Source organism: Geodermatophilus sp. URMC 63 (genome assembly GCF_053502565.1).
In genome coordinates, this window is sequence record NZ_CP199956.1 from 2,438,677 (window position 1) to 2,492,585 (window position 53,909).

A 53,909-nucleotide genomic window follows, 5' to 3' on the forward strand; every position below is an offset into this window, starting at 1 on the left:
CCGGGTCCCCGAGGACACCGCCTGCTGCCCGCTGTCCCCGTACGGCCGCGCCGAGCTCGCCGGGGAGGACCTGCTCCGCGACTGCGCCGTCTGGGGCCTGACCGCGACCAGCCTGCGCTGCTTCGACGTCGCCGGCGCCGCCGCCCCCGAGCTCGGCGACCGGGGGACGGCGAACCTGGTGCCGCTGGTCTTCGAGGCCCTGGACGCCGGCCGGCCGCCGCTGCTGTTCGGCGACGACCACCCGACGCCCGACGGCAGCTGCGTGCGGGACTTCGTGCACGTCTCCGACGTCGCCGACGCGCACGTGGCCGCCGCCCGCGCGCTCGCCGCCGGTCGGCCGGGCGGCACCTACAACGTGGGCCGCGGCGAGGGCAGCAGCGTGTTGGAGGTGCTGCGCGTCGTCGCCGAGGTCACCGGCGGGGACACCACCCCGAAGGTGACCGGCCGGCGCCCCGGCGACCCGGCGCGGGTGGTCGCGGCCGTCGACCGGATCGGCCGGGACCTGGGCTTCCGGGCCACCCGCGACCTGCGGCAGATGATCACCAGTGCCTGGGAGGCCTGGCGCGCCCTGCAGCCGCTCTGACCCCTCCCGCGCGACGTCGTGCTCTGCCCACCGGAGTGGGCAGAGCACGAAGGGGCCGCCGGGGACCTGTTCCGTGGCCAGTCGTGCTCTGCCCACAGGGGTGGGCAGAGCACTACGGGGCCCGGGACACCACGGCCCGGGCCAGCTCCCGGGCGGCGGCGTCGGCGAGGAGCACCTCCGGCAGGCCGGCCAGCGCGGCGCGCATGGCCTCGGCGCCGCCGAACTGGAAGCCGAGCTGGGTCCGGTAGCAGGCGCACGCGTCGGCCCGCCGGCCCAGGTCCTGCGGCAGCTCGACCGGGGCCAGGCCGCCGGGCAGGTCCGGTCCCGGCCGGGCGTCCGGGTCGCGCAGCACGTACGGCGAGTCCCGCCACCACAGCACCGGCCGGCCGGTGCCGGCCACCGCCCGCAGGACCTGCAGGTGGTCGACGTGCGCCCCGAGCGCCTGCGGGGCGAGCCAGAGGTCCCCGGGCAGGCCGGTCAGCGCCGCGCGGACGTCGGTCCAGGCGTCGTCGTCCTCGTGCACGCCGGCGAACAGCTCCGCCGCGCTCTCGTACCCGCGGTGCGGCGCCTCGCGCAGGTCCAGGTGCAGCGGCGTCGCGCCGAGCACAGCCATGGCGGCGGCGTCCTCGTCGCGGCGCAGGGCCATGTAGTCGACGTCGGCCGGCAGGTCCTTGTCCAGCTGGCAGGCCAGCGCGAAGCCCCGCGGGTCGGGGACGCTGCGCGTGAAGCAGGTGACCACGGTGACCTCGTGCCCGGCGTCGGCCAGGGCGGCGAGCGTGCCCCCGACGGAGAACGCGGCGTCGTCGAGGTGCGGGCTGACCGCGGTGACCTGCATCAGAGCAGGTGCGCGGCCGACCGGAACCGGCAGGAGAGGTCGACCTCCGGCGGCATCGTCCAGTCCGCGGACGGCGTCGACCCGGCCACGTCCCGGTACACCCCGTCGATCGAGCGGGCCAGCACCGGCCAGGAGTAGAGCCGGCGCACCTCCTCCAGCGCCGTCGTCGCCAGCCGCTCCCGCAGTGCGCCGTCGGTCAGCAGCCGGTCGAGTGCCGCGCGCAGCCCGGCGACGTCACCCGGGGTGTGCAGCAGGCCGTTCTCCCCGTCGCGCAGGCAGTCGACGACGCCGACGCTGTCGGTGCTCACCGTCGGCAGCCCGCTGGCCATGGCCTCCAGCAGCGTGTTGGAGAAGCCCTCGCTGTAAGTGGGGCTGACGAAGACGTCGGCCGAGCGGTAGACCGCCGGCGCCTCGTCGGGCGGCACGTAGCCGAGGAACGTCGTCCGCCCGTCGGCGCGGGCGCGGGCCTCGTCGAGGTCGGGGCCGATGCCGGAGACGACCAGCCGGACGCCCTCGGGCAGCGCCTCGAGCAGGTCGAGCACGCCCTTGCGGCGGTCGACCCGGCCGTGGAACAGCAGCACCGGCGGGTCCTGCAGCGACCCGAGCGGCCGCTCGGCGGGGGTGAACCGGCGGGTGTCGGTGGCGCCGGGCACGATCGTGAACCGCGCCGGGTCCGAGCCCAGGTTGCCGACCACCTCGTCGCGGAAGCTGGCGCTGCCGATGAGGACGGCGTCGGAGGCGTCGACGACGGTGTGCATCGCGTACGCGTGGGTGGTGCAGCAGGTGCCCACCCAGTGCCCGTCGCCGCCCTGGATGCTCACCACGGCGGGTAGTCCGGTCTCGCGAGCGGCAGCCAGCACCGCCAGCCCCGGCGGGTAGCCGTACTGCGCGTGCAGCACGTCGAAGGGGCGCTCGGCGTGCAGGTCGAGCACCGTGCGCACGATCTCGGCGATGTCGCCCTCCCAGTCGGCGGGGACGACGGTCTCCCCGCGGCTGGGCAGCGCGTGCACCTCGACGCCGGCGGGCACCCGGTCGGGCGGAGGCGGGCCGCCGCCGTAGACGCGGGTGCCCGCCTCGTCGTCGCGGTACTGGCTGACCAGCACCACCTCGTGGCCGAGGGCCACCAGGTCGCGCAGCAGGTTCTCCGCGTAGACGCTCATCCCGCTGACCGCCGGCCAGTAGCGGCGGCTGACGAAGCAGATCCTCATCCGCCGGCTGCCACCAGCGTCGCCATCGACCGCGGCACCATCTCGTGCGCCCGGTGGCTGTCCCGGGACAGCTCCAGGGTGACCAGCTCCCGGTAGTCGACGTCCACGAGCGCCTGCAGGACCGCCGGCAGGTCCAGGTCCCCCTCGTCGAGCGGCAGGTGGTCGTGCACGCCGCGGCGCATGCCCTCGACCGCGACCGTCCCGAGGTGCGGCGCGAACCGGGCCACCGCCTCCTCGGGCGTGTACGCCCCGGCGACGACGCAGTGCCCGGTGTCCAGCGCCAGCGTGATCCCGGGCGCCTCGGCGGCCAGGCGGGCCCAGCCGTCGCAGTCCTCGACCAGCATCCCGGGCTCGGGCTCGACGGCGAGCGCGTACGAGCGGCCGCCGTGGCTGTCGACCAGCGCGCGGACGCCGTCGGCCAGCCAGCCCCATGCGGCGTCCCGGTCGACGCCGTCCCGGGGGACGCCCGCCCAGAAGCTCACCGCCTCCGCGCCGAGCACACCGGCCAGGTCGCAGGCCAGCCGCAGGTAGGCCAGCCGGCGCGCCCGCCCCTCGGGGGAGGCGGTCACCAGGGTCGGCTCGTGCTTGGCCCGCGCGTCGAGCAGGAAGCGGGCGCCGGTCTCCACGACCACGCCCAGGCCCAGCTCGTCGCACTGCGCCCGCACCTTCTCGGCCTGGGCGAACGCGTCGGGGGCGAACGGGTCGAGGTGGACGACGTCGAGGGTGAGCGCGACTCCGGCGAAGCCGCAGTCGGCGAGGAGGGACAGCGCGTCGGACAGCCGGTGCGAGGTCAGCCCGTTGGTGTTGTAGGCGTACCGCAGGCTGCCCTGCCCGTCGCGTGAGCTCGCGAGCCCGCTCACGACGCCAGGACCTCGGCGACCACGTGCCGGCCCGGCTCCCGGTAGAGCGCGTACAGCGCGCCCACCCGCCGGTCCGCGCCGGCCCGGTCGAACCAGGCCGGCCCGCCCAGGCGCTCCTCGGCGTCGGCGGTCAGGTGCACCCGGGCCCAGCCGCCCGGGTCGGTCCCCACGGCGACCAGCCGGTCACCGTGCTCTCTCAGCCGTCGCACGCCACGCTCTCCGATCCGCCCGTAGGACATCGTCTCGACCTCCAGCCCCGGCACGAGCACCTTGGCCGCCACCGCCTCGCCCACCGAGGGCTGCAGCTCCACCAGCACGTCGTGGCCGGCCGCCTGCACCGCGCCGGTGACCTGCGCGTGCAGGTCGTCCCCACGCCAGACAGGCAGGTCGCCCAGCGCCACGGTCGACCGGCGGGACAGCACCGTGTCCTGCAGCAGGTCGACCAGCGCGGTGGTGCCCATCCGCGTCCAGGCCAGCATCGCCTGCAGCGCGCGGTCCTCCTCGACCAGCCGCTCCGGGGGGTGCCCGGTGCGCCAGTGGTCGAGGTATCCCGCCGGGGTGGCCGGCAGGACGACGTCGTAGGGCCCGTGCATGAACGCCTTGCGCGCGCGGGCCGACGCGAACTCGTGCAGTGCCTTGCGGACGGCGGTGTCGCGGTCGGGGTGGGCCGCCTCGCCGCACGCGGTGGCCATCACCGGCACCGACTCGGAGCCGTCCCGCGAGCAGCCCACCGCGTACACGTCGACGACGCCGAACTCCGTCGAGGCCAGCTTGACCACGACGTCGATGCCCGCGGCGTCGAGCCGGTCGAGCAGCGCCCGCGCGTCGGGGTCGGTGAGGCCGTCGAGGTCGACGACGACGCCGCGGTCCATCGCCCGGAACGCCGTCGCGTTGCCGTCGCGCTGCAGCACCTCCAGCAGCGCGTGGGTGACCGCGCGGTCGGCGTCGAACGCCGCGCCCTGGCCGTTGGTGATGACCGTGGTGAGCCAGCCGCCGGGCGGCGGGTCGCCGGGCAGGTCGTCGGGCGCCGAGGCCACGAGCTCGGCCGGCACCAGCACCTGCTCGCCGTCGCGCAGCCGGGTCATCGGCAGCCACTGCAGCGGCCGGTCGTCGTCGTACGGGCTGCCTGCCTCCAGGCACAGCTCGCGCGGGTCGGCGACCCGGTCGCGGCCGTGCCGGCGGCTCATCTCGGCGTAGGAACCCTGCTCGCGGACGACGCCCTGGTGCGCGCGCAGCGACAGCGCCATCTCGGCCATCTCGCCCATCGCGCCGGTGCGGGCCTCCTCCCGGGTGGCGCCGTAGCCCAGCCCGCTGCCACCCGGGTGCAGCTCCGAGGGCGGCAGGACGGCGCTGTGCAGCGGCACGTCGAGGACGTCGATGCCGGCGATGGCGAAGTCCTCGACCGGCGTGGGGAAGCTGTCGCGGTACCGCTGCGACGGCGCGACCTCGGTCGTCGTCACAGCTCCTCCAGGGGGACGGGCGCGGCGTCCGGCGGCCCGGACAGCAGCCGCTGCACCAGGTGGACGACGTGGTCGGTGGTGACCCCGGGGACCATCTCGAACGGCGTCGCGACCACCTCGAAGTCCAGCTCCGCGACGACGGCGAGCATCTCCCGCAGCTCCCCGTGCGAGAGCGGGATCTGCGCGTGGAACGCCTTGTGCGCGGACAGCGCGACCGGCTCGCCGTCGGGGGAGAGGTCGACCTTGAGCGAGTCGCCGCAGAAGAGGACGCCGCGGCGGGCGTCGTGCAGCACCGAGTGCCCGGGGAAGTGGCCGCCGGTGCGGTGCAGGGTGAGGTCGGGGGCGAGCGTCAGGACGTCGTCGGCCGGCCAGGTGACCCGGAAGGCCTTGGTCCAGACCAGGTCGTGCACGTTGACGCACACCACCCGCGGCTCGAGCTCCTGCTGCAGCTGCCACAGCGCGCCGTACCCGTGCACGTGCGACGACGCCAGCACCGGGAAGCCGCCCTTCTCGGCCGCCATCCGGCGCAGCTCGGCGAGCATGTCGGCGGTGTACCAGGGGGCGCACTCGAAGCCGACCAGGCCGATGTCGGTCTCGATCACCCAGCCGCGGCTGTCGAGGCCGAAGCGCGGCTCGGTGCCGAACTCGGTGACGCCGTCCACCGGCGCCGGCCGCCAGGACCCGGTGACCAGCTCGTCGGCCTGCTTGTCGGTGACGAACTCGAAGCCGTGCTCGGGCAGCGCGTTGCGCACGTCGGCGCAGACCGGGCAGACCACCGGCCCGGGCGCCGGCCAGCGCTGCCAGTGCCCGCAGTTGGTGCACGCGTAGGCGGGCAGGTCGGGCAGCAGGCCGCGGTAGGGGTTGGTGTCGACCTGGCTGGTGCCGTGCCGGGCGCGAGTGCCGTCAGCAGCGAGGTCGGCGGCGGGGTCGGTGGTCCGGTCGATGGCGCCGGGCACGTCGGGCGAGCTCACGGGGTCCCTCTCTCCAGAGCGGTGAGGAGCAGGCGGTGCAGGGCGAGGTCGCGGGCGGGGGCGTACGGCCACCGCGCGCGGCCCGCGACCGCGTCGGTGAAGGCGGCGAACTGCGCCTGGAACGGCGAGGTGTCGGCGGCGAACGGCACGTCGACCGGGTCGGGGCGGTACAGCGTCAGGGAGCCCCCCGCCGTCTGGCCCATGGTGTCGACGGCGACCGCCATCCCGCGGGTGCCGACCACCTCCAGCCGGCGGCGGGGCAGCGCGTCGGGGGTGTTGAACGCGACGTGCAGGCCGACCAGCACGCCGCCGTCGGTCGTGCCGGTGAGCAGGGCGCCGTCGTCGACGCCGTAGTCGTGCACCCGGGTCTGCAGCAGCGCCGAGAGCGTGGTGACGTCCTCGCCGAGCAGCGTGCCGGCCAGGTCCAGCCCGTGCGGGGCGAGGTCGATGGCGGCGCCGCCGCCGGCGCGGGCGGGGTCGACCCGCCAGTTGTCGTGCGGCCGGCCGTCGGGCGTCCAGTCGCCGGGCAGCCAGCAGCAGTAGACGATCCGCACCGCGGTGACCGTGCCCAGCTCGGGCACGAGCTCGCGCAGTCGCACGTGGGCGGGGTGCCAGCGCTGGTCGTAGGCGGTGCCGAGCAGCACGCCGGCCTGCGCGCACGCGTCGACCAGCGCCTGCGCGTCGCCGGCGTCGGCGGCCAGCGGCTTCTCGCACAGCACCGCCTTGCCGGCCGCGGCGGCCGCCTCGGCCAGCGCCCGGTGCCCGGCGTTGGGCACGGCGACGTAGACCGCGTCCAGGCCCGGCGTGGCGAGGAACTCCGCCAGGTCGGGGGTCCGCCGCGCGCCCTCGACCGGCATCCGCTCCATCGCGACGGGGTCGAGGTCGTGCAGCGCGACCACCCGGGCGCCGGGGACGGCGAGCAGCGCGGGCAGCGCGTGGTCGCGGGCCACCCACCCGCACCCGGCGACGCCCCACCCGACGCTCACCAGGCCTCCGGGAGGTCGACGAGCAGCCGGCGGCGGGCAGCGTCGGCGGGCAGCGGGTCGGGCCAGCGCTGCGGCAGGTGGGAGGAGCGCGGCCCGTACTCAGCGGCGTAGCGCTCGTTCGGCCAGGTCAGCACGCCGTCGCGGTAGAGCGGGTTGGGCGCCAGCGGCGGCAGCGGCTCGCCGAGGTCGACCGGCGCGGGGGCGAGCGGGTCGCCGGCCACCAGGGCGATCGCCTCGCTCGCGTGCAGGTCGGCGGGGTCGGCCGGCCGGGGCGGGCGGCCCGCCAGCAGCGAGCGGGTCAGCTCGTCGTCGTCGTAGAGCAGCGCGGTGCCGAGGACCTCGGCGTAGCCCTCGGGCGTCAGCGGCTGCCCGTGCGGGTCGGCGACGTGCGCGTGCCCGACGACGACGGTGCCGCCGTCCCCGGCCAGCGCGCGCATCGCCGCGGCGGCGGCCGGCTTGTCGCGCAGGAAGTAGAAGGCGTCGTGGCACATGACGTAGGCGGGGGAGCCGACCCGCAGGTCCGGCGCGGCGGTGAGGTCGGCGCACACGTAGCGGGCGTCCGGGCAGACGAACCGCCGCGCCAGCCACAGCTTGGCCCACACGACGTCCACGCCGAGGAGGTCGGTGCACCCACGGCGGGACAGCTCGCGCAGGTGCGCCCCGATCCCGCAGGCGACGTCGACCACCGGCCTGCTGCCTGGCCAGTGCTGCTGCAGCAGCGCCAGGCCGGCCAGGTGGGTGGGGTCCGACCAGCGGTGCGCGAAGTAGTCGGCCACCCTCCCCATGCCGAGCAGGGTCATCGCCTCGCGCAGCGTGCGGGCGGCCGGGACGCGGGCCAGCTGCTCGGGTGGGGGCGGCGGCTCGGTCCACCAGTCGTCGGCGTCGGCGAGCAGCAGCACCCGTGCCCGGTCGACGTCCCCGGTGGCGACCAGCTCACCGACCCGGTCGCGCAGGTCGTCGCGGCCGGCCCGGGCGTAGGGGATCCCGTCGACGACCGGTGCGTCGAGCAGCGTGCCGGTCACAGACCCGCCGCCCCCAGGACGTCGAGGTGGTAGCCCTGCACCGGCCCGGCGTGCACCAGTTCGAGGTCGTCGAGCGCCTGGGCGGCGGTGAACGCCGCCGCCCGCGCGTGGTGGTGCACCTGCAGCACCCGGTCGAGGACGTCGGCGGCGTGGAAGGCCCGCGCCTCCGGCACCTCGGCGCCCGGCCGCAGCGCCAGCACCGCGCGCAGCCGCCCGGCGAGCGGTCCCGGCAGGTCGGCCAGCTCGCGCTCCTCCAGCGTGGTCACCACCCGCTCGAGGGCGTTCCCGAGCAGCACCTCGCCGGCGAACCCGGCGTCGGGCAGGACGACGTTGTGCAGGTGGTGGCCCAGGCCCAGCAGGAACGGCTCGACCGGGTCGGCGCCCACCACCGGCGCCACGAGCACCGAGTAGACCGCGACGGTGAGGCAGTGGTCGCCGTGGCTCTCCGGCGGCTCCACCACCACCCGCGGCTTCCCCGGCGCGGTGGCGCCGGCACGCGGCTGCGCGTTGAGGGCACCGGCCAGCTCGGGAGCGGGACCGGGCGCCGGCAGCGGCCCGAGGGACGCCCGCAGCCGGTCGCGCAGGCCGTCGTCCAGCGGGCCGGCCACCTCGTCGAACGCGCGGCGCAGCACGCCGAGCGCCTCGTCGTCGGAGAGGCCGGCGGAGGTCAGCACACCGGTGTCGATGCCGGCCAGCCGGGCGCGGGCGACGGCGGCCGCCGTCTCGGAGTACGCGACGGCGCCGACGTCCTCGCCGGACACCAGCCGCGCCCACGCCCGGGCGAAGGCCTGCTCGGCCAGGGAGCCGGGTGTGCCGGCCACCCGCACCCGCTTGGCGTCGCCGATCTCGGCGAGCAGCGGGCGCAGCGCGGCGAGCGGGGCGAGCGTCGCGGCAGGAGAGGGGGCGAGGCCGGTCACCGGCCGGCTGCGCCGGCGGCCAGCCAGTCGAGCAGTGCGGACTCCTGCCGGTGGAGGGCGTGCTCGGGGACGCTGCCGTCGGCGGTCATCGGCGCCTTGAAGAACCAGCCGAGCTGCCGCTGCACACCGCCCTCACCGCGCTGCTGGGCGAGGTCGGTCAGCCGGGCCAGCTCGAGGGCCAGCGGCGCGGCGAGGATCGAGTCGCGGCACTGGAAGTCGACCTTGACCTGCATGCGCTGGCCGAGGAAGCCGACCAGGTCGATGGCGTCCCAGGCCTCCTTCTGGTCGCCACGGGGCCGGTAGTAGTCGATGCGGACGACGTGGTCCTCGACCGGGTAGCCGAGGATCGAGTCGAGCACGCTGCCCTTGGTGTTCAGCTTGCTGGCCAGCGAGTCGGGGTCGTCGAGGGCGAGGCCGTCGCGGTTGCCGAGGATGTTGGTGGAGTACCAGCCCTCGACGGTCAGCGACCGGCTGCGGAAGGCCGGCGCGAGGACAGTCTTCATCATCGTCTGGCCGGTCTTGCCGTCCTTGCCGGCGATCGGGACACCGCGGGCCTCGGCGAACGCGGTGAGCGCCGGGACGTCGGCGGCCAGCGACGGCGTGAAGTTGACGTAGCCGACGCCCTCGGCGATGGCGGCGTAGGCGTAGACCATCGCCGGGGTGATCGCGCGGTCGTCGGCGTCCAGCCCGTCCTCGAAGGCCTCGACCGTCTGCAGCGCGGGCGCCTCCGGGTCGGGCCAGCGCTCGGTGGAGGCCAGGTTGACCAGCACCAGGCCGTCGAGGGACTCCTCCTCGCGGAAGCGGCGCAGGTCGGCACGGACGGCGTCGACCTGCGCGCGGCGGGTCGCGGCCAGCACCACGTTGCCGCCGGTGACGTTGCGGCAGAAGTCGGCGTCGCCGGCCGCCGGCCAGGGCGTGACGCCCGAGAGCGCCGGACCGGCCTGCTCGAGCTGACGGGCCTCCAGGACGCCGTGCTGCTCGGCGGCCTTGCGCAGGTCGGAGCCGTCGAGGTCCCACCCGCGGACGACGAGGGAGTCGTACCCGACCAGGCCGGTCGTCTCCTCGACCGGCCCGCCGGCCACCTCCAGGCCGGCCAGGGGCAGGCCGTCGGTGCCCGCGGCCCCGGTGCGGACCAGTTCCAGGCCCGCGACCGCGGTCGTGGCGACCGCACCTCCGAGACCCACCACAGCAATGCCGACGCGACGAGAACCCTGCGACAAGACGACCTCCGCACACCTCGGGGTGGACCCGCTCCACTCCGTCCCGAGCCTGGCACAGGAGCATCACGGTCGCCGGGTGAACCCAAGATTCTGGCCTGCAACCCGGTGGCCCCCCGTGTTGTGTCCTCGCCGACGGGCTGCGGGGCCCCGCGGGCGCCCGGACCGGGCCAGGATGGGGAGCCCCGAGCCGACCAGGAGCGCGCCGTGACCCAGCCGCCGTACGCCCAGCAGCCGTTCCCCCAGCAGCCGTTCCCCCAGCAGCCCCACGAGCAGCCCCACGAGCAGCCCCCCGGTCCGCCCACCGCGGCGATGGTCGTGCCGCGCTTCACCGTCCGCCAGCGGATCACCGTGATGGTCAACCGCTACGAGATCCGGGCGGTGGCACCGGACGGCAGCGAGGGCGAGCTGCTGGCGATGGCCCAGCAGAAGCGGCTCAAGCTCAAGGAGGAGGTGGTCTTCACCGCCGACGAGGCCCGCACCCGTCCCGTCTTCTCCTTCCGCGCCCGCCAGCGGCTCGACGTCCACGCCCAGCACGACGTGTTCGACGAGCAGGGCCGCGTGCTCGGCACCTTCGGCAAGCGCTTCGGCGCCAGCCTGCTGCGGTCGACCTGGGACCTCGGCGTCCCCGGGCTGACCGCCGTGGGCCGCGAGCGCCGGCCGTTCATCGCGATCCTGCGGCGGGTCTGGACACTCATCCCCTACCTCGGCGACGTCTGGGTGCCCTTCGTCTTCCACTTCGACTTCCTCGACTCGGCGACCGGCGCCCCGGTGCTGGTGGTCGAGCGGCGCAAGTCCATCCGCGACCGCTACGACGTCTCCGTCCCGGACCCGCGGCTGGACTTCCGCGTCGCCGCCGCCATGGCCGTGGCCCTCGACGCCCTGCAGAGCCGCTGACGCCGGTGCCGGCCCCACACGACGAACCGGCCGGCGACTTCTGCGACGACTTCGACGGCCCGGGCCTCGACCGCGACGTCTGGGTGCCGCACTACCTGCCGCAGTGGAGCCCGCGGGCGGCGACGGCGGCCCACCACGAGGTCCGGGACTCCTGCCTGCGGCTGTACCTGCCCGACGACGCGCCGCTGTGGTGCCCGGACGACCACCCGCCGCTGCGGGTCTCGGGCATCCAGTCCGGGGTGTTCTCCGGGCCGGTCGGCAGCACGGTCGGGCAGCAGCCGGTGCGGCCCGGGGCCGTCGTCCGCGAGGAGCAGCCGGCGCACTGGGGCTGGACGCCGCGGTACGGCGTGCTGGAGATGCGGGCGCGCGCCACGGTGACCCGCGCTCGATGGTGGCCTGGTGGCTGGTGGGCCTGGAGGACGCGCCGGAACGCTGCGGCGAGCTGTGCGTCATGGAGGTCTTCGGCGACGCGGTGGACCCGGTCGAGGGGGCGGCGGTCGGCGCGGGCACCCATCCGTTCCGCGACCCGCGGCTCGTCGAGGACTTCGCCGCCCCGCGGCCCGGCATCGACGTCGCCGACTGGCACACCTACGCCGTCGACTGGCGCCCCGACGGCGCGGCCTCCTCCGTCGACGGCGTCCCGGTGCACCGGGTCGAGGTCACACCCGACCACCCGGTGCAGGCGATGCTCGCGGTGTTCGACTTCCCGGAGGAGGGGGCGCCGGGCGAGCCCCACGTCGTCCCCGAACTGGTCGTCGACTGGATCCGGGGGAGCGCGGGGACGTGGTGACCCCGCAGGTGGGTGTCGCCGGCGTCACCAGCTGAGCGCTCACGCGGGCAGCGGGAACACCAGCAGCGAGCTCGACGCCGTCGCCACCAGCCGGCCGGTTGCGTCGAGCACCTGGCCCTCGGCGAAGGCCACGCGCCGTCCCGGCTTGACCACCGTGCCGACGGCGGTGAGCGGCCCGCTGGCCTGCGTCACCGCCCGCAGGTAGGTCACCTTCAGCTCGATCGACGTGTAGCCCACCCCCTGCGGCAGCGTGGAGTGCACCGCGCAGCCGGCGACGGTGTCGAGGAGCGTGCAGACCAGCCCGCCGTGCACGACGCCGATGGGGTTGTAGACCGACTCGTCGACGGTGCAGGTGAACTCGACCCGCCCCTCCTCGACGGCCACCAGGTCCATCTGCACCAGCGGGGTGACCGGGGGCGGCGGCAGCTCGCGGTCGAGCAGTGCCTGCAGCGCCTTCAGGCCCGAGCGCTCGCGGACGCCGGCCGCGGTGACCATCGGGTCGTACCAGGTGACGGTGCGCGAGCGCGGTTCCCCCCACGCGGCCGGTGCCGCGGTGACGTCGTCGGCCTCAGTGCTCATGCCGCTCCTCCGCGGGCAGCCCGGACAGGACGCGGCCGGCGGGGGTCAGCACCCGCTCGACCCGGCTGCCGTTCACCGGCTCGCCGCACGTGCGGCACACCCACTCCGCGTCGACGACGTGCTCCTCGTGCCCGGCCGGCGCGTGGTGCAGCCGCACCGGCGGCTCCTCGGCCGCCCAGCGGTCACCCCACTGCAGCAGCGCCTGCAGCACCGGCAGCAGGTCACGGCCGGAGGCGGTGAGGTGGTAGCCCGAGCGCGGCGGTGCGTCGCTGTACTGCCGCCGCTCCAGCACGCCGGCGGTCACCAGCGCGTTGAGCCGCGCGGTGAGCCGGTCGCGGGGCGCACCGGTGCCGCGGGCGATGTCGCTGAAGCGGTGGTTGCCCAGCGACACCTCGCGGACGACGAGCAGCGACCAGCGCTCGCCGACAAGTTCCAGGGCGGCGGCGATCGAGCAGGGGCGGCCGGGCAGACCGGCCAGGTCGAACGAAGCGGTCACCCCGTCAGTTTGCCCGTCGAACCGACGTCGCGCCACACCCCGGGAACGCCGGCAGGCGGGGACCCCGTGGGGTCCCCGCCTGCCGCGGTGACGTGCCGGCCCCCTCGCAGGGCCCCGCTGCGAGCTCGCGAGCAGTGGGGGGCGAGGGGGCCCTTCGTCAGCTCTTGGGACGCGCACCGGCGCGCAGGGCGCCGAGCAGGTCGTGGTTGAGCCGCGAGATGTTCTCCATCGAGATGCCCTTCGGGCAGCTGGCGGAGCACTCACCGATGTTGGTGCAGCCGCCGAAGCCCTCGAGGTCCTGCTGGTGGATCATGTTGACGACGCGGTCGTTGCGCTCGGGCTGGCCCTGCGGCATGAGGCCCAGGTGCGTCACCTTCGAGGCGGTGAACAGCATCGAGGAGGCGTTCGGGCAGGCCGCCACGCAGGCGCCGCAGCCGATGCAGGTGGCGGCGTCGAACGCGGCGTCGGAGTCCTTCTTCGCGACCAGGATCGAGTGCGCCTCGGGGGCGGTCCCGGTCGGGGCGCTGATGTAGCCGCCGGACTGGATGATCCGGTCGAGGGCCCCGCGGTCGACGGCGAGGTCCTTGATGACCGGGAACGCCGTCGCCCGCCACGGCTCGACGTCGATCGTGTCGCCGTCCTTGAACGACCGCATGTGCAGCTGGCAGGTCGTCGTCTGCGGGTGGCCCGGGAACAGCCCGTTGCCGTGCGCGCGGCCGTTGATCATGACGCCGCACGACCCGCAGATGCCCTCACGGCAGTCGTGGTCGAACGAGACCGGCTCCTGGCCGTCGAGGATCAGTTGCTCGTTGAGGACGTCCAGCATCTCGAGGAAGGACATGTCCGGGGAGATGTCGGTGACCTCGTAGGTCACCATCTTCCCCTTCTCCGTCCGGTCCCGCTGACGCCAGACGCGCAGCTTGAGGTTCATCTACTTGTAGCTCCGCTGGGCGAGGTGGACGTACTCGAACTCGAGGGCTTCCTTGTGCAGGACCGGCGGGGCACCTTCCGGCGTCCACTCCCAGGCGGCGACGTAGGCGTAGTTCTCGTCGTCGCGCAGGGCCTCACCCTCGGGGGTCTGGCTTTCGGCGCGGAAGTGCCCGCCGCAGCTCTCGTTGCGGTGCAGGGCGTCGACGCACATGAGCTCGGCGAGCTCGATGAAGTCGGCGACCCGGCCCGCGTGCTCCAGGCTCTGGTTGAAGCGGCCCAGCTCGCCGGGCACCTTCACGTTGGTCCAGAACTCCTGGCGGATCTCGGGGATCCGGTCGAGCGCCTTACGCAGGCTCTCCTCCGAGCGCTCCATGCCGCACAGGTCGAACATCAGCCGGCCGAGCTCGCGGTGGAACGACGCGGTGGTCCGGGTGCCGTTGATCGACAGCAGCCGCTCGCTCTGCTGGCGGACGCCCTCGAGCGCCTCGACGGCGGCCGGGTGGCTGTCGTCGACCTTGTCGAACGGGCCGGAGGCCAGGTAGTCGTTGATCGTGTTGGGCAGGACGAAGTACCCGTCGGCCAGGCCCTGCATCAGCGCGCTGGCGCCGAGCCGGTTGGCGCCGTGGTCGGAGAAGTTGGCCTCGCCGATCACGAACATGCCGGGGATGGTCGACTGCAGGTCGTAGTCGACCCACAGCCCGCCCATCGTGTAGTGCACCGCCGGGTAGATCCGCATGGGGACCTCGTAGGGGTCCTCGCCCGTGATCTGGGCGTACATGTCGAAGAGGTTGCCGTACTTGGCCTCGATGGCCGGCCGGCCCAGGCGCTGCATGGCCTCGGCGAAGTCGAGGTACACGCCCTTGCCCTCGGGGCCGACGCCGCGGCCCTCGTCGCAGACGTTCTTCGCCTGCCGCGAGGCGATGTCGCGGGGGACGAGGTTGCCGAACGCCGGGTAGATCCGCTCGAGGTAGTAGTCGCGCTCGGACTCGGGGATGTCGCGCGGGTCGCGGGTGTCGCCGCGCTCCTTGGGCACCCACACCCGGCCGTCGTTGCGCAGCGACTCGCTCATCAGCGTGAGCTTGGACTGGTACTCGCCGTGCACCGGGATGCAGGTCGGGTGGATCTGCGTGTAGCAGGGGTTGGCGAACAGCGCGCCCCGCTTGTGCGCCCGCCAGATCGCCGTGGCGTTGGAGCCCTTGGCGTTGGTCGAGAGATAGAAGACGTTGCTGTAGCCACCGGTGGCCAGCACGACCGCGTCGGCGAAGTGGGTGCTGATCTCGCCGGTGATGAGGTCGCGGGCCACGATGCCGCGGGCCCGGCCGTCGACGACGACCAGGTCGAGCATCTCGGTGCGCGGGAACTGCTCGACGGTGCCGGCCGCCATCTGCCGCTCGAGGGCCTGGTAGGCGCCGTAGAGCAGCTGCTGGCCCGTCTGGCCGCGGGCGTAGAAGGTCCGCGACACCTGGGTGCCACCGAAGGAGCGGTTGTCGAGCAGGCCGCCGTACTCGCGGGCGAAGGGCACGCCCTGGGCGACGCACTGGTCGATGATGTTGACGCTGACCTCGGCCAGCCGGTGCACGTTGTTCTCGCGGGCGCGGAAGTCGCCGCCCTTGACCGTGTCGTAGAACAGCCGGTGCACCGAGTCGCCGTCGTTGCGGTAGTTCTTGGCGGCGTTGATGCCGCCCTGCGCGGCGACGCTGTGCGCGCGGCGCGGGCTGTCCTGGTACCAGAAGGACTTGACCTTGTAGCCGGCCTCGCCGAGCGTGGCGGCGGCCGCGCCGCCGGCCAGGCCCGTGCCGACGACGATGACCGTCAGCTTGCGGCGGTTGGCCGGGTTGACCAGCTTGGCGCGGAAGCGGCGCTCGCTCCAGCGCTCGCCGATCGGGACGTCCATCGGGGCCTTGGTGTCGGCGATGGGCTCGCCGACGGTGAACAGTTCGAGGGCCATTTTCGTTGCTCCTGGTTCAGCCGACGAGCCCGAAGAGGATACTGAGCGGCGGGATGAGGAACCCGGCGGTCAGCACCACGGCGAAGACGGTGGCGAAGGCGTTGACCGTGCGCTCCCGGGTCTTGTTGCTCTGCCCCAGGGTCTGGGTCGCACTCCAGACGCCGTGCCGCAGGTGGAAGCCGAGCGCGAGCAGGGCGACGACGTACACGAGGGTGACGATCGGGTTGGAGAACCCGGCGATCACGCGGTCGTAGGGGGTGGAGTCGGGGCCCTCGGGGTTCGCCACCCCGAGCGTGAGGTCGAGGATGTGGTAGACGATGAACAGCCCGAGGATCACGCCGCCCCACCGCATGGTGCGCGAGGCGTAGCTCTGGGCCACGGCCTTCTTGGTCACGTAGCCCTGCGGCCGGGCGCGCTTGGCCTGCCGCCACAGCGAGATCGCCGCCCAGATGTGCGCGACCACCGCGGCGAGCAGGACCACGCGGATGATCCACAGCGTCGTCTGCTCCGGCACCGCCGGCTCGCCGATCGTCCGGATCCAGTGGGAGTACCCGTTGAAGGTCTCCGCGCCGGCGAAGATCTTCAGGTTCCCGATCATGTGCGCGATCAGGTACAGCACCAGGATGATGCCGCTGACCGCCATCACCGCCTTCTTGAAGACCGAGCTGGTCTTCGCGGCCTTCGGGGTCCTGCGCTGGCCCGAGTGCGTCACCGTCACCACGGCACCAAGTTAGGCTCGTTACCCACCTCCCGGCCATGTGGACACGCAGTGACTCACCTCATGTAAGGGAACCCTGAGCGCAGGTCAGGACGTTGGTGGTCCTCCGCCGGGCCCGGGAGCCTGCCGGGCCCGGACCGCCCGATCGGAGGAGGACACGTGGCAGGACCGACCAGGGGTTTCCTGGGCCGCCGGCGGGAGCGGGACCCGCGGCTGCCCCCCGGCCAGTACGACGTGGGGGCCGACTGGCCGGTGCTGACCGCCGAGCCCACCCCGCGCATCACCCCGGAGACCTGGAGCATCACCGTCGACGGCCGGGTGGAGACCCCGACCACGTGGACCTGGGACGAGGTGCACCGGCTGCCGGGCTCGGACTACCGCGGTGACATCCACTGCGTGACCACCTGGTCGAAGTTCGACACGCACTTCGCCGGCGTCAGCGTCGACACCCTGCTCGAGGCCGCCCGGCCCACGGCCGAGGCGGCCTTCGTCGTGGCGACGGCCAAGACCGGCTACACGACCAACCTCCCGCTGGCCGACGTCACCGGCGGCAGGGCCTGGCTGGTCTGGCAGGTCGACGGGGAGCCGCTGCCCGTCGAGCACGGCGGCCCGGTGCGGCTGCTGGTGCCGCACCTCTACTTCTGGAAGAGCGCCAAGTGGGTGACCCGGCTGACGCTGCTCACCCGCGACCAGCCCGGCTTCTGGGAGCAGAACGGCTACCACGACCGCGGCGACCCCTGGCGCGAGCAGCGCTACCAGGGTGACTGAGGAAGGACCTCGTCCTCCTCACCCCTCGCAGGCTCGGGGCGAGCCTCGGGACGAGGCCGACGAGGTGCCTGCAGCGGAGCCGATGGGTCTCTCATCTGGCCGCCGCCGGGCTCCGGCCGGGGGCTGGCGGACGGCGACGGTCACCGCCGTCGACCGGCCGACGCCGCGCGGTGTGCAGCTGCGCCTCGACGTCGCCGACCGGGTCGACCACCTGCCCGGTCAGCACTACGTCGTCCGGCTCACCGCGGAGGACGGCTACCGGGCGCAGCGGTCCTACTCGGTGGCCTCGGCGCCGTCGGACCCGCAGGTGGAGCTGTTCGTCGAGCGGCTCGAGGACGGGGAGGTGTCGGGGTACCTGGCCGACGTCGTCGAGCCCGGCGACGTCCTGGAGGTGCGCGGGCCCATCGGCGGCTGGTTCGTCTGGGACGGCGAGAACCCGGCGCTGCTGGTGGGCGGCGGCAGCGGCGTCGTCCCGCTGGTCGCGATGCTGCGCACCGCCCACGACCTCGGCCGCACCGACCTGCTGCGGATCGCCGTCGCGGCCCGCACCCGTGCGCTGCTGCCCTACGCCGACGAGCTGGCCGCCGCCGGGGCGCTGCTGGCGCTCAGCCGCGAGCCCGCCGGGATCCGCCCGGGCGGCCGGTTGACCGCGGCCGACCTGGTGCCGCTGGTCGAGCCGGGGCAGACGGCGTTCGTGTGCGGGTCGGCGGCGTTCGCCGAGGCGGCGAGCGGGCTGGTGGTGGAGCTGGGGGTGGCGCCGGCCGACGTCCGCGTCGAGCGGTTCGGCCCCAGCGGCGGTCCGGCCTGACGGCCGGGGCGGCGCCCAGGGGGCGGGGGCCGGGTGACCGGCCGCACGTACGAGGATCGAGGGCATGCCGACCGCCGACGTGAGTGCCGTCGACGTCGTCGACCCGGACCTGCGGAGCGCACTGCTCACCTGCTGGACCGACGTCACGAACGCCGGCGGGGCGGTGGGCTTCGTCCCGCCGGTCACCGAGGCCCAGCTGGCGCCCTTCCTCGACTCGCTGCTGGAGCGGGTCGCGCAGGGCCGCGAGCGGCTGGTCGTGCTCCGGGTCGACGGCGAGCTCGCCGGCTGGGCGGTGCTGTCGCTGTCGGTGAGCCCGCTGCGCCGGCACTGGGCCACCGTCCTGCGCGTGCAGGTGCACCCGAGCCGGCAGGGCCGGGGTCTGGGCCGGGTGCTGCTCTCCGGCGTCCACGACGTCGCGCGCGACCGCGGCCTGGAGATGCTGCACCTGACCGTGCGCAGCGGCTACGGCCTCGAGCGGTTCTACGCCGGCCTCGGCTACCGCGAGTTCGGGCGGATGCCCGGCGCGATCCGGCTGGCTCCCGGCGACGACCGCGCGGAGCTCCACCTGTTCGTGCGGCTGTAGGAGGACCCCGCGTCCCCCGCCCCCCGCGAGCCCGGGGCGGGCCCCTGGGGCGGGGCCGTTCCGATCGCTACCCGAGGGGGTCGGTCCCGTCGACGGTGCCCCGGGAGGAGAGCACCGCGAGGCGGGCGAACAGCTCCTCCGCGTACCAGCCCTCCCGCGCGGTGCGGGCGACGACGGCGGCGTGCTCGGGGCGGTCGTAGGCGAAGGCGTTGAGGGCCGCGCCGGAGTCCCAGACGCTGAAGGTGCCCTGCAGGCCCAGCGGCGCCTCGCCGATCCCGACGGCCATGCGCAGGCCCGGCGACCGGTGCAGGTCGGCCGAGACCGGCGGCACCGCCGACCAGAACCGGGCGGCCCGGCGCAGCACCAGCCGGGCGCGGGTGACCGCCGCGACCGGACCGTCCCAGCGCTGCGGACGCGGGCTCCCGAACGGCTCCCGGCCCGACCACAGCCCGCGGGCGGACAGCGGGCGCAGCCGCGCCGACCACTCCTCGTCGGCGATCCGCCGCCAGCTCGCCGCCACGGGGGAGTCGTCGAGCGCGTCGGCGGCCGCGGCGTCGTCCCAGACCGCGAGCAGCCCCCAGCGGCGAGGGTCGGCGTCGCGGACGGTGAACGTGCGCCCGTCGCCGGTGCCCAGCAGCTTGGCGAAGCGCAGGCCCGGCGCGCGGGCCAGCGCCGGGCGCAGCGAGGCCATCCGCAGCGCCGCCCGCGGCACCGCGCGGCCGGGGACGCCCCACAGGTGCAGGGTCACGATCCCCGGGTCGGGTGGAGGCACGCCGTCGAGGGTAGGTGCGGGCGGTGACCGACCAGCGCCGCGTCCAGCTCGGCGACACCGACGCCCCCGCCGAGGACGAGGTCGTCCAGGCCTTCGACCGGGTGGTCAGCCAGGGGGCGCAGCGGCTGCACCGCACCTGGCGCGAGGTGCTCACCACCGGGCTGGCCGGCGGGCTGGAGGTGGCGGTCGGCGTCCTCGCGCTGGTCGCCGTCTACGCCGAGACCGGCAGCCACCTGCTGGCCGGGCTGGCCTTCTCCGTCGGGTTCATCGCCCTGCTGCTGGCCCGCAGCGAGCTGTTCACCGAGGGCTTCCTGCTGCCGGTCACCGCGGTGGTGGCCGGACGGGCGAGCTGGGCGCAGCTGGGGCGGCTGTGGGGCGGGACGCTGGTGGCCAACCTGGTCGGTGGCTGGCTGTTCATGTGGGTGGTCGTGCACGGCTACCCGGAGCTCGGGCCCACCGTCGTGGAGTCCGCGCGGCACTTCGTCGAGGCGCCGCTGGACCTGCGCGCCGTCTGCCTGGCGTTCCTCGGCGGTGTCGCCATCACGCTGATGACCCGCATGCAGAACGGCACCTCCGCCGACGGTGCCAAGATCGTCGCCGCGGTGGCCGGCGCGTTCGTCCTCGCCGGCCTGCAGCTGTTCCACTCGATCCTGGACTCGCTGCTGGTGTTCGGGGCGATCCACACCGGGACCGCCCCGTTCGGCTACGGCGAGTGGCTGGCCTGGTTCTGGTACACGACGCTGCTCAACATGGCCGGCGGGCTGCTCGTGGTCACCCTCGTGCGGCTGGTGCGGAGCAAGGAGCTGATCCAGCGCGAGCGCGCCGCGGCCGCCGGCGAGGACTGAGGGCGGACCCCTGACCTCTACCGCGGACCGAAGGCGGCAGCCCGGAACCCGTCGAAGACGGCGGGCGGGGTGGAGGAGGACCACGCCTGGTTGGTGAGCAGCACGGCGGTGGTGCCGGTGACCGGGTCGGTCCACCAGGAGCCGCCCAGCCCGCCGTCCCAGCCGAAGGAGCCGGCCGAGCGCCCGCCCGGCTCGTCGGTGCGGCGGACGCCGGTGCCCAGCCCCCAGCCGCCGCCCTCGTCGTCGACCGGGCCGGCCTGCTCGGTGAGCATCGCGCGGACGGTGTCCTCGGCGAGCACCCGCCCGCCGCCGGGCGCGCGGCCCCCGGCCAGCAGCACCCCGGCGAGCGCGGCGAGGTCGTCGACGGTGGAGACCAGCCCGTCGGCGCCGTCGGGGAACGCCGGCGGGCGGGCCCACTGGCCCTCGGCCGGGTCGTAGAGCTCGCGGCGGCCGTCGTCGCCGGGCGGCGTCCAGTGCGGACCGAGCCGGTCCCGGGCGACGGCGGGCACGCCGAAGCCGGTGCCGGTCATCCCGAGCGGCGCCAGCACCCGCTCGGTCAGCACCTCGGGCAGCGGCCGGCCGGTGGCGCGGGCGACGAGGACGCCCAGCACGCTCGCGCCGGTGTGGTAGAGCCAGCGCTCGCCCGGCTGGGAGGCGAGCGGGACGGTGGCCAGCCGGCGCAGCCACTCGTCCGGCGGCGGGGCGGCCTGCGGCGCGGGCGGGCCGATCGGCAGGCCGGCGGCCGCCAGCGCGGCGACCGTCGGGGTGGGCCACGGCGCGGTGAAGTCCACGCCGATGCCCAGCCGGAACGTCAGGACGTCGCGGACGGTGATCGCCCGGCGCGCCGGCACGGTGCCGGCCGCGGCGTCGGCCGGGTCGGCGAGCACGCACCTGCCGGCCAACTCGGGCAGGTGCCGGTCGACCGGCTCGTCGACGTCGAGCGTGCCGTCGTCGACCAGGGTGAGCGCCGCGACGGCGGTCACCGGCTTGGTGATCGAGGCGATGCGGAAGACCGTGTCGGGCCGCACCGGGTCGGCACCGCCGGGGGTGTGGGTGCCGGCCGCGCCCCGGGCGACCTCACCGCCGTGCTGCACCCGCCAGGCCGCACCGGGCACCTCCCCGGCCGCCACCGCGGCGCCCACGACGCGCTCGACGTCCTCGGCCCATCCCATGCCGCCTCCTCCGTTCTCAGGAGGGCAGACCGGCCGCGGCGCCGGGACTCATCGGCCCGGCCGGGCCGCCCCGCGCAGCGCGGCCAGGTAGCGGCGGGTGGCCAGGCCCTGGACGAGGCGGGCCACCGGCGGCACCGCCCGGGCGGCCGGGGTGGCCAGCCGGGAGAAGACGCGGATCGTGGCGACGACGTCCCCGTCCCCGGCGAGCCGGACGGTGAAGCACTCCTCACCGCTCTCCGGGTGGCCGGGCAGCGTCCCGTAGGCGAAGCCGCGCTCGTCGCCGGTGGGCGAGGCCCAGACCACCCGGCAGGGGATGTCGTAGCCCAGCCGCGGCAGTCCCGCCGTCAGGACGACGACGGTGCCCACCTCGCGCGGCGACCCGGTGGCCCGCACCCGCAGGCCCACGCTGCGCTGCGGCCGCCAGTCGAACACGGCCGCGGCGACCCGCTCGAACACCTCCCGGCCGGAGCCGACGACCTCCGACCACTCGCCGTGCAGGTAGCCCGGGGGCATCTCGGGGGCGCGCGTGGCGCCGACCTCGCGATAGGTGAGCGGCGCGTCGCGCAGGCCCTCGGGCGACACGGCCCGGAGCAGGCCCATGGGGCCAGTCTGGACCGGCGTAGGTTGTCCGGCACTGTGCTGCCCGCCGTCACCGCCACCCGCTACGTCACCCCGCTGCGCGAGGGGGGATCGCTGCCGGGGCTCATGGAGGCCGACGACCTGGGCACCTACGTGGTCAAGTGGCGGGCCGCCGGCCAGGGCGTGCGGGTGCTCGTGGCCGAGGTGGTCTGCGGGGAGCTGGCCCGCGCGCTGGCGCTGCCGGTGCCGGCGCTGGTCACCGTCGACGTCGCCCCCGAGCTGGCCGTCGGCGAGCCCGACCCCGAGGTGCAGGAGCTGCTGCAGCGCTCGGCGGGGACGAACCTCGGGCTGGACTTCCTGCCCGGAGCCCTCGACTTCGAGGCCGGCGTCGGCGAGGTGGACGCCGAGCTGGCCGGGCGGGTGCTGTGGTTCGACGCGCTGGTGGGCAACGTCGACCGCTCGTGGCGCAACCCGAACATGCTGTTCTGGCACGGCCGGCTGCAGCTGATCGACCACGGCGCCGCGCTCACGTTCCACCACCACTGGCCCGGGGCGCCGGCCGCCGTCACCCGCCCCTACGACGCCGCGCAGCACGCGCTGGTCGAGTGCGCCCCCGACGTCCGGGCCGCCGACGCCGACCTCGGGCCGCGGGTCACCCGGCCGCTGCTGGACCGGGTGCTGGCGCAGGTACCCGACGACTGGCTCGAGGGGCCGGCGCCGGACGACCCCCCGGAGGAGGTGCGCGCCCGCTACGCCGACCAGCTGCTGGCCCGGCTCGCCGCCCGCGACTCCTGGCTGCCGCCGCTGGTGGCCGCCGCGGCGGCGGGCGGGTCGCGCAGGCGGGCGCCGCGGGGGGAGAACCGGCCCGCGTGGCTGGGCCCGCCGCCGCCGGAGGGGGTGCGGCAGCGGTGAGCCGCGAGACCTTCGAGTACGCCGTCCTCCGGGTGGTGCCGCGGGTGGAGCGGGGGGAGGCCCTCAACGCCGGCGTCCTCGTCTACTGCCGGCAGCGCGACTACCTCGGCAGCCGCGTGCACCTCGACGTCGACCGGCTGCGGGCGCTGGACCCCACCGCCGACGCCGGCGCGATCGACCGGGCGCTGCGGGCCGCCGCCGACGTCTGCGCGGCCGACCCCGCCGCGGGTGCCGCCGGCCGGGAGGCGCTGGGGTCGCGGTTCCGCTGGCTGACCGCGCCGCGCAGCACGGTGGTGCAGCCCGGCCCGGTGCACACCGGCCTGACCGCGGACCCCGACGCCGAGGCCGACCGGCTGCTGCGGCTGCTCGTCCTGCCCGTGTCGGAGTGACCCGCCGCGGCAGGCTGCTGACCTGGTCGGCCGGGGGAGCGGCGGTGCTCGCCGCGCTGTCGGCCGCGGTGAGCGCCTCCTGGATGGCCGGCGGCACCTGGCTGCTGTCGACCGTGGGCGGAGCCCTCGAGGAGCAGGGCCGCCGGGGCGGCGCGGTGGCCACGGCGGGGCTGGCCCTCGTCGTCGCCCTGAAGCTGGCCGCGGCCGTGCTGGCCCTCGCGCTCCTGCACCCGCCGCGCTCGCGCCCGCTCCGGCGGCCGCTCGTGCCCGCGGCCCTGCTGGGCGGCGGGCTGCTCACCCTGTACGGCGGGGTGCTGGTCGTGGTGGGCGCGGTGGGGCTGACCCGGGCGCTCGGGGAGCCGGCCGATCCCGTCGCCCTGCGCTGGCACGTCCTGTTCTGGGACCCGTGGTTCCTCTCGTGGGGGCTCCTGCTGCTGACCGCGGCCCTCGCCCGGCGCCGTGCCGACGCCCGGGACCGGGCCGGCTCCGCGTCGGCCGGTCCCGCCCCGAGCGGGTGAGCCGAGGGCGGCGACCGCTCCTCAGCCGGGGAGCAGGCCGTCGATCCGGCGGGCGAGCTCCAGGTCGAGCTCGGTCAGGCCGCCCGCCGAGTGCGTGACCAGCGTCAGGTGCAGCGTGCGCCAGCGCAGGTCGACGTCGGGGTGGTGGTCCAGCTGCTCGGCGACGAAGCCGATCCGCACGATCGCGGCGACGGCGTCCGGGAAGCCGGGCAGCTCGACGCTGCGGCGGATGCCCTCGGCGCCTCCCGACCACAGCGGCAGCCCGTGCAGGGCGGCGGCGACCTCGTCGGGGGACAGGCGCGGAGGGCGGGGCACGGCGGTCAGTCTGCCGCCGGGAACGGCCTCGTTCCAGGGGCCCGCGGCGCGTGGCGCGTGCCGCGGGGTGGGACCAGGTCCTGCGTCAGAGGTGCAGGCCGCACTCGGTCTTGCCGCGACCGGCCCAGCGCCCGGCGCGCGGGTCCTCGCCCGGGGCGACCGGCCGGGTGCAGGGCGCGCAGCCGATCGAGGCGTACCCGATCTCCTGCAGCGGGTTCACCGGCACCTGGTGCTCGGCGACGTAGGTGTCGACGTCGTCCTGGTCCCAGGCGGCCAGCGGGTTGACCTTCACCATGCCGCGCTTGGCGTCCCAGTCGACGACCTTCGTGCCCGCGCGGGTGGGCGACTCGTCGCGGCGCACGCCCGAGCCCCACGCCGCGTACCCGGCGAGGGCCCTCGCCAGCGGCTGCACCTTGCGCAGCGAGCAGCACAGGTCGGGGTCGCGGTCGTGCAGGCGCTCGCCGTACTCGGCGTCCTGCTCGGCGACGGTCTGCTCGGGCAGCACGTTCACCAGCGTGATCGGCATGACCCCGCTGACCCAGTCGCGGGTGCCGATGGTCTCGGCGAAGTGGTAGCCGGTGTCGAGGAAGACGACGTTGACGCCGGGGACCGCGCGCGAGGCCAGGTGGGCGAGCAGCCCGTCGGCCATGGAGGAGGTGACCGCGAAGTCCTCGCCGAAGGTCTCGCCCGCCCACCGGAGGACGGCGAGGGCCTGCTCGACGGGGTCGGCGATGCCCTCGAAGCGGGCGTCGGCCTCGGCGGCGAGCTCCGGCGTGGGCCGGACGGCGGTCGTCATGGTTCGTGCACTCCTGTCCCGGTGAGCCGGACGGTGAAGGTCCGCAGGCACGCGGCGCAGTGCCACCCGCCCTCGTCCCCGTGCGGGGTCAGCTCCTCGTCCCCGCAGTACGGGCAGAAGAACACGGGCAGCGGCCGCGACCTTCCCGACCGCTCGCCCGTGTCCCTCGCCTCGGTCACAGCGACCCCGTCACGGCAGCCCCGTCACAGCGACACGTCACGGCAGCCTCGTCACAGCAGCCCCGTCACAGCAGCCAGGCCTCCTCGGCGCGGGCGACGTAGGCGGCGAACCGCTCGCCGGGCTCGCGGCGCTCGAGGTAGCCGCGCAGCACCCGCTCGCAGTAGTCGGCGGTCTCGGCCTTGGTCACCTTGTGGCCGCGGAACTTGCGGCCGAAGGAGGCCTCGGTGCCCAGGTGGCCGCCCAGGTGCACCTGGAACCCCTCGACCATCTCGCCGGTGTCGTCGCGCACCATCGAGCCCTTGAAGCCGATGTCGGCGGTCTGGAACCGGGCGCAGCTGTTCGGGCAGCCGTTGACGTTGATGCCGATCGGCTCGTCGAAGTCCGGCAGCCGCTTCTCCAGCTCGGCGTAGAGGTCCTGCGCGTGCTGCTTGGTCTCCACGATCGCCAGCTTGCAGAACTCCAGGCCGGTGCAGGCCATGGTGCCGCGGCGGAAGGCGCTCGGGCGCACGAGCAGGTCGTGCTCGGCGAGCGCGGCGACGAGGTCCTCGACCCGCTCGTCGGGGACGTCGAGGACGACCATCTTCTGCTGGGTCGTCGTCCGGGTGCGGCCCTGCCCGTACTCGTCGGCGAGGTCGGCGATCCGGGTGAGCAGGCTGCCGGTGATGCGGCCGGTGCGCAGCGCGAAGCCGACGGCGTTGGCGCCGTCCTTCTGCTTCGCGACACCGACGTGGTCGCGCTGCTCGTGCGCGGGCGGCGCGGCGGCCGGGCCGTCGGGGAAGCTCCGCGTGCAGGTACTCGTCCTGCAGCACCTGGCGGAACCGCTCCGGGCCCCAGTCGGCCATGAGGAACTTGATGCGGGCGCGGTTGCGCTGCCGGCGGTAGCCGTAGTCGCGGAAGACGGAGGTGCAGGCGGCCCAGACGTCGGTCACCTGGTCGGGCCGGACGAAGACGCCGACCCGCTGGGCGAACATGGGGTTGGTCGACAGGCCGCCGCCGATCCACAGGTCGTACCCGGCCTCGCCGTCGGCGTTGCGCACCCCGACGAAGGAGACGTCGTCGATCTCCGGCTCGGTGCAGTGGTCGACGCAGCCGGACATCGACGTCTTCCACTTGCGCGGCAGGTTGCTGAACTCCGGACTGCCGACGTACTTCGCGACCGTCTGCGCCATGACGTCGGAGGCGTCGAGGACCTCGTCGGCCAGGACGCCGGCCAGCGGGCAGTTGAGCATGCCGCGCGGGGTGTCGCCGCAGGCCTCGGTCGTGGTGAGGCCGACCGACTCGAGCCGCCGCCAGATCTCGGGGACGTCCTCGATGCGGATCCAGTGGTACTGGATGTTCTGCCGGTCGGTGACGTCGGCGACGTCGCGGCCGAACTCGGTGCTGATGCCGCCGATGGTCCGCAGCTGGTCGCTGGTCAGCGCCCCGCCGTCGGTGCGCACCCGCATCATGAAGTACTCGTCCTCGAGCTCCTCGGGCTCGAGGACGGCGGTCTTGCCGCCGGGGATGCCCTGGGCGCGCTGGGTGTAGAGCCCCATCCAGCGCATGCGCCCGCGCAGGTCGCTGGGGTCGATGCCCCCGAAGCCGGTGTGCGCGTAGATGTCGAGGATGCGCTGACGGACGTCGAGCCCGTCGGAGTCCTTCTTCATCCGCTCGTTGGGGTTGAGCGGTTCCCGGTAGCCCAGCGCCCACTGGCCCTGGCCTCGCTGGGTGTCGCGGCGTTGCGGCCGGGTGCTGGTGCGGGGGGTGGTCACAGTGGCACTTCCTCCTGCGCCGCCCGCCGCGGCGCCGTGACCGGACGGGGTGGGGCGCTGCCGGATCGGGGAGCGCAGCGGCTGCTGCGGGGGGACCTCGGGTGTCAGCGCGCGGGGCGACAGACCGCGCTGCTCACCAGCGCCAGGTCGATGTGACGGCGCGCGACGAGCAGGCTGCCGTGATCCGTCACGCCCCCCATGGTCGCACACGTCCGGTCCGGGGCGGTGTGACCTCGGACGACGCGGACCTCAGGCGGCCGGCGGTGTCCCGCCGTCCGGAGTCCCTCCCGGAGCCGTGTCCGCGCGCCCGTCCATGGCCGCGCGGATGCGGGCCACCGACTCGGCCAGCGAGGTGACGGAGGTGTCGATGACGAGCTCGGCCCGCGAGGGGGGCTCGTAGGGGTCGTCGATGCCGGTGAACCCGGTGAGCTCGCCGGCCCGGGCGCGGGCGTAGAGCCCCTTGACGTCGCGGGCCTCGCACACCTCCAGCGGCGTATCCAGGTGCACGAGGACGAAGCGGCCGTGCTGCTCGACCAGCGCGCGGGCGTCCTCGCGCGCGCGGTCGTACGGGGCGATCGCGGCGACGACGACGGTGCCACCGTGCCGGACCACCTCGCCGGCGACGAACCCGATCCGCCGGATGTTGAGGTCGCGGTGCTCGCGGGAGAAGGACAGCTCGCTGGAGAGGTGGGTGCGCACGACGTCGCCGTCGAGGACGGTCACCGGCCGGCCCTCGGCCTCCAGGTCGGCCACGAGGGCGTCGGCCACGGTCGACTTGCCCGCACCCGAGAGTCCGGTGAGGAAGACGGTGACGCCACCGTGCTGCGCGCTGCTCACGTCCCGAGTCTCGCCCAGCGGGCCCGCGCGACCGACACCCGACCCTCCTGGGAGCCTGCCGGGGTGAGGAGCCGGTTGGACGGGGCGCCACGGTCGGCGCGGGTCGTCGCGGTCGGCGCGGTCGTCGTCCTGGCCTACGGCACGGCGGTGCACGTGGTGCAACTCGCGCTCAGCGGCGGCGACCCGTACCCGGGACTGCCCGGCTGGCTGCGGGCCTACTTCGTCTCACTGACCCTGCTCGACCCGCTGGCGGCGGCGCTCCTGGCGCTGCGGCGCCGCGGCGGGGTCGTGCTGGCGGTCGGGGTGCTGGTGTCCGACGCCGTGGCCAACGGCTGGGCGAACTACGCGCTCGACCCGGCGTCCGGCGCCACCGCCGGACGTGTGGGACAGGCGGTCGTCACGCTGCTGGCGCTCGCGCTGCTGGCCGCCACACCGCTGCTGTGGCGGGCGACGGCGCCGGCTGCCCGCGGGTGAGCCGGCTCAGTCGCGGGGGCGGTCGTCGCCGAAGGAGCGCCAGGCGCCCTCGACGGCGGCCAGCTCGGCCACCGGTGACGGCAGCTCCCCGGCGACGACGTCGGCGAGCGTGACCTCCTCCAGCACCCGGCGGTAGGCCGCACGGGCGGCGACCCACACGCTGGCCAGCTCCTCGGCCGCACCGGGGTAGCTCACGTCCTCGGGGCGCTGGCCGTGCACCTCGGCGAGGAACCCCTGTTCGACCCGCATCACCCGGGCGATGGAGATCTCCGACGGGGGCAGCGCCAGCCGGTAGCCGCCCTCGCGGCCCCGCTGGCTGGTCACCAGCCGGGCGTGCTGCAGGTCGCCGAGGATCCCCTGCAGGAAGCGCGAGGGGATGCCCTGGGCCGTCGCGATCCGGTCGCAGGTCAGCGCACCCGGCGCCGCGGCGGCCAGCTCGAGGGCCGCGCGGACGGCGTAGTCGACCCGGGCGGTGATGCGCACTGTGGTCCCTCCTGCCGAGTCCTGCGGGGTCCCTCCTGCCGAGCCCTGCAGGGATCCCGTCTGCCGAGCCCTGCAACCCCATCCTGCACGGTCTGCCAGGGTGACGCGGTGTACCGGCTCGGTTTCACCACCATCGTGGCGGCGCCGCTGACCGTCGCGTTCGACGTGGCACGGGCGCTGGGCCGCCCCTGGCCGGTGCCGCTGGAGGAGGTCGAGTCGGTCCGGCCGGTGCGCGACGTCTACGCCGTCGGGCCGGGGCGCGGCTGGCGGACGCTGACCCACACGAGGTCGTTCACCGCGACCGCCGAGGGGACCCGCGTCGACGAGCAGGTCACCTGGGACACCGGCCTGCCCGGCCCGCTCGCGGCGCCGGTGGACCGGGTGGTGCGGCGTCGTGCGCTGCGCTCGATGCGCCGTCACCTCGACGGCTACGCCGCGGCGGCCGCTCTGCAGGCGCTCGACGTCGTCCAGGTGGTCGGCGCGGCGATCGTCCGCGGGGACCGGGTGCTGGTGGCCCAGCGCGGGACCGGACCGCTGGCCGGCCGCTGGGAGTTCCCCGGCGGCAAGGTCGAGCCGGGGGAGGACGACCTGACCGCGCTGGTGCGCGAGTGCACCGAGGAGATGGGGGTCGCCGTCCTGCCGCGCGGGTTCCTGGGCGAGGTGGTCCTCGACGGCGTCGTCGCCGGCGGGGCACCCGGCGCCTCGACCCTGCGGGTGTGGTCGGCCCACCTGGCCGAGGGGGAGCCCGTGGCGCACGAGCACCGCGACCTGCGCTGGGTGCGCGCTCCCGACCTCGAGGACCTCGACTGGATCCCCGCCGACCGCCCCCTGCTGCCCGCGGTCCGGGCCCTGCTCGCCCGCCCCTGACCAGACGCCACGGGCGCCGTCCCCGGGTGGGAACGGCGCCCGTGGTCAGGCGGTGACACGGCCACGGCGGAGCAGCCGAGGCCGTGTCACCCTGCAGGGTCCCGCTGCGAGCTCGCGAGTGGCGGGGGCGGGGAGGTCCTCTACTTGAAGACGTCCTTGACCTTCTCGCCGGCCTGCTTGAGGTTGCCGGCGGCCTTGTCGTTGGCGCCCTCGGCCTGCAGGTCGCGGTCGCCGGTGGTCTCGCCCACGCGCTCCTTGCCCTCGCCGGCCAGCTCCTGCGCCTTGTTCTTCGCCTTGTCGATGCCGCTCATCACTGCGCTCCTCTCGTCGGCTCCCCGACTGCTACCCACACCCGGGTGTCCGGACACCCCATCGCCCCGACGACGGAAGTCCTGCGGTGCGGAGCAGAGGACGCCGGAGCTCGTGTGGTCAGCGGGTCGGCGGGGCGTGGACATTGCAGTGCGCACGACCGGGTCGTGAGCACGGGTCACAAATCGGTGACGGTCGTGGACGGTCCTCGCCGCGCGTGCCTAGGGTCGCCAGCGGCGCTCCAGGGCCGTTCCCGGTGTCCGGTCGACGGACGTCCTCGCCCGGCCACGCCCCGGGTGCGCACCGACCCGTCCGTTCCCCCCGCTCGCGCGGGACGAGGGAGGCATCGCACGTGAAGTTGAGCAAGCGCCGGTCGGCGCTCGTCGCGGCCGGCCTGTCCGGCGTGCTGCTGCTGTCCGCCTGTGGCGGCAGCGACGACAGCGGCTCCGGCGGCTCCGGTGGCGGCGAGGGCGGCGGCACGTTCACCGCCTACATCAACGAGCCGAAGAGCCCGCTCGTCCCCGGCAACACCACCGAGAGCGAGGGCGCCAAGGTCATCGCCGCCCTCTGGACCGGTCTCGTGGGCTACTCCGAGGACGGTGCCGTCGAGTACACCGGCGTCGCCGACTCGATCGAGTCGGACGACAACCAGAACTGGACGATCACGCTCAAGGACGGCTGGACCTTCCACGACGGGACGCCGGTCGACGCGCAGTCCTACGTCGACGCCTGGAACTACACCGCGAACCCGGCCAACGCGCAGGACGGCGGTTCCTACCTCTCCCGCATCGCCGGCTTCCAGGAGCTGCAGGACGGCACCGGCCAGACGCTGAGCGGCGTCCAGGTGGTCGACGACCAGACCTTCACGGTGCAGCTGAGCGCGCCGTTCCGGCTGTTCCCGGCGGTCGTCGGCTACCAGTCGTTCGACCCCCTGCCCGACTCCTTCTTCGAGGACCCGGAGGGCTTCGGCACCCACCCGATCGGCAACGGCCCGTTCCAGGCCGACACCGACTACGTCCCCGGCCAGGGCATCACCCTGACCAAGTACGACGACTACGCCGGCGAGGACGCGGCGCAGAGCGACGGCATGGAGTTCGTCGTCTACGCCGACCAGGCCACCGCCTACACCGACGCCCAGGACGGCAACGTCGACATCGTCGACGTCATCCCGCCCGACGTCATCGAGTCGGCCCGCGACGAGTTCGGGGACGGCTTCATCGAGACCCAGGTCTCGCAGATCACCTACCTCGGCATGCCGACCTACGACCCGCGCTACGCCGACCCGCGGGTCCGCCAGGCCATCTCGATGGCCGTCGACCGGCAGGCCATCTCCGACGCCATCTTCTCCGGCACCCGCACCCCGGCCGACTCGTTCATCTCGCCGGTGGTCGACGGCTACCGCGAGGGCGCCTGCGAGTACTGCACGTTCGACCCCGACCGGGCCAACCAGCTGCTCGAGGAGGCCGGCTTCGACAAGAGCCAGCCGATCGAGCTGTGGTTCAACGCCGGCGGCGGCCACGACGCCTGGATGGAGGCCGTGGGCAACCAGCTGCGGCAGAACCTGGGCGTGGAGTTCTCGCTGCAGGGGAACCTGGACTTCGCCCAGTACCTGCCCCTCGGTGAGCAGAAGGGCTACACCGGCCCGTTCCGGATCGGCTGGAGCTTCGACTACCCGGCCGCGGAGAGCTACCTGACCCCGCTGTTCACGCCGTCGTCGTTCCCGCCGATCGGCTCGAACTACAGCTTCTACGACAACCCGCAGGTCGTCGACCTGATCGCCCAGGGTGACTCGGCGGCCAGCGAGGACGAGGCGATCGCGGACTACCAGCAGGCCGAGGACCTCATCGCCGAGGACATGCCCTACGTCCCGATGTTCTTCACCAAGATCCAGACGGTGGCCACCGACCACGTGAGCAACGTCCGGATCGACCTGTTCCAGCGTCCGGTCTGGTCCGAGGTCACCGTCAACGACTGACGGCCCAGGAGGACCGCACCACCCGCCGGGGGCGCCCGTCCGAGCAGGACGGTCGCCCCCGGCGGCGCGTGTGCGCCGCCCTGCGAGGACGATGGACACCGCGCCGCCGCACACCCCGGCGGCGCACACACCCGAGGGGGACCATGGGCCGCTACGTCGCGCGCCGCCTCTTGCTCACCATCCCGGTCTTGATCGGCGCGTCGTTCCTGATCTTCGCGATGGTGTACGCCCTGCCGGGCGACCCCATCCGCGCGCTGGCAGGTGACCGCCCGGTCTCCCCGGCCGTCGTCGAGGTGCTCCGCGAGCGGTTCCACCTCGACGACCCCCTGTACGTCCAGTACTGGGAGTACGTGAAGGGCCTGGCCCAGGGCGACCTGGGCACCGACTTCCGCGGCCGGCCGGTCCTCGACACCATCGAGCGCACGCTGCCCGTCACCGTCGAGCTGACCGTCGTCGCCATCGTGTTCGAGGCGGTCATCGGCCTGGTCGCCGGCGTGCTCGCCGGCATCCGGCGCAACGGCTTCTTCGACAACCTGGTGCTGGTCTCGACGACGCTGATCGTCTCGATCCCGATCCTGGTGCTCGCCTTCCTCGCCCAGCTGCTGTTCGGGCTCAAGCTCGGCTGGTTCCCGATCGCCGGCACCCGCGAGGGCCTCTACAGCTACGTCCTGCCCGGCCTGGTGCTCGCCTCCGGTTCGCTGGCCTACGTCGCCCGGCTCACCCGCACGAGCATCGCGGAGAACCTGCGCGCCGACTACGTGCGGACGGCGCGGGCCAAGGGCCTCCCCAACCGGACGGTGATCGTCCGGCACACCCTGCGCAACAGCCTGATCCCGGTCGCGACCTTCATCGGGGCCGACATCGGCACCCTGCTCGGCGGCGCCATCATCACCGAGACGGTGTTCAACCTCCCCGGCATCGGGCGGGAGGTCTTCGACTCCGTCCGCCAGCAGGAGGGGGCGGTCGTCGTCGGCATCGTCACCCTGATGGTGTTCTTCTTCATCTTCTTCAACCTGGTCGTCGACGTGCTCTACGCCGTCCTCGACCCGAGGATCCGCTATGACTGACCAGCAGCAGGTGGACCTGCGCAAGGACGCGGTCGAGGCCGGGACCACCACCGGCCTGGCCAGCCCCTCGGTCGACGTCACCGACGAGCGCCAGAACAGCCTCTGGAGCGACGCCTGGGGCGAGCTGCGGCGCAACCCGCTGTTCTGGATCGGCGCCGTCCTGGGGCTGGGCTTCCTGCTCATGGCCATCGCGCCGCAGTGGTTCTCCCGCGGGCAGGACCCCCGCGCGTGCGACCTGGCCAACTCCAAGGCGCTGCCCTCGGCGGACCACTGGTTCGGCTACGACGTCCAGGGCTGTGACTACCTGGCCAACGTGATGTACGGCGCGCGGAACTCGCTGATCATCGGGGTCGTCGCGGTCGTCGTCATCCTCGTGCTGGGTGTGGTCGTCGGGGCGATCTCCGGCTACTTCGGCGGCGTCACCGACGGCATCCTGTCCCGGATCGCCGACATCTTCTACGCGCTGCCGCTCATCCTCGGCGCCCTGGTGCTGCTGCGGGTGGGACCGGAGACGTCCATCCCGGTCATCAACAGCCGCGGGCCCGGCGCGGTGGCGGTGGCGCTGGCGCTGTTCGGCTGGATGACGGCGATGCGGCTGGTGCGGTCCCAGGTCATCGCGGTGAAGAGCTCCGACTACGTGGCCGCCGCCCGCGCCATGGGAGCCTCCAGCCGGCGCATCCTCGTGCGGCACGTCATGCCGAACGCGGTGGCGCCGGTGCTGGTCTACACGACCATCACCATCGGTGTGCTGATCGCCGCCGAGGCCACGCTGACCTTCCTGGGCGTGGGCCTGCAGCGGCCGGCCATCTCCTGGGGCCTGCAGCTCGAGGCCGGCCGGGCCTCCATCCGCACCGCCCCGCACCTGGTGCTGTTCCCCAGCATCATCCTGACCCTGACCGTGATGGCGTTCGTGATGATGGGTGACGCCCTGCGCGACGCCCTCGACCCGAGGCAGCGCGCATGACCAACCTCGACCTGACCCGGCCCACGGCGGAGCTCGCCGGGGAGGGGACCCCGCTGCTCGAGGTCGACGACCTGCACGTGGAGTTCCGCACCCGCTCCGGCACGGTGCACGCCGTCAACGGCGTGAGCTACAGCCTGGCGGCGGGGCAGACGCTCGCCATCCTCGGCGAGTCCGGCTCCGGCAAGTCGGTGTCGGCCCAGGCGATCATGGGGATCCTGGAGACCCCGCCCGCGGTCGTCACCGGCGGCGGCATCTGGTTCCAGGGCCGCAACGTGCTGGAGATGCCGGACGAGGACCAGCGCAAGATCCGCGGTCCGGGCATCTCGATGATCTTCCAGGACGCGCTGTCGTCGCTGAACCCCGTGTACAGCGTGGGCTACCAGATCGGCGAGATGTTCCGCGCCCACCGGGGGATGGGCAAGAAGGAGGCCCGCCGGCGCGCCGTCGAGCTCATGGACCGCGTGCGCATCCCCGCCGCGGCCCGCCGCGTCGACGACTACCCGCACCAGTTCTCCGGCGGCATGCGCCAGCGCGTCATGATCGCCATGGCGATCGCGCTGGACCCGCGCATCCTCATCGCCGACGAGCCCACGACCGCCCTCGACGTCACCGTGCAGGCGCAGGTCATGGACCTGCTCAAGGACCTGCAGGCCGAGACGGGGATGGGGCTGATCCTCATCACCCACGACCTCGGCGTGGTCAACGAGGTGGCCGACGACGTGGCGGTCATGTACGCCGGGGAGATCGTCGAGCGCGGCACCGTCGACGACGTCTTCACCCGCCCGGCGCACCCCTACACCGACGGCCTGATGAGCTCGATCCCCCAGGTCGAGGCCAAGGGCGGGCGGCTGCAGCCGATCGTCGGCCAGCCGCCGAACCTGGCGCGCATCCCGAGCGGCTGCCCCTTCCACCCGCGCTGCTCGCGGCGCCGGCTGGGCGCCGAGGCCGCGCCGGGACGCGAGTGCTCGGTCGACGTCCCGCCGCTGCGGCTCGTCGTCCCGGGGCGCGAGGCTGCCTGCCACTACAGCGAGGAGGTCCTCGGTGTCGCAGCCGAGTGAGTCCGGCGCCACCGCGGCGTCGTCCCTGGCGGGGTCGGCCCCGGCCGCGTCCCCGGGCACGTCCCCGGGCACCGCGTCGGTCCCTGGCGCGTCGACGTCGGCCGGGGCCGCCGGGTCGCGTGCCCGGGGGGCGATGGGGGAGAGCCTGCTGGAGGTCCGCGGGCTGCAGAAGCACTTCCCGCTGACCCAGGGCGTGGTCTTCAGGCGCACGGTCGGGCACGTCCGCGCCGTCGACGGCGTCGACCTCACCCTGCACCGCGGGGAGACCGTCGGCCTGGTCGGCGAGTCCGGCTGCGGCAAGTCGACGGTGTCGAAGCTGCTCGTCGCGCTCGAGCGGCCGACGGCCGGGGAGATCCTCTACAAAGGCAGGGACGTCGCCCGCATGGGTGGGCGCGCGCTCAAGGCCTACCGGCGCGAGGTCCAGATCATCTTCCAGGACCCCTACGCGTCGCTGAACCCCCGGATGACCGTCGGTGACATCGTCGCCGAGGGCTGGTCGGTGCACGCCGACGTCGCCCCCCGGAAGGGCCGGCTCAAGCGCACGCAGGAGCTGCTCGACCGGGTCGGGCTCAACCCCGACTACGTCAACCGCTACCCGCACCAGTTCTCCGGCGGCCAGCGGCAGCGCATCGGCATCGCCCGGGCGCTGGCCCTGCAACCGGAGATCATCGTCTGCGACGAGCCGGTGTCGGCGCTCGACGTCTCGGTGCAGGCGCAGGTGGTCAACCTGCTCGAGGACCTGCAGGACGAGCTCGGCCTGTCCTACCTGTTCATCGCCCACGACCTGTCGGTGGTGCGGCACATCTCCGACCGGGTCGCGGTCATGTACCTCGGCTCCATCGTCGAGGAGGGCACCGACGAGCAGGTCTACGCCTCGCCGTCGCACCCCTACACCCAGGCGCTGCTGTCGTCGGTGCCGCTGCACGAGCCGCACCTGCGCGGGCAGAAGGACCGGATCCTGCTGCAGGGCGACGTCCCCAGCCCGGCCGACCCGCCGTCGGGCTGCCGGTTCCGCACCCGCTGCTGGAAGGCGCAGGACGTCTGTGCCCAGGAGGCGCCGGCGCTGGTCGACCGCGGGCAGGGGCACCCGAGCGCCTGCCACTTCGCCGAGGCGCGGATGGTGGTCCCGGTGGACGTGGAGTAGGCCGGCGACGATCAGGTGACCTGATCCCAGCGCGTCCTCCCTCACGGTGCACGGTGAGGGAGGACGCGCTGCGGTGAGGGAGGACCTCGCGGTGGGCCACGTCCGGCGCGCGGCCGGATCGGGGAGGATGAGCGCCCGTGACCGCTGACCGCCGGCTGCTGCTCGTGCACGCCCACCCCGACGACGAGACGATCACCACCGGGGCGACGATGGCGCACTACGTCGCCGAGGGCGCGCAGGTCACGCTGCTGACGTGCACGCTCGGCGAGGAGGGCGAGGTCCTCGTCCCCGAGCTGGAGCTGCTCGCCGCCGGGCACGCCGACCAGCTCGGCGGGTACCGGATCGGCGAGCTGGCCGCGGCGATGGCCGCCCTCGGGGTCACCGACACCCGCTTCCTCGGCGGCGCGGGCCGCTACCGCGACTCCGGGATGATCGGGACGCCGGCGAACGAGCGGCCCCGCGCCTTCTGGAACGCCGACCTCGACGAGGCGGTGGACCACGCGGTCGCCGTCGTCCGGGAGGTGCGGCCGCAGGTCGTGGTCACCTACGACGAGAACGGCGGCTACGGGCACCCCGACCACATCCAGGCGCACCGGGTGGCGATGGCCGCCGTCGCCGCCGCCGCCGACCCCGCCCACCGGCCGGAGCTGGGCCCGGCCTGGGACGTCGCGAAGGTCTACTGGGCCTGCGTGCCGCGCTCGGTGCTGCGCGCGGGCGCCGAGGCCCTCGCGGCGCTGGGGGAGGACGCCCCGTTCCGGCCGCAGCCCGGCGGCGTCGACGACGTCCCCTTCGCCGTCCCCGACGAGCTGGTCACCGCCGCCGTCGACGGCCGGGCGCACGCCGCCGGCAAGGACGCCGCCCTGCGGGCGCACGCCACCCAGATCACCGTCGACGGCCCCTTCTTCGCCCTCTCCAACGAGCTCGGCCAGGAGGTGCTCGCCGTCGAGCACTACCGGCTGGTGCGCGGCGAGCGCGGCCCGGCGGGGCAGGGGCCGCACGGCTGGGAGGACGACCTGTTCGCCGGTCTGGCGTGACCGGCCGCCGCGTCGGGGAGCTGGTCGGTGCGGCGGTGCTGGCCGTCGCCGCTGCCGGGTGGCTGGCGCTGGTCGAGGTCTTCTGGCTGCCGCTGCGGCTGTTCGGGGTCCTCGTGCCGCTGTCGGTCGCCGTCGCCGTCACCGGGAACCTGCTGCTGGTGGCCGGGGCGCACCGGCTCTCCGGCTCGCGCGCCGTCGGGGTGCTGCCGGCGCTCACCTGGCTGCTCGTCTCCCTGGCCGCGACGGTGCGCCGTCCCGAGGGCGACCTGGTCGCCGTCGGCAGCGGCGGGCTCGGCGTGGTGACCCTCGCCTTCCTCGGCCTCGGCGTGCTGGCCGCCGCGTTCGCCGTCGGCCGGGTCCTGACCGTGCGCCGGCCCGCTCCGCGGTGAGCCTCAGCTCGCCGGGTGCGCCGGCGCTCGGCGCACCGGGTGCTGCTCCAGCCAGGGGAGGAAGCGCTCGGCCGGCATCGGGCGGGCCACGTGCCAGCCCTGCGCGACGTCGCAGCCGAAGCCGCGCAGCACCTCCAGCGTGGCGGCGTCCTCGACCCCCTCGACGACGAAGGTCATGGCGAGGTCCCGGCTCAGCTGCTGCGTGCTGCGCACGATCGCGCTCGCCCGCGGGTCCCGCGTCAGCGAGGTGACGAAGCTGCGGTCGAGCTTGATCTCGTCGACCGGCAGAGCCCGCAGGTAGGTCAGCGACGAGTAGCCGGTGCCGTAGTCGTCCACCGACAGCCGTACCCCCAGCCGGCGCAGGGCGGCCAGCACCTGCTGGCTGCGGACGGCGTCGGCCATGAGCACGTCCTCGGTGATCTCCAGGACCAGCGCCGAGGCCGGCACGCCGCGCGTCTCCAGCAGCAGCGCCACCTGGTCGGGCAGCGCGACGTCCTGCAGGTTGGACACCGACAGGTTGACCGCCAGCGTCAGGTCGTGGCCGGCGTCGCGCCAGGTACGCAGGTCCAGCAGGGAGCACTGCAGCACCCGCAGGGTCAGCCGGCGCATGAGCCCGGCCTGCTCGGCCAGCGGCAGGAAGACGTCGGGGGTGAGCAGGCCGCGCTCGGGGTGCTCCCACCGCACGAGCGCCTCGACGCCGACCACCCGGCCGGTGCGCAGGTCCAGCTTGGGCTGGTAGTGCGGAACCAGCTGCTCGGCGTCGAGCGCGGTGCGCAGCTGCTCGAGGGTCTGCAGCCGGTCGCGGGAGTCGGTGCTGCCCTCCGGCGACCAGACGCGGAAGCCGTCCCGGCCGCGCTTGGCGCCGTACATCGCGGTGTCGGCGCGGGCCAGCAGCAGCGAGCGGTCCCGGCCGTGGTCCGGGCACAGGGCGACGCCGGTGCTGGCGTCGACGTGCAGCGGCATGCCGTCGAGCACGAACGCGTCCCGCAGCGCCAGGCCCAGCGCTCCGGCGACCTCGCGGGCCCGCTCGGCGCCGGCGTCGGGCAGCAGGACGGCGAACTCGTCGCCCCCCATCCGCGCGAGCAGGTCGCCGGGGCCCAGCGCCTGCTGCAGCCGGGGGCCGACCAGGCACAGCAGGTCGTCGCCGACGCTGTGGCCGAAGCTGTCGTTGATCTCCTTGAACCGGTCGAGGTCGACCATCAGGACGGCGCAGGAGCGGTGCGGCTCGGCGTAGATCGTCCGCTCGACCTCCTCGGTGAAGCGCCGGCGGTTGGCCAGCCCGGTGAGCGGGTCCTGGTGCACCTCGCTGGCCAGCTGGGCCAGCCGCAGCCGCTCGGTGGCCCGCAGCAGCGCGTTCTCCACGACCAGCGCGCCCTCGAGCACGATGCGCGCGATCGCCTCGCGGACCGCCGGCGACCACCGGACGGGGCGGCCGACCGCGCCGGACACGACGATCCCCAGCAGCCGGCCACCGGCCAGCACGGGCACCGCGACGTAGGAGGCCAGGCCCAGGGACGCCACGAGCCCGGGTGAGAGCAGGGCGCCGGCGCGGGCGTCCTCGACGAACACCGGACGGCGGGACCCGGCGACCCGCCGCCACAGCGGGGCCTCGTCGGCCGGGCGACCGGCGACCCGCGCGGTGAGCACCTCCCGGGCCTCGTCCGACCAGCCGACCAGCCGGATGTCCTCGACCAGGCCGTCGTCGTCGACGAGGTAGGCCGCGCCGCGGTCGGTGCCGGCCAGCCGCTGCACGGCCGCGGCAAGCACCCCGGCCGCCTCGGCGGCACCGGTGGCCCCGGCGCCCTCGACCAGCAGCTGCCGGACGGCGTCGGCCACGACGAGCTCCTCGGAGCGCGCGGCCGCAGCCCGCGCCTGCGCGACCACCCCGCCGAGGTGTGCCCCGGCGGCGACGGCCAGGCGGCGCACCTCCTGGGAGAAGGGCCGCAGCGCGCTGCTGTCGAGGGTGAGGACGCCGACGACGTCGGGGGTGCGGCCCAGCGGCACCGCCAGCAGCGAGCCGATCGAGAACGACTCGGCCCACCACTCGGCGAGCAGGTCGCTGCCGCGGTCGGCCGTCGCCGGGACGCCGGTGCGCACGACCTGCTCGACGAGGCCCAGCGCCGTCGGTGCGGCGCGGAAGCGCTCCCAGCCGGCGAGGTCGCGGCGGCCGTCGGCGAAACCGGCCGTGCGCGGCACCAGCCGGTCGTCCTCGAGGAGGAAGACGCAGGCGCGGTCGACGCCGCCGAGGTCGGCCAGCCGCTCGCACGCGGCACCGAGCAGGTGGTCCAGCGAGCGCGCCTGGGGAGCGCTCTCGACCAGGTCGAGCAGCACCTCGGCGGAGGCCAGGCGCCGGCGCTCGGCACGGCGGGCCCGGGCGGCGACCAGCGTGGCGGCGAGGTCGGGGGCGAGCCGGGCGGCCCGGGCGTCGTCGGCGCAGCGCGCGGGCTCGACGAACAGCACGCCGACGACGTCGCCGCCGTCGGTCAGCGGGCAGCCGGCGACGTCCTGGACGCCCAGGGCGGACAGCTCGCCGTCCACCGGGGCGGGGGCGCCGGGGGAGACGGCGAGCGGACGGCGCTCGCGGACCAGGGCCGACAGCCACGGGGAGCGGCCGATCGCCTGCGGCGCGCTCAGCGTGGCGTTGCGGGGAGCGACGCCCGGTCGGGCCGACCAGGCGAAGGGCACCGCGAGGTCGGTCGACGCCTCGCGGGACCAGACCGAGACGCGGTCGGCCCGCAGGGCGCGGCGGATCCGGTCGAGCCGGTGCTGCAGCGCGGCCTCCGCGTCGAACGGGGTGGGCGACGCCGGCACCCGCCCGCGGGAGGTCGGCAGCTCGGTCACGTCGTCGTCATCGGCACCGTGCCGGTCGACTTGAGACCTGCGGCACAGTCCCCCCCGGCCGGGGGAGCGGCACCGGCGTCAGGCCGGCGCCCACCGGTAGTGGTAGCGGTGGTGCTCGACGAAGCCCGCCCGGCGGTACACCGCTCGCGCCGGCGCGTTGGCGGAGGACACCTGGAGGTACACCCAGCCGGCGCCGCGCTGCGCGCCCCACCGGGACACCGCCGCCACCACCGCGGTCGCCAGGCCGCGGCGGCGGTGCTCCTCCGCGACGGTCACCGCGGTGACGCCGAGCCAGTCGTCGGTCACCACCCCGCGGGCGACGGCGACCGGCGGCGCCGGAGGCGGGTCGGTGCGCACCGAGGCGAAGACCACCTCCGGGGCGTTGGTCAGCACCGCCCGGGCGGTGGCCGCGTCGGTCCGGCCCAGGTGGCCGGACGCGGCCAGCCAGCCGTCGTCGGGCTCCGGGTCCAGGTCGACCGGCGCGCAGCAGCCACCCGCCCAGCGGCTCCTCCTGCGGCGCCCGCCAGCCGCGGGCGGCCAGCCGTTCGAGGTCGGCGACGCCCAGCGGTGATCGGCTCTGTCCCACGCCGCCGATCCTGCGGGGTGCCGCGGCGCTCCTCCACCGGGGGAGGACGGGTCCACCCGTCGGGTTTGAGGCGGGACCGCGGGGCCATACTGAGGTCAGACCCGCGCAGGTCCGGCCCGTCGCCGGACCGCTGCCCGCACGTCCCCCGGGAGGACCCACCGTGACCTATGTGATCACCCAGGCCTGCGTCGACGTCCTCGACAAGGCGTGCATCGACGAGTGTCCGGTGGACTGCATCTACGAGGGCGAGCGGATGCTCTACATCCACCCCGACGAGTGCGTCGACTGCGGTGCCTGCGAGCCGGTGTGCCCGGTGGAGGCCATCTACTACGAGGACGACGTCCCGGACAAGTGGAAGGACTTCTACAACGCCAACGTGGAGTTCTTCTCCGACCTGGGCAGTCCCGGCGGCGCGGCCAAGACCGGCAAGATCGCCAAGGACCACCCGCTGGTCGCCGCCCTGCCGCCGCAGGGCGAGGGGCACTGACCACCACGACCCCGGGGACGGCGGCCGGCCGGCTGCCCGACTTCCCCTGGGACAGCCTGGAGGCCGCCCGCGTCCGCGCGGCGCGGCACCCCGGTGGCGTGGTCGACCTCTCCATCGGGACCCCGGTCGACCCCACCCCGGACGTGCTGCGCACCGCGCTGGCCGCGGCGGGCGACTCGCCGGGCTACCCGACCGCCCTCGGCACGCGGGACCTGCGCACCGCCGCGGCCGGGTGGCTGCAGCGGCGCCTGGGCGTGACCCTCGCCGACCCGCTGGGGGCCGACCCGTCGGTCATCCCGACCGTGGGCTCCAAGGAGCTCGTGGCGCTGCTGCCCACCCTGCTCGGCCTCCGGGAGGGCACGGTCGTCCTCCCCGAGGTGGCCTACCCGACCTACGAGGTGGGCGCGGTGCTGGCCGGCCTCGCGGTGCGGCGAACCGACACCCCGCCCGACGACGCCGCCGGCGTGGTGCTCGTCTGGCTGAACACGCCGGGCAACCCGCACGGCCGCGTGCTCACCGACGACCAGTTGCGCGCCTGGGTGGCCTGGGGCCGGGCACACGGCGTCCCGGTGGTGTCCGACGAGTGCTACGGGACGCTGGGGTGGGACGTCGAGCCGCGGTCGGTGCTGCACCCCGCCGTCGCCGGAGCCGACCACACCGGCCTGCTGGCGGTGCACTCGCTGTCCAAGCAGTCGACGGCGGCCGGCTACCGCGCCGGGCTGCTCTCCGGTGACCCGGCGCTGGTCCGACAGGTGTGGGAGGTCCGCCGCCACCTGGGGCTGCTGGTGCCCGGTCCGGTGCAGGCGGCGATGACCGCGGCGCTGGCCGACGACGCGCACGTCGACGCCCAGCGCGAGCGCTACCGGGGCCGCCGGGAGCGGCTGGCCGCGGCCGTCCGCGCCACGGGCGCGCGGATCGACCACTCCGAGGCCGGCCTGTACCTGTGGGTCACCCGCGACGAGGACTGTTGGGCGACGATCGACTGGCTGGCCGGTCTCGGCGTCGTCGCCGCGCCCGGCTCGTTCTACGGGCCGGCCGGTGCCCGCCACGTGCGCATGGCCCTGACCGCCACCGACGAGCGCATCGACGCCGCCGTCGCGCGCCTCACCGCCTGAGCGGCGCTCAGCCGCAGCCGCGGGCGAAGTCGTCCGAGCGCAGGGCCGTCGTCAGCGACTGGGCGAAGTCGCTCCAGCGCTGGTAGGCCTCCGGGAAGCCGGAGCGCTGGACGGCCTGGGCGACCTCGGTGAGGCGGCCGGTGTCCCACGCGGGGACCAGCACCAGGCGGTCGTAGAACTGGCCGGCCGCGTAGACCGGGTCCTGCACCTGCTCCGGCGTGCCCCAGCCCTGCGAGGGCCGCTGCTGGAACAAGCCCAGGGAGTCCCGGTCGCCGTAGGGGAGGTTGTGCAGCGTCGACTCCTGCATCGCGGTGGCCAGCGCGATGACGACGGCCCGCTCGGGCAGGCCGCGGTCGTGGGCGACCCCGGCGATGGTCCGGGCGTTGGCGACCTGCTCGGCGCTGAGCTCGACGCCGGTCTCGGGCACCGTGCACTCCGCCGTGGCCAGGGAGACCGCGTGTTCCTGGGCGGAGGCGGTGACCGCCACGAGCACGACCACCGCGAGCACCGCGGTGAGCCAGCCCCAGGAGGCCAGGCGGCGGCGCAGGCCGGGCCGCCGTACCGGCACGCGGGGAGCGGTGCCGCGGGCGGCCGGCCGGCGGGCGGGTGCCCGGCGGGCGGGTGCCCTGCGGGCGGACGACGCGCGCGCGGGGGGACGGCGAGCGGTCGTCGTCCGGCGGGCCGCGGGGCGGGTGCCGGTCCGTGCGCTCGTCATCGGTCCCGAGAGTAGGTCGGGCAGCGGGTGCGTCCCCGGACCTCGGAGGGACCGGTGGTGTGCCTGGGACGGCCGCGCCGCTGTCGCGGCGCGATCACCGTCGCTACGGTGTGCGCTCCGATCCGCCGTCGTCCAGGAGGCCCCGTGCTCGACGTCCTGCTCCCCGGGGTGACCGCCACCCGGGTGCCCACCGCGCGGCTCACCCAGAACGTGCTGCACCCCGAGGGGACCGACCCCGCCGGCCCGGGCGAGGCGGTGCTGCTCGTGCACGGCAACGTGAGCTCGGCGCTGTTCTGGCAGCAGACGCTGCCGGCGGTCGCGGCGGGCGGGCACCGGGTGCTGGCCGTCGACCTGCGCGGCTTCGGCGACACCGACCCGCTGCCGGTCGACGCCCGGCGCGGGGTGCGGGACTGGTCCGACGACCTGGGCGCGCTGCTCGACGCGCTGGGCCTCGACCGGGTGCACCTGGTCGGCTGGAGCATGGGCGCCGGCGTCGTCCTGCAGTTCCTGCTCGACGCCCCCGGTCGGGTGGCCTCGGTGACCCTGCAGGCGCCGGTGTCGCCGTACGGCTTCGGCGGGACGGCCGGTCCGGAGGGACGGCGGCTCTGCGCGGACGGCGCGGGGTCGGGCGGGGGCGCGGCCAACCCCGAGTTCGTCGCCGCGATCGCCGCCGGGGACACCACGGACGCCACGCCGAGCAGCCCGCGGTCGGTCCTGCGCGCCTTCTACGTGGCGCCGGGCTCGCTGCCGCTGGACCCGGCGCTGGAGGACGTCTTCGTCGCCTCGATGCTCTCCACCCGCACCGGCGAGGACCACTACCCGGGCGACGCCGTCCCGAGCGACACCTGGCCGGGGACCGCGCCCGGCCCGCGCGGGGTGCTCAACACGATGGCGCCGACGGTGTTCGACGTCTCCGGCGTCGCCGACCTGCCCTCCGGGCCGCCGGTGCTGTGGGTGCGCGGCGACGCCGACGCGATCGTCTCGGACACCTCGGCCTTCGACCTGGCGTTCCTCGGGCAGCTCGGCGCGGTGCCCGGCTGGCCCGGGGCGGAGGTCTGCCCGCCGCAGCCGATGGTCACCCAGACCCGGGCCGTGCTCGACCGCTACGCCGCGGCCGGCGGCAGCTACCGCGAGGTGGTCCTGCCCGGGGTGGGGCACTCACCGCACGTCGAGCGCCCGCAGGAGTTCACCACCGCCCTGCTCGAGCACGTGACCGCAGCCGCGGCGGTGAGCTGACGGAGGTGGCCCCTCTGCAGGGACCCGCCGCGAGCTCGCGAGCGGTGGGGGGCAGAGGGGTCCCTCCTCAGGTGTTGGCGTGCAGGGCGGTGTTGAGGGCGCCCCACTGGCCCGACCGCGGCAGCGCCTCGAGCGCGCCGGAGACGCTGTTGCGGCGGAACAGCAGCCCCTCCCGGCCGGAGAGCTCGCGGGCCTTGACCACCGAGCCGTCGGGCAGCGTGACCCGCGAGCCGGCGGTGACGTAGCAGCCGGCCTCGACCACGCAGCCGTCGCCGAGGGAGATGCCGATGCCGGAGTTGGCGCCGAGCAGGCAGCCGCTGCCGATCGAGACGACCTCCTTGCCGCCACCGGAGAGCGTGCCCATGATCGACGCGCTGCCGCCGATGTCGCTGTCGGCGCCGACGACGACGCCCGCGCTGATCCGGCCCTCGACCATGGAGGGGCCCAGCGTGCCGGCGTTGTAGTTGACGAAGCCCTCGTGCATGACCGTCGTCCCCTCGGCCAGGTGCGCGCCCAGCCGCACGCGGTCGGCGTCGGCGACCCGCACGCCGGAGGGGAGGACGTAGTCGACCATCCGCGGGAACTTGTCCACCGACAGCACGGTCAGGTGCCCGTGCGCCGCGCGCAGCGCCGCCCGCCGCGCGGGGGTCAGCTCGGCGGCGAGCACCGGACCGGCGCTGGTCCACGCCACGTTCGCCAGCAGGCCGAAGATGCCGTCCAGGTTCACCTCGTGCGGCCGCACGAGGCGGGAGGAGAGCAGGTGCAGCCGCAGGTAGACGTCGTGGGTGTCGGCCGGCGGGGCGCCGAGGTCGGCGATCGTCGTCCGGACGCCGACGACCTCCACGCCGCGGACGTCGTCGGTGCGTACCAGGCCGGAGAACTCCGGACCGAGCTCGCCCTCCAGCTCGAGGGTGCCCAGCTGCCGGGTGCCGGTCTCCCCGTTGCCGCCGAGCGCGGGGGAGGGGTACCAGGTGTCGAGGACGGTCCCGGAGGAGGTGACGGTCGCGAGACCGGCGGCGACGGCGGAGCGGGCGGGGTCGGTCACGGCCCGACGTTACCCAATCGAGCTCCGGCCTCGGCCTCGTCCCGAGGCTCGCCGCGAGCTTGCGAGCGGTGAGGAGGACGAGGTCCTCCACCGTAGGCTCGGTCACCGTGAGCCGCCCCCTCGAGCTGGACCTGTCCGCCGACGTCCTCACGCTCACCCGGGTGCTGGTGGACACGCCCTCGGTCTCCGGGGACGAGCGGGTGCTGGCCGACGCGGTCGAGGCGGCGCTGCGGGCCCTCGGCGGCCTGGAGGTCGAGCGGGTCGGCGACACGGTGCTCGCCCGCACGAACCTGGGCCGCGACACCCGCGTCGTCCTGGCCGGGCACCTGGACACCGTGCCGATCGCCGACAACGTGCCCGGCCGGCTCGAGGAGAGCACCGGGCGGCTGTACGGCTGCGGCACCAGCGACATGAAGTCCGGCGACGCCGTCATGCTGCGGCTGGCCGGCCGCTTCGGCGCCCCGGGCGCCGGGCCCGCGCACGACCTGACCTTCGTGTTCTACGACAACGAGGAGGTCGAGGCCGTCAAGAGCGGCCTCGGCCGGGTGGTCCGCGAGCGGCGCGGCTGGCTCTACGGCGACCTGGCCGTCCTGCTCGAGCCCACCGACGGCGAGATCGAGGCCGGCTGCCAGGGCACGCTGCGCGCCCGGCTGGAGACGCGGGGCCGCCGGGCGCACAGCGCACGCAGCTGGCTGGGCGTCAACGCCGTCCACGGGCTGGCCGGGGCACTGGCCGCGCTGGCCGCCTACCGGCCGCGCGAGGTGGACATCGACGGCTGCCACTACCGCGAGGGCCTCAACGCGGTCGGCGTCTCCGGCGGCGTGGCCGGCAACGTCATCCCGGACGAGGCCGCGCTGACGGTCAACTTCCGCTACGCGCCCGACCGCGACGAGGACGCCGCCGAGGCGCACGTCCGCGAGGTGTTCGCCGAGGCGATCGCCGCCGGCGCCACCCTGACCGTCACCGACAACGCCGGCGGCGCGCCGCCCGGCCTCACCGAGCCGGCCGCCGCGGCGTTCGTCGCCGCCGTCGGCCGCCCGGCGCGGGCCAAGCTCGGCTGGACCGACGTCGCCCGCTTCGCCGCGCTCGGCATCCCGGCGGTCAACTACGGCCCGGGCGACCCGCAGCTCGCCCACACCCGCGAGGAGCACGTCCTGGTCGAGCGCCTGCAGCCGGCCGAGGACGCCCTGACCGCCTACCTGTCCGGAGGAAGCGCATGACGACCACCCCGCCGCCCGACGGCGCCCGCAAGCCGCGCCCGACGCGCCACCGCGGGCCGGTGGTGCTGCGCGGCGGCGAGCCGGACGCGCAGACGGTCGGGACGACGACCGACCAGCGGCTGCTCGACCGCCGCGGCCCCACCGACTGGGTGCACACCGACCCCTGGCGTGTCCTCAGGATCCAGTCGGAGTTCATCGAGGGCTTCGGCCTGCTCGCCGAGCTGCCGCGCGCCGTCAGCGTGTTCGGCAGCGCCCGCACGCGGCCCGACCACCCGCACTACGAGGCCGGCGTGCGGATCGGCGCGGCGCTGGCCCGCGCCGGGTACGCGGTCATCACCGGCGGCGGCCCGGGCGCGATGGAGGCCGCCAACCGCGGCGCGCACGAGGCCGGCGGGCTGTCGGTGGGGCTGGGCATCGAGCTGCCGTTCGAGCAGGAGCTCAACGAGTGGGTCGACGTCGGCATCAGCTTCCGCTACTTCTTCGTGCGCAAGACGATGTTCGTCAAGTACGCGCAGGCCTTCGTCATCCTCCCCGGCGGGTTCGGCACGCTCGACGAGCTGTTCGAGGCGCTGACCCTGGTGCAGACCCGCAAGGTCACCCGCTTCCCGGTGATCCTGTTCGGCACCGCCTACTGGTCGGGCCTGGTCGAGTGGATCCGCGAGACGCTGCTGGAGGCGGGCACCATCAGCTCCGGCGACCTGGACCTGTTCACCGTCACCGACGACGTCGACGAGGTGCTCGCCCGCATCCGGGCCTCCGAGGCGGCCGGGACGCCGGGCGACAACGGTGGCGGTATGCGGGCGCCGCTGTCCGGGCCGGTGGAACCGGTCGAGGCCTGACCCGTGCTGTCCTTCCTCGTCGGGCTGGCCGCGGTCGCCGTCGTCGGGGCGCTGCTCTTCCTCGGCGGCTCGGTGCTGCTCGGTCGCGGGGAGACGCAGCCGCCGGCCGACCTCGACCGCTCCCCGGTGGAGCTGCCCGACGACCGGCCGGTCACCGGGGAGGACGTGCGGGCGCTGCAGCTGTCGGTGGCCGTGCGCGGGTACCGCATGACCGAGGTGGACTGGCTGCTCGAGCAGCTGGCCCAGACGATCGAGGAGCGCGACGAGACCATCGCCGCGCTGCGCGCCGCGCAGGACCGGCCGGCGCGGGCCGCCGACGCCGACACCGACCCCGGACTCACCCTGCCGGCGGGGGACGCCGGCGCACGCACCGCCGCACCGGCGGAGGACCACGACGCCCGGGAGGCGCGCCACGATGCCTGAGCTGGTCGAGCGGGTCCGGGTCGAGGCGCCGCCGGAGCAGGTGTGGGCGGCGCTCACCGACTGGCCGGCGCAGGGCGCGTGGATGCTGGCCACCGACGTCGAGACCGTCGGCGGGCCCGCGCAGGGCGTGGGTGGCCGGCTGGCCGCGCGCACCGGGGTCCCGCTGCCGTGGCGGCGGGGCCGGCACCTCGGCGTCCTCGACACCATGGTCATCACCGAGTGGGACCCCCCGCGGCGGGTGGTCGTGCAGCACACCGGCCGGATCGTGCGGGGGCCCGGCATCTTCGAGGTCCGGCCCTCGGGCGAGGTCACCGAGTTCGTCTGGACCGAACGGCTGTACCTGCCCTTCGGGCTGCTCGGCACGCTGGGCTGGCCGCTGGCCAGGCCGTTCGTCGTCCTCGGGGTGCGGCTCTCGCTGCGCCGCTTCGCCCGCTTCGCGCGCACCCGCTGACCGGGGCGCGGGAGCCGGGCGCTACGCGGGCTGGGCCGCCCGCACCGCCTCGCGGCTGACGTACCAGCGGCGCCACAGCACCGCGGCGGTGACCAGGGTGAGCACGGTGCCGCCGTCGTACACGAGCCGCGCGCCGGCCTCGGCGCCGACGGTGCCGGCCGGCGGGTGCGCGTACAGGACCTTGGCCAGGACGTCGTGCGCCGCGGCCCCGCCGGCCAGCGCCAGCGCGCGCACGGCCACCGGGCGGCGGTGCGGCGCGGGGTCGACCGCGAGCACCGACGCGGTGGCGAGGTGACCGCTGACCAGCAGGTGCAGCCAGACCAGCGCGCTCGCCGCGGGGTGGGCGGCGAGCGCGGTGTGCCAGCCGGTGCCGTAGAGCAGCCAGAGCCCGACGGCGTTGAGCGGGACGGCGACCAGCGGGTCGGTGAGCCACCGCGCGGGCGGGGTGCGCAGCAGCCGGGCCAGCCCGCGGGCGGCGGCCCGCGGGAGCGCGCGCAGCGCCAGGGTGACCGGCGCGGCCAGCACCAGCAGCAGCGGCGCCACCATGCCGAGCAGCAGGTGCCCGGCCATGTGGGCGTGCAGGTCCGGGTGCGGGCCGGGGTGGGCGCGCAGCGGCCCGGCGACGGCGACCCCCGCGGCGGTCAGGCCCAGCAGCCAGGCCGCGGTGCGGGTCAGCGGCCAGGGGCTGCCGCAGCGCCAGGTGGCGGCGACGTAGGCGGCGCCCGCCGCCAGCAGGACGCCGAGCGTGGCGGCCGTCACGTCGCCGCGGGCGCGGCCCGGGCGCGCACCAGCAGCGCGATGCCGGCGGCCAGCAGCAGCACCCCGGGTACGAGCCAGCCGACGTCGTAGCCGGTGAGGTCGACGCCGTAGCGGACCTGGTGCAGCCGCAGCAGCTTGTGGTGCACCACGCCGTCCCAGACCTGGAAGGCCCCCGCCCCGGTGAGGACGGCGCCCCACCACAGCGCGGGGGCGAACCGGCCGCGGCGCCGGGAGTCGGCCAGCAGCGCGAGCCCGGCCACGGTGGCCGACCACGTGCCGGCGTGCAGCAGGCCGTCGGAGACCAGCCCGGCCGCGCCGCTGGCCCGGTCGTAGAAGTGGTGCCAGTGCAGCAGCTGGTGGAACACGATCTCGTCGACCGCGCCCGCCGTGCCCAGGCCCAGCAGCAGGCCGGAGACCAGCAGCCGCCGCCGGGCCGGCGGGCGGGGGAGTGCGTCGGCCACCGGGCCTCCCGTCGTCGCGTGCCCGGTCGCTGCCCGTCGGCGTCGGGCCGGAAACAGCTCGTCTAGCGGTCGGCGGCCAGGCGGGCGCCGAAGGCCAGCAGCGCGCACCCGGTGAACGCGTCGAGCGCGCGGCGGACCGGGCGGCGGGCGAGCAGCCGCCGCGCTCGGTGCAGGACGGCGACCAGCAGCAGCAGGTACCCCAGCCCGATCGCCGCGTGGGTCAGCGCGTAGGCCAGCAGCACCGGGACCGCGGTGCCCGGGCCGAGGAACTGCGGCAGCACGGCGAGGTAGAAGGCCAGCACCTTGGGGTTGGTGACGTTGGAGAGGAAGCCCTGGCGCAGGCCGGTCAGGGCGGGCGACCCGGACGCCGTCGCGCCGTCGTCGAGCGCGGTGTACCGGCCGCGGACCGCGGAGGCGAACGCCTGCACGGCCAGGTGGGCCAGGTAGGCGACGCCCAGCCAGCGGACGGCCTGGAACAGCGGCTCGACGCGGACGACGACCGCGGCCAGCCCGGTGGCGGCCGCCGTCCCCTGGACGACGTTCGACGCGGTGATGCCGACGGCGCTCCACGCGCCGCGGCCGCGGCCGCCGGCCAGGGTGTTGCGGACGACCACCGCGAAGTCGGGCCCGGGGACGAGCACCAGGACGACGGCGAGGGCGACGAAGGTGCCGTACCCCGACCAGTCCACGGCGGCCACGCTACCGGCGGGCCACCTCCGGCAGCGTGAGCAGCTCGCGGGGCCGGCGCTCCCACTGGTCGAGCGGGAGGTCGGCCACGCCGGCGAAGAGGACGGCGCTGCCAGCCTGCAGCGCCTCCGGCGAGGACCACACCGAGACGGCGACCACGCGCCCGCCGTCGGCGTCGTGGAAGGCGCCGATCTCCTCCAGGCCCTCGATGCCCACGGCGAGCTCGTTGAGCCGCCGCATCGCGCCGAGCAGGTCCTCCAGGTGGTCGGGGTGCGGGTGGTGGACGGCGTGGAACAGGACGCGGGTCACGACCCCTCCAGGTGGGTGGCGAAGGCGGCGAGGACGAGCTCCCAGCCGCGGGCGTAGCCGCCGGCGGCGGCGGTGGCGGTGCGGAGCTGCGCCGCGGAGAGCCGCTCCCAGCCCCGGTGCTCCAGCTCGACCCGGGTGAGCGACGGGCCCAGGGGGCGGAAGGCCACCTCGACCTCGGTACCCCCGGCGAGGACCTCCCAGGTCATGGCGAAGCGCTCCGGCGGGTCCCAGGCGGTCAGCCGGCCCCACCGGGCGCGGCTGCCGTCGCGCCGGGTCTCGTAGACCTCGCCGCCGATGCCCGGGGTGACGGTGACGTCGACGACGGCGTCGTGACCCAGGGAGTAGGGGACCAGTGGCCACCACCGGCCGAGCGTGCGGACGAAGACGTCGAAGGTGTGCGCCTGGTCGCTGCGCACGGTGGTGCTCCGCCGGATGGGCTCCGGCTGCGCGGCCGCGGCGGTCACCCGGCGGCCGTGGCGTCGTCGTCGGACAGGCCCCGCTCGGCCTCGACCAGCTGCCGGGCGCGGTCGAGCGAGGAGTCCCAGAGCTCCTCGAGGAACTGCCGCAGCGGCGCGAGGCCGCCGGCGTCGGCGCGGTAGAGCCGGCGGGTGCCCTCGCGCCGCTCGGTGACCAGCCCGGCGGAGCGCAGGACGGTGAGGTGCTGGCTGACCGCCGGGCGGGTCACGTCGAAGGCGGCGGCGATCTCCCCGGCGGCCAGCTCCGTGCCGGCGACCAGCCGCAGGATGGCGCGGCGCCGGGGTTCGGCGAGGGCGCGCACGGCCGCACCGAGCACGGCGTCCTCCGGCGGCTCGCTCACGGGGTGCCGGCCGGGACGCGGGCGAGGCGGGTGGCGGGGCGGCGGGTGGCGGGACGGCGGCCGAGGAAGGCGACCAGCCGGTCGACCGGGTGCTCGCCGTCCCAGGGGACCTCGGCGGCGTAGCGGCGCGGCCCGCGCAGGACCGCGGCGGAGCGGTGCACCTGCTCGGTCGCCGAGACCACGAGGTCCGCGGGCAGGGCCGCGTCCACCCCCGCGGCGGTGGCGAGGTCCCAGGCGTGCACGAGCAGCTCGACGACGGCCAGGCGGTCGAGGAAGTCCGCGAGCGTCGTGGTGCCGGAGGGGGTGGTGACCGGACGGCGGAGGTCGCCGGCGGCCAGCCCGGCCAGGGAGGCGTCGCGAGCGGCCCGCCAGCCGGCGGCGGGGTCGGCGCCGAGGACGTGCCGTGGCGGCTCCGGGGCGGAGCCGGGGGTGGGCCGGGCCCGGCCGGCGGCCAGCCCGGCGAGGGCGGTCTGGCCGGTCGCCAGGTGCCCGAGGACGTCGGCCGCGGTCCACCCGTCGCACGGCGACGGGCGATCCCAGGCGTCCCCGGGGACGGCGGCGACCACGTCGTCGACCGCGTGCAGCGCCCGGCGGTGGGAGGGGAGGTCCGGGACGGTGGTCATCGGGGCTCCTCGGGGAGAGGCCGCGCCGGGAGGTGGCCGGTGGACGGACGGTGCTCCGTGCGTCCACGCTTACGTTAGCAATGACGCACGGAGTGCTGCAAGGGGTGCCGCCGATCCCGTCGGGGCGGGCCGTCAGGATGACCGGGTGCGCGAACGGGGCGGAGGCGGCCGGTGAGCCGTCGGGGCTGGGTGCTGTTCCTGGCGATGTCGGTGATCTGGGGCGTGCCCTACCTGCTCATCAAGGTCGCCGTCGAGGAGACGTCGCCGGTGGTGGTGGTCTTCGCCCGCTGCGCCGTCGGTGCCGCGCTGCTGCTGCCGCTGACGATCGCCCGTGGGGAGGTGCGCCCGGCGCTGCGGCACTGGCGGCCGCTGCTGCTGTTCACGGTGCTGGAGATGACCGGGCCCTGGATGCTGCTCTCCTACGCCGAGGACACGCTGTCGAGTTCGCTCACCGGGCTGCTGGTGGCCTCGGTGCCCTTCGTCGCCGCGCTGGCCTCCCGGCTGCTGGGGGAGGAGGAGCGGCTCACCCCGGTGCGACTGGTCGGCATGGGGCTCGGCGTGCTCGGCATCGCGGCGCTGCTCGGGTTCGACGTCGAGGGTGTCGCGCTGCTGCCGCTCCTCGCGGTGCTGTTCGTGGTCGTCGGCTATGGCACGGCGCCTCTGGTCCTGAGCCGCGCGCTGGACGGCGTCCCCGGCGTGGCGGTCAGCGCGCTCGCCCTGACCGCCACCGCGCTGGTGTACGCCCCGTTCGCGCTGCCGCGGATCGACCAGGTGGCGACGGCCCCGGCCACGGCGCTGGTGTCGCTGGTCGTGCTCGGCGTCGTCTGCACCGCGCTGGCGCTGGTGCTGTTCTTCGCGCTCATCCGCGAGGCCGGCCCGCAGCGGGCGCTGGTCATCACGTTCGTCAACCCGGCCGTCGCCGTGCTGGCGGGCGTGCTGCTGCTCGACGAGCCGTTCACGCTGGGTCTCGCGGTCGGCCTGCCGCTGGTCCTGGTCGGCTGCGTGCTCGCCACCCGGCGCAACGCACCGGCCCCGACGGCGGTGGACGCGGCCGTGCCCTGACTGTCGGTCCGTCCGCCGGGGAGCCGCCGCACCGCGGGCCGCGACGGGCACGCGGATGGTCCGTGCGGCCGTCCGGAGGTGCGGGACGCCCCGGCGCGCGTGGTCGGATGCGCATGGCGCGGTGGCGTTCGACCTGGTGCTGACGCCAATAGTCCTCGACCTGCCGGAGCTCACCCGCGGGCGCGACCCCGGGGTCGGCCAGCACGCGCGCCCGCGTGACCGTCCGCTGTGGTCGGCGGCCGGTCGTGCAGGCGTGTCCGGTGACTCGGGAGGTCGAACGGGTCGCGGCTCAGGCGGCGGGTTGCAGGAGTGGTGGTCGGGTGCGGATCTCGGTGCCGTCGGGTCGCCAGGTGCGCCAGCGGCCGTCGGGTTGTCGTTCGACGCGGAAGCCGTGGTGGACCTTGGTGTGGTGCCGCTCGCACAGCAGGGCGGAGTTGTCCAGGTTGGTGGGGCCGCCGTCGAGCCAGTGCACCAGGTGGTGCACCTCCGCCCACCAGGTGGGGGCGCCGCAGCCGGTGAACACGCAGCCGCCGTCGCGCAGCTCGACCGCGCGGCGCAGGTGGCGGTCGGCCACTCGCTGTTCCCGGCCGAGGTCGATGGGTGCGCCGTCGGGGCCCATGACGACCCGGGAGATGGTGGCGTCGCAGGCGATCCAGCGGGCGCGGGCGGCGGAGACGACCGCGCCGAACCCCATCCGGGCGGTGGCCGGGCCGGTGGCGGGGTCGGCCAGGTCGTCGAGGTCGATGCGCACCGCCACGTGCGGCTTGACGGTGCGCAGCACCGGCAGCGACCCCGACGCCAGCCGGTTGTCGCACAGCTGCACGAAC

Annotated in this window: 64 protein-coding genes and 2 pseudogenes (2 of these 66 only partly in view); 27 read left to right on the forward strand and 39 right to left on the reverse strand. The window is 75.3% G+C overall.

Going from position 1 to position 53,909, the window contains the following annotated elements; genetic code table 11:
- A protein-coding gene (galE, locus tag ACWIZO_RS11855) for a UDP-glucose 4-epimerase GalE (protein ID WP_448642642.1) crosses the window boundary here: on the forward strand, positions 1-583 show its 3' portion. The gene continues 386 nt to the left of window position 1, outside the view; 583 of the gene's 969 nt are visible here — the last part of the coding sequence; its start codon lies beyond the left edge, outside the window; it ends in the stop codon at positions 581-583.
- Between the two features lie 112 nt (positions 584-695).
- Here the strand turns inward: galE and ACWIZO_RS11860 are convergent, their stop codons facing one another.
- Genes ACWIZO_RS11860 through ACWIZO_RS11900 form a run of 9 tightly spaced genes read right to left on the reverse strand, consistent with a single transcriptional unit; the run spans position 696 to position 10,029 of the window.
- Entirely contained in the window at positions 696-1,418 is a 723-nt protein-coding gene (locus tag ACWIZO_RS11860; RefSeq protein ID WP_448642643.1) for a PIG-L deacetylase family protein, read from the reverse strand.
- Positions 1,418-2,626, reverse strand: coding sequence for a glycosyltransferase family 4 protein (locus ACWIZO_RS11865; protein WP_448642644.1), 1,209 nt, complete (start codon positions 2,624-2,626; stop codon positions 1,418-1,420). Before ACWIZO_RS11865 ends, ACWIZO_RS11860 begins: the two co-directional genes overlap by 1 nt.
- Entirely contained in the window at positions 2,623-3,486 is an 864-nt protein-coding gene (locus tag ACWIZO_RS11870) for a sugar phosphate isomerase/epimerase family protein (RefSeq protein WP_448642645.1), read from the reverse strand. Before ACWIZO_RS11870 ends, ACWIZO_RS11865 begins: the two co-directional genes overlap by 4 nt.
- Positions 3,483-4,946 carry a YcaO-like family protein gene (locus ACWIZO_RS11875; protein WP_448642646.1) on the reverse strand — a complete coding sequence of 488 codons (1,464 nt, stop codon included), beginning with the start codon at positions 4,944-4,946 and terminating at the stop codon, positions 3,483-3,485. Before ACWIZO_RS11875 ends, ACWIZO_RS11870 begins: the two co-directional genes overlap by 4 nt.
- Entirely contained in the window at positions 4,943-5,917 is a 975-nt protein-coding gene (locus tag ACWIZO_RS11880; RefSeq protein WP_448642647.1) for an MBL fold metallo-hydrolase, read from the reverse strand. The genes ACWIZO_RS11875 and ACWIZO_RS11880 overlap by 4 nt, the downstream gene beginning before the upstream one ends.
- The gene (locus ACWIZO_RS11885; protein WP_448642648.1) at positions 5,914-6,903 is read right to left on the reverse strand and encodes a Gfo/Idh/MocA family protein; all 990 of its coding nucleotides are present in this window, start codon (positions 6,901-6,903) and stop codon (positions 5,914-5,916) included. Before ACWIZO_RS11885 ends, ACWIZO_RS11880 begins: the two co-directional genes overlap by 4 nt.
- Entirely contained in the window at positions 6,900-7,925 is a 1,026-nt protein-coding gene (locus ACWIZO_RS11890) for a class I SAM-dependent methyltransferase (RefSeq protein ID WP_448642649.1), read from the reverse strand. The genes ACWIZO_RS11885 and ACWIZO_RS11890 overlap by 4 nt, the downstream gene beginning before the upstream one ends.
- Entirely contained in the window at positions 7,922-8,842 is a 921-nt protein-coding gene (locus tag ACWIZO_RS11895) for a hypothetical protein (RefSeq protein WP_448642650.1), read from the reverse strand. Before ACWIZO_RS11895 ends, ACWIZO_RS11890 begins: the two co-directional genes overlap by 4 nt.
- Positions 8,839-10,029 carry an inositol-3-phosphate synthase gene (locus tag ACWIZO_RS11900; protein WP_448642651.1) on the reverse strand — a complete coding sequence of 397 codons (1,191 nt, stop codon included), beginning with the start codon at positions 10,027-10,029 and terminating at the stop codon, positions 8,839-8,841. The genes ACWIZO_RS11895 and ACWIZO_RS11900 overlap by 4 nt, the downstream gene beginning before the upstream one ends.
- A gap of 237 nt (positions 10,030-10,266) precedes the next feature.
- Here ACWIZO_RS11900 and ACWIZO_RS11905 point away from each other — a divergent pair, with 237 nt between their 5' ends.
- A complete protein-coding gene (locus ACWIZO_RS11905; RefSeq protein WP_448642652.1) occupies positions 10,267-10,956 on the forward strand; it encodes a hypothetical protein in 690 nt (229 codons plus the stop codon).
- Between the two features lie 91 nt (positions 10,957-11,047).
- Here the strand turns inward: ACWIZO_RS11905 and ACWIZO_RS11910 are convergent, their stop codons facing one another.
- Positions 11,048-11,329: a hypothetical protein gene (locus ACWIZO_RS11910; RefSeq protein WP_448642653.1), complete on the reverse strand. Its 282-nt coding sequence runs from the start codon at positions 11,327-11,329 to the stop codon at positions 11,048-11,050.
- 15 nt (positions 11,330-11,344) lie between these two features.
- Between ACWIZO_RS11910 and ACWIZO_RS11915 the strand changes: the two genes are divergently transcribed.
- Entirely contained in the window at positions 11,345-11,746 is a 402-nt protein-coding gene (locus ACWIZO_RS11915) for a glycoside hydrolase family 16 protein (protein WP_448642654.1), read from the forward strand.
- A 39-nt stretch (positions 11,747-11,785) separates the two neighbouring features.
- Here the strand turns inward: ACWIZO_RS11915 and ACWIZO_RS11920 are convergent, their stop codons facing one another.
- The 5 genes from ACWIZO_RS11920 to ACWIZO_RS11940 all read right to left on the reverse strand — a co-directional run bounded on the left by ACWIZO_RS11920 (position 11,786) and on the right by ACWIZO_RS11940 (position 16,411).
- Positions 11,786-12,325, reverse strand: coding sequence for a PaaI family thioesterase (locus ACWIZO_RS11920; protein ID WP_448642655.1), 540 nt, complete (start codon positions 12,323-12,325; stop codon positions 11,786-11,788).
- Positions 12,315-12,821 (reverse strand): winged helix-turn-helix transcriptional regulator, encoded by a 507-nt coding sequence (locus ACWIZO_RS11925; protein ID WP_448642656.1) that lies wholly within the window; start codon positions 12,819-12,821, stop codon positions 12,315-12,317. The genes ACWIZO_RS11920 and ACWIZO_RS11925 overlap by 11 nt, the downstream gene beginning before the upstream one ends.
- 157 nt (positions 12,822-12,978) lie before the next feature.
- The gene (locus ACWIZO_RS11930) at positions 12,979-13,752 is read right to left on the reverse strand and encodes a succinate dehydrogenase/fumarate reductase iron-sulfur subunit (protein WP_448642657.1); all 774 of its coding nucleotides are present in this window, start codon (positions 13,750-13,752) and stop codon (positions 12,979-12,981) included.
- Positions 13,753-15,699 (reverse strand): fumarate reductase/succinate dehydrogenase flavoprotein subunit, encoded by a 1,947-nt coding sequence (locus ACWIZO_RS11935; protein ID WP_448642658.1) that lies wholly within the window; start codon positions 15,697-15,699, stop codon positions 13,753-13,755.
- A gap of 16 nt (positions 15,700-15,715) precedes the next feature.
- On the reverse strand, positions 15,716-16,411 hold the full coding sequence (locus ACWIZO_RS11940) for a succinate dehydrogenase cytochrome b subunit (RefSeq protein WP_448642659.1): 696 nt from the start codon (positions 16,409-16,411) through the stop codon (positions 15,716-15,718).
- Between the two features lie 165 nt (positions 16,412-16,576).
- Here ACWIZO_RS11940 and ACWIZO_RS11945 point away from each other — a divergent pair, with 165 nt between their 5' ends.
- The 3 genes from ACWIZO_RS11945 (at position 16,577) to ACWIZO_RS11955 (ending at position 18,576) form a co-directional block, all read left to right on the forward strand.
- Positions 16,577-17,185: a sulfite oxidase-like oxidoreductase gene (locus ACWIZO_RS11945; RefSeq protein ID WP_448642660.1), complete on the forward strand. Its 609-nt coding sequence runs from the start codon at positions 16,577-16,579 to the stop codon at positions 17,183-17,185.
- 82 nt (positions 17,186-17,267) lie between these two features.
- Positions 17,268-17,993 carry an FAD-binding oxidoreductase gene (locus ACWIZO_RS11950; RefSeq protein ID WP_448642661.1) on the forward strand — a complete coding sequence of 242 codons (726 nt, stop codon included), beginning with the start codon at positions 17,268-17,270 and terminating at the stop codon, positions 17,991-17,993.
- A 64-nt stretch (positions 17,994-18,057) separates the two neighbouring features.
- Complete coding sequence (locus tag ACWIZO_RS11955) at positions 18,058-18,576, forward strand: N-acetyltransferase family protein (protein ID WP_446758882.1); 519 nt, start codon at positions 18,058-18,060, stop codon at positions 18,574-18,576.
- Between the two features lie 67 nt (positions 18,577-18,643).
- On the opposite strand, the gene ACWIZO_RS11960 is transcribed toward ACWIZO_RS11955, so the two are convergent.
- Positions 18,644-19,348, reverse strand: a complete 705-nt coding sequence (locus ACWIZO_RS11960) for a monooxygenase (protein ID WP_448642662.1) — start codon at positions 19,346-19,348, stop codon at positions 18,644-18,646.
- Between the two features lie 23 nt (positions 19,349-19,371).
- Here ACWIZO_RS11960 and ACWIZO_RS11965 point away from each other — a divergent pair, with 23 nt between their 5' ends.
- Positions 19,372-20,193 (forward strand): formate/nitrite transporter family protein, encoded by an 822-nt coding sequence (locus ACWIZO_RS11965; RefSeq protein WP_448642663.1) that lies wholly within the window; start codon positions 19,372-19,374, stop codon positions 20,191-20,193.
- Positions 20,194-20,210: 17 nt separating this feature from the next.
- Here the strand turns inward: ACWIZO_RS11965 and ACWIZO_RS11970 are convergent, their stop codons facing one another.
- Positions 20,211-21,365, reverse strand: coding sequence for a serine hydrolase domain-containing protein (locus tag ACWIZO_RS11970; protein ID WP_448642664.1), 1,155 nt, complete (start codon positions 21,363-21,365; stop codon positions 20,211-20,213).
- Between the two features lie 48 nt (positions 21,366-21,413).
- On the reverse strand, positions 21,414-21,965 hold the full coding sequence (locus ACWIZO_RS11975; RefSeq protein ID WP_448642665.1) for a DUF1990 family protein: 552 nt from the start codon (positions 21,963-21,965) through the stop codon (positions 21,414-21,416).
- A 24-nt stretch (positions 21,966-21,989) separates the two neighbouring features.
- Between ACWIZO_RS11975 and ACWIZO_RS11980 the strand changes: the two genes are divergently transcribed.
- From ACWIZO_RS11980 to ACWIZO_RS11990, 3 genes are read left to right on the forward strand one after another with little or no spacing between them, the layout of a single operon-like run.
- Positions 21,990-22,856 carry a HipA family kinase gene (locus ACWIZO_RS11980; protein WP_448642666.1) on the forward strand — a complete coding sequence of 289 codons (867 nt, stop codon included), beginning with the start codon at positions 21,990-21,992 and terminating at the stop codon, positions 22,854-22,856.
- Complete coding sequence (locus tag ACWIZO_RS11985) at positions 22,853-23,245, forward strand: DUF3037 domain-containing protein (RefSeq protein ID WP_446758888.1); 393 nt, start codon at positions 22,853-22,855, stop codon at positions 23,243-23,245. Before ACWIZO_RS11980 ends, ACWIZO_RS11985 begins: the two co-directional genes overlap by 4 nt.
- Positions 23,242-23,763 carry a DUF3995 domain-containing protein gene (locus ACWIZO_RS11990; RefSeq protein WP_448642667.1) on the forward strand — a complete coding sequence of 174 codons (522 nt, stop codon included), beginning with the start codon at positions 23,242-23,244 and terminating at the stop codon, positions 23,761-23,763. Before ACWIZO_RS11985 ends, ACWIZO_RS11990 begins: the two co-directional genes overlap by 4 nt.
- Positions 23,764-23,784: 21 nt before the next feature.
- On the opposite strand, the gene ACWIZO_RS11995 is transcribed toward ACWIZO_RS11990, so the two are convergent.
- From ACWIZO_RS11995 to cysC, 7 genes and pseudogenes are all read right to left on the reverse strand, one after another.
- Complete coding sequence (locus ACWIZO_RS11995; RefSeq protein WP_448642668.1) at positions 23,785-24,078, reverse strand: 4a-hydroxytetrahydrobiopterin dehydratase; 294 nt, start codon at positions 24,076-24,078, stop codon at positions 23,785-23,787.
- An 85-nt stretch (positions 24,079-24,163) separates the two neighbouring features.
- Positions 24,164-24,874, reverse strand: a complete 711-nt coding sequence (locus ACWIZO_RS12000) for a phosphoadenylyl-sulfate reductase (protein WP_448642669.1) — start codon at positions 24,872-24,874, stop codon at positions 24,164-24,166.
- Complete coding sequence (locus ACWIZO_RS12005) at positions 24,871-25,053, reverse strand: hypothetical protein (protein WP_448642670.1); 183 nt, start codon at positions 25,051-25,053, stop codon at positions 24,871-24,873. The genes ACWIZO_RS12000 and ACWIZO_RS12005 overlap by 4 nt, the downstream gene beginning before the upstream one ends.
- 65 nt (positions 25,054-25,118) lie before the next feature.
- The gene (locus ACWIZO_RS12010) at positions 25,119-25,634 is read right to left on the reverse strand and encodes a hypothetical protein (protein ID WP_448642671.1); all 516 of its coding nucleotides are present in this window, start codon (positions 25,632-25,634) and stop codon (positions 25,119-25,121) included.
- A pseudogene (locus ACWIZO_RS12015) lies at positions 25,635-25,733 on the reverse strand (hypothetical protein); the annotation flags it as partial. It abuts the gene before it with no gap.
- A gap of 169 nt (positions 25,734-25,902) precedes the next feature.
- Positions 25,903-26,700: pseudogene (locus tag ACWIZO_RS12020) on the reverse strand (nitrite/sulfite reductase); the annotation flags it as partial.
- A 354-nt stretch (positions 26,701-27,054) separates the two neighbouring features.
- Complete coding sequence (gene cysC, locus ACWIZO_RS12025; protein ID WP_448642672.1) at positions 27,055-27,642, reverse strand: adenylyl-sulfate kinase; 588 nt, start codon at positions 27,640-27,642, stop codon at positions 27,055-27,057.
- A gap of 63 nt (positions 27,643-27,705) precedes the next feature.
- Between cysC and ACWIZO_RS12030 the strand changes: the two genes are divergently transcribed.
- Positions 27,706-28,116 (forward strand): hypothetical protein, encoded by a 411-nt coding sequence (locus ACWIZO_RS12030; protein ID WP_448642673.1) that lies wholly within the window; start codon positions 27,706-27,708, stop codon positions 28,114-28,116.
- Between the two features lie 6 nt (positions 28,117-28,122).
- Here ACWIZO_RS12030 and ACWIZO_RS12035 read toward each other — a convergent pair whose 3' ends face one another.
- Positions 28,123-28,599, reverse strand: a complete 477-nt coding sequence (locus ACWIZO_RS12035) for an RrF2 family transcriptional regulator (protein ID WP_448642674.1) — start codon at positions 28,597-28,599, stop codon at positions 28,123-28,125.
- A gap of 108 nt (positions 28,600-28,707) precedes the next feature.
- On the opposite strand from ACWIZO_RS12035, the gene ACWIZO_RS12040 reads away from it, so the two are divergent.
- Positions 28,708-29,466 (forward strand): (deoxy)nucleoside triphosphate pyrophosphohydrolase, encoded by a 759-nt coding sequence (locus ACWIZO_RS12040; protein ID WP_448642675.1) that lies wholly within the window; start codon positions 28,708-28,710, stop codon positions 29,464-29,466.
- A 140-nt stretch (positions 29,467-29,606) separates the two neighbouring features.
- Here the strand turns inward: ACWIZO_RS12040 and ACWIZO_RS12045 are convergent, their stop codons facing one another.
- Positions 29,607-29,777: a CsbD family protein gene (locus ACWIZO_RS12045; protein WP_448642676.1), complete on the reverse strand. Its 171-nt coding sequence runs from the start codon at positions 29,775-29,777 to the stop codon at positions 29,607-29,609.
- A gap of 350 nt (positions 29,778-30,127) precedes the next feature.
- Between ACWIZO_RS12045 and ACWIZO_RS12050 the strand changes: the two genes are divergently transcribed.
- The 7 genes from ACWIZO_RS12050 to ACWIZO_RS12080 all read left to right on the forward strand — a co-directional run bounded on the left by ACWIZO_RS12050 (position 30,128) and on the right by ACWIZO_RS12080 (position 37,406).
- Positions 30,128-31,750, forward strand: coding sequence for a peptide ABC transporter substrate-binding protein (locus ACWIZO_RS12050; protein WP_448642677.1), 1,623 nt, complete (start codon positions 30,128-30,130; stop codon positions 31,748-31,750).
- 143 nt (positions 31,751-31,893) lie between these two features.
- Complete coding sequence (locus tag ACWIZO_RS12055) at positions 31,894-32,817, forward strand: ABC transporter permease (RefSeq protein ID WP_448642678.1); 924 nt, start codon at positions 31,894-31,896, stop codon at positions 32,815-32,817.
- Positions 32,810-33,781, forward strand: coding sequence for an ABC transporter permease (locus tag ACWIZO_RS12060; protein ID WP_448642679.1), 972 nt, complete (start codon positions 32,810-32,812; stop codon positions 33,779-33,781). Before ACWIZO_RS12055 ends, ACWIZO_RS12060 begins: the two co-directional genes overlap by 8 nt.
- Positions 33,778-34,839 (forward strand): ABC transporter ATP-binding protein, encoded by a 1,062-nt coding sequence (locus ACWIZO_RS12065; protein WP_448642680.1) that lies wholly within the window; start codon positions 33,778-33,780, stop codon positions 34,837-34,839. The genes ACWIZO_RS12060 and ACWIZO_RS12065 overlap by 4 nt, the downstream gene beginning before the upstream one ends.
- Positions 34,823-35,983, forward strand: a complete 1,161-nt coding sequence (locus ACWIZO_RS12070; RefSeq protein ID WP_448642681.1) for an ABC transporter ATP-binding protein — start codon at positions 34,823-34,825, stop codon at positions 35,981-35,983. The genes ACWIZO_RS12065 and ACWIZO_RS12070 overlap by 17 nt, the downstream gene beginning before the upstream one ends.
- A 137-nt stretch (positions 35,984-36,120) precedes the next feature.
- Positions 36,121-37,017: an N-acetyl-1-D-myo-inositol-2-amino-2-deoxy-alpha-D-glucopyranoside deacetylase gene (gene mshB, locus ACWIZO_RS12075; protein WP_446758901.1), complete on the forward strand. Its 897-nt coding sequence runs from the start codon at positions 36,121-36,123 to the stop codon at positions 37,015-37,017.
- Positions 37,014-37,406, forward strand: coding sequence for a hypothetical protein (locus tag ACWIZO_RS12080; protein ID WP_448642682.1), 393 nt, complete (start codon positions 37,014-37,016; stop codon positions 37,404-37,406). Before mshB ends, ACWIZO_RS12080 begins: the two co-directional genes overlap by 4 nt.
- 3 nt (positions 37,407-37,409) lie before the next feature.
- Here ACWIZO_RS12080 and ACWIZO_RS12085 read toward each other — a convergent pair whose 3' ends face one another.
- Both ACWIZO_RS12085 and ACWIZO_RS12090 read right to left on the reverse strand, forming a co-directional pair.
- On the reverse strand, positions 37,410-40,247 hold the full coding sequence (locus ACWIZO_RS12085) for a bifunctional diguanylate cyclase/phosphodiesterase (protein WP_448642683.1): 2,838 nt from the start codon (positions 40,245-40,247) through the stop codon (positions 37,410-37,412).
- 78 nt (positions 40,248-40,325) lie between these two features.
- Positions 40,326-40,889, reverse strand: a complete 564-nt coding sequence (locus ACWIZO_RS12090; protein ID WP_448642684.1) for a GNAT family N-acetyltransferase — start codon at positions 40,887-40,889, stop codon at positions 40,326-40,328.
- A gap of 104 nt (positions 40,890-40,993) precedes the next feature.
- On the opposite strand from ACWIZO_RS12090, the gene fdxA reads away from it, so the two are divergent.
- Together fdxA and dapC are read left to right on the forward strand one after the other, a co-directional pair.
- Positions 40,994-41,320 (forward strand): ferredoxin, encoded by a 327-nt coding sequence (fdxA, locus tag ACWIZO_RS12095; protein ID WP_075012384.1) that lies wholly within the window; start codon positions 40,994-40,996, stop codon positions 41,318-41,320.
- Positions 41,321-41,352: 32 nt separating this feature from the next.
- Complete coding sequence (gene dapC, locus ACWIZO_RS12100) at positions 41,353-42,435, forward strand: succinyldiaminopimelate transaminase (protein ID WP_448642942.1); 1,083 nt, start codon at positions 41,353-41,355, stop codon at positions 42,433-42,435.
- Between the two features lie 7 nt (positions 42,436-42,442).
- On the opposite strand, the gene ACWIZO_RS12105 is transcribed toward dapC, so the two are convergent.
- The gene (locus ACWIZO_RS12105; RefSeq protein ID WP_448642685.1) at positions 42,443-43,150 is read right to left on the reverse strand and encodes a hypothetical protein; all 708 of its coding nucleotides are present in this window, start codon (positions 43,148-43,150) and stop codon (positions 42,443-42,445) included.
- A 144-nt stretch (positions 43,151-43,294) separates the two neighbouring features.
- Here ACWIZO_RS12105 and ACWIZO_RS12110 point away from each other — a divergent pair, with 144 nt between their 5' ends.
- Positions 43,295-44,386, forward strand: a complete 1,092-nt coding sequence (locus ACWIZO_RS12110) for an alpha/beta fold hydrolase (RefSeq protein WP_448642686.1) — start codon at positions 43,295-43,297, stop codon at positions 44,384-44,386.
- Positions 44,387-44,453: 67 nt separating this feature from the next.
- On the opposite strand, the gene dapD is transcribed toward ACWIZO_RS12110, so the two are convergent.
- Positions 44,454-45,431: a 2,3,4,5-tetrahydropyridine-2,6-dicarboxylate N-succinyltransferase gene (dapD, locus tag ACWIZO_RS12115; RefSeq protein ID WP_448642687.1), complete on the reverse strand. Its 978-nt coding sequence runs from the start codon at positions 45,429-45,431 to the stop codon at positions 44,454-44,456.
- A gap of 107 nt (positions 45,432-45,538) precedes the next feature.
- Between dapD and dapE the strand changes: the two genes are divergently transcribed.
- Genes dapE through ACWIZO_RS12135 form a run of 4 tightly spaced genes read left to right on the forward strand, consistent with a single transcriptional unit; the run spans position 45,539 to position 48,364 of the window.
- Positions 45,539-46,651: a succinyl-diaminopimelate desuccinylase gene (dapE, locus tag ACWIZO_RS12120; protein WP_448642688.1), complete on the forward strand. Its 1,113-nt coding sequence runs from the start codon at positions 45,539-45,541 to the stop codon at positions 46,649-46,651.
- Positions 46,648-47,490: an LOG family protein gene (locus ACWIZO_RS12125; RefSeq protein ID WP_448642689.1), complete on the forward strand. Its 843-nt coding sequence runs from the start codon at positions 46,648-46,650 to the stop codon at positions 47,488-47,490. The genes dapE and ACWIZO_RS12125 overlap by 4 nt, the downstream gene beginning before the upstream one ends.
- A 3-nt stretch (positions 47,491-47,493) precedes the next feature.
- Complete coding sequence (locus tag ACWIZO_RS12130) at positions 47,494-47,913, forward strand: DivIVA domain-containing protein (protein WP_446758938.1); 420 nt, start codon at positions 47,494-47,496, stop codon at positions 47,911-47,913.
- Positions 47,906-48,364, forward strand: a complete 459-nt coding sequence (locus ACWIZO_RS12135; RefSeq protein ID WP_448642690.1) for an SRPBCC family protein — start codon at positions 47,906-47,908, stop codon at positions 48,362-48,364. The genes ACWIZO_RS12130 and ACWIZO_RS12135 overlap by 8 nt, the downstream gene beginning before the upstream one ends.
- 21 nt (positions 48,365-48,385) lie before the next feature.
- On the opposite strand, the gene ACWIZO_RS12140 is transcribed toward ACWIZO_RS12135, so the two are convergent.
- The 7 genes from ACWIZO_RS12140 to ACWIZO_RS12170 form a co-directional block, all read right to left on the reverse strand.
- The gene (locus tag ACWIZO_RS12140; RefSeq protein ID WP_448642691.1) at positions 48,386-49,123 is read right to left on the reverse strand and encodes a cytochrome c oxidase assembly protein; all 738 of its coding nucleotides are present in this window, start codon (positions 49,121-49,123) and stop codon (positions 48,386-48,388) included.
- Entirely contained in the window at positions 49,120-49,584 is a 465-nt protein-coding gene (locus ACWIZO_RS12145) for a DUF2243 domain-containing protein (RefSeq protein WP_446758941.1), read from the reverse strand. Before ACWIZO_RS12145 ends, ACWIZO_RS12140 begins: the two co-directional genes overlap by 4 nt.
- 62 nt (positions 49,585-49,646) lie before the next feature.
- A complete protein-coding gene (locus tag ACWIZO_RS12150) occupies positions 49,647-50,273 on the reverse strand; it encodes a LysE family translocator (RefSeq protein WP_448642692.1) in 627 nt (208 codons plus the stop codon).
- 10 nt (positions 50,274-50,283) lie between these two features.
- Entirely contained in the window at positions 50,284-50,580 is a 297-nt protein-coding gene (locus ACWIZO_RS12155; RefSeq protein WP_448642693.1) for a hypothetical protein, read from the reverse strand.
- Positions 50,577-50,996: an SRPBCC domain-containing protein gene (locus ACWIZO_RS12160; RefSeq protein WP_448642694.1), complete on the reverse strand. Its 420-nt coding sequence runs from the start codon at positions 50,994-50,996 to the stop codon at positions 50,577-50,579. Before ACWIZO_RS12160 ends, ACWIZO_RS12155 begins: the two co-directional genes overlap by 4 nt.
- Before the next feature lie 44 nt (positions 50,997-51,040).
- Positions 51,041-51,397 (reverse strand): ArsR/SmtB family transcription factor, encoded by a 357-nt coding sequence (locus ACWIZO_RS12165; RefSeq protein ID WP_448642695.1) that lies wholly within the window; start codon positions 51,395-51,397, stop codon positions 51,041-51,043.
- A complete protein-coding gene (locus tag ACWIZO_RS12170; protein WP_448642696.1) occupies positions 51,394-52,020 on the reverse strand; it encodes a TIGR03086 family metal-binding protein in 627 nt (208 codons plus the stop codon). The genes ACWIZO_RS12165 and ACWIZO_RS12170 overlap by 4 nt, the downstream gene beginning before the upstream one ends.
- Positions 52,021-52,191: 171 nt before the next feature.
- On the opposite strand from ACWIZO_RS12170, the gene ACWIZO_RS12175 reads away from it, so the two are divergent.
- Complete coding sequence (locus ACWIZO_RS12175; protein ID WP_448642697.1) at positions 52,192-53,082, forward strand: DMT family transporter; 891 nt, start codon at positions 52,192-52,194, stop codon at positions 53,080-53,082.
- 289 nt (positions 53,083-53,371) lie between these two features.
- Here ACWIZO_RS12175 and ACWIZO_RS12180 read toward each other — a convergent pair whose 3' ends face one another.
- Positions 53,372-53,909: the final stretch of a DUF222 domain-containing protein gene (locus ACWIZO_RS12180; RefSeq protein ID WP_448642698.1), read on the reverse strand. 701 nt of this gene lie beyond the right edge of the window; the window shows 538 of its 1,239 coding nt (coding positions 702-1,239); the start codon falls outside the window, past its right edge; its stop codon occupies positions 53,372-53,374.

Coding starts and splice junctions, on each gene's coding strand:
- ACWIZO_RS11860 (WP_448642643.1), bottom strand. CDS start 1,418: ATGCAGGTCACCGCGGTCAGCCCGCACCTCGACGACGCCGCGTTCTCC.
- ACWIZO_RS11865 (WP_448642644.1), bottom strand. CDS start 2,626: ATGAGGATCTGCTTCGTCAGCCGCCGCTACTGGCCGGCGGTCAGCGGG.
- ACWIZO_RS11915 (WP_448642654.1), top strand. CDS start 11,345: ATGGTGGCCTGGTGGCTGGTGGGCCTGGAGGACGCGCCGGAACGCTGC.
- ACWIZO_RS11920 (WP_448642655.1), bottom strand. CDS start 12,325: ATGAGCACTGAGGCCGACGACGTCACCGCGGCACCGGCCGCGTGGGGG.
- ACWIZO_RS11930 (WP_448642657.1), bottom strand. CDS start 13,752: ATGAACCTCAAGCTGCGCGTCTGGCGTCAGCGGGACCGGACGGAGAAG.
- ACWIZO_RS11935 (WP_448642658.1), bottom strand. CDS start 15,699: ATGGCCCTCGAACTGTTCACCGTCGGCGAGCCCATCGCCGACACCAAG.
- ACWIZO_RS11950 (WP_448642661.1), top strand. CDS start 17,268: ATGGGTCTCTCATCTGGCCGCCGCCGGGCTCCGGCCGGGGGCTGGCGG.
- ACWIZO_RS11955 (WP_446758882.1), top strand. CDS start 18,058: ATGCCGACCGCCGACGTGAGTGCCGTCGACGTCGTCGACCCGGACCTG.
- ACWIZO_RS11970 (WP_448642664.1), bottom strand. CDS start 21,365: ATGGGATGGGCCGAGGACGTCGAGCGCGTCGTGGGCGCCGCGGTGGCG.
- ACWIZO_RS11975 (WP_448642665.1), bottom strand. CDS start 21,965: ATGGGCCTGCTCCGGGCCGTGTCGCCCGAGGGCCTGCGCGACGCGCCG.
- ACWIZO_RS12000 (WP_448642669.1), bottom strand. CDS start 24,874: ATGACGACCGCCGTCCGGCCCACGCCGGAGCTCGCCGCCGAGGCCGAC.
- ACWIZO_RS12010 (WP_448642671.1), bottom strand. CDS start 25,634: ATGGTCGTCCTCGACGTCCCCGACGAGCGGGTCGAGGACCTCGTCGCC.
- ACWIZO_RS12045 (WP_448642676.1), bottom strand. CDS start 29,777: ATGAGCGGCATCGACAAGGCGAAGAACAAGGCGCAGGAGCTGGCCGGC.
- ACWIZO_RS12055 (WP_448642678.1), top strand. CDS start 31,894: ATGGGCCGCTACGTCGCGCGCCGCCTCTTGCTCACCATCCCGGTCTTG.
- ACWIZO_RS12060 (WP_448642679.1), top strand. CDS start 32,810: ATGACTGACCAGCAGCAGGTGGACCTGCGCAAGGACGCGGTCGAGGCC.
- ACWIZO_RS12065 (WP_448642680.1), top strand. CDS start 33,778: ATGACCAACCTCGACCTGACCCGGCCCACGGCGGAGCTCGCCGGGGAG.
- ACWIZO_RS12105 (WP_448642685.1), bottom strand. CDS start 43,150: ATGACGAGCGCACGGACCGGCACCCGCCCCGCGGCCCGCCGGACGACG.
- ACWIZO_RS12125 (WP_448642689.1), top strand. CDS start 46,648: ATGACGACCACCCCGCCGCCCGACGGCGCCCGCAAGCCGCGCCCGACG.
- ACWIZO_RS12135 (WP_448642690.1), top strand. CDS start 47,906: ATGCCTGAGCTGGTCGAGCGGGTCCGGGTCGAGGCGCCGCCGGAGCAG.
- ACWIZO_RS12170 (WP_448642696.1), bottom strand. CDS start 52,020: ATGACCACCGTCCCGGACCTCCCCTCCCACCGCCGGGCGCTGCACGCG.